This is a genomic window from Streptomyces sp. NPDC045021 (genome assembly GCF_056432645.1).
On sequence record NZ_JBWKIQ010000004.1, the window covers coordinates 284,785 to 339,935 of the forward strand.

Annotated in this window: 53 protein-coding genes and 4 pseudogenes (1 of these 57 running past the window's edge); 35 read left to right on the top strand and 22 right to left on the bottom strand. The window is 69.1% G+C overall.

All coding sequences use genetic code 11. The features are described 5' to 3' along the window. The 5 genes from AC07DC_RS15405 to AC07DC_RS15425 form a co-directional block, all read right to left on the bottom strand. Nucleotides 1-316: the start of a class I SAM-dependent methyltransferase gene (locus AC07DC_RS15405; protein ID WP_478914885.1), read on the bottom strand. Its footprint begins 350 nt before the window's first position; 316 of the gene's 666 nt are visible here — the first part of the coding sequence; its start codon is at nucleotides 314-316; its stop codon lies beyond the left edge, outside the window. Nucleotides 317-497: 181 nt separating this feature from the next. Then, a complete protein-coding gene (locus AC07DC_RS15410; protein ID WP_478914886.1) occupies nucleotides 498-1,355 on the bottom strand; it encodes a class I SAM-dependent methyltransferase in 858 nt (285 codons plus the stop codon). 27 nt (nucleotides 1,356-1,382) lie between these two features. Then, nucleotides 1,383-1,727 (bottom strand): VOC family protein, encoded by a 345-nt coding sequence (locus AC07DC_RS15415; RefSeq protein WP_478914887.1) that lies wholly within the window; start codon nucleotides 1,725-1,727, stop codon nucleotides 1,383-1,385. Between the two features lies 1 nt (nucleotide 1,728). Continuing rightward, nucleotides 1,729-1,908, bottom strand: coding sequence for a ribbon-helix-helix domain-containing protein (locus AC07DC_RS15420; RefSeq protein WP_478914888.1), 180 nt, complete (start codon nucleotides 1,906-1,908; stop codon nucleotides 1,729-1,731). A gap of 100 nt (nucleotides 1,909-2,008) precedes the next feature. Next, nucleotides 2,009-2,926 (bottom strand): helix-turn-helix domain-containing protein, encoded by a 918-nt coding sequence (locus tag AC07DC_RS15425; protein WP_478914889.1) that lies wholly within the window; start codon nucleotides 2,924-2,926, stop codon nucleotides 2,009-2,011. Between the two features lie 196 nt (nucleotides 2,927-3,122). Between AC07DC_RS15425 and AC07DC_RS15430 the strand changes: the two genes are divergently transcribed. After that, nucleotides 3,123-3,701: an SRPBCC family protein gene (locus AC07DC_RS15430; RefSeq protein WP_478914890.1), complete on the top strand. Its 579-nt coding sequence runs from the start codon at nucleotides 3,123-3,125 to the stop codon at nucleotides 3,699-3,701. 37 nt (nucleotides 3,702-3,738) lie between these two features. Here AC07DC_RS15430 and AC07DC_RS15435 read toward each other — a convergent pair whose 3' ends face one another. Next, on the bottom strand, nucleotides 3,739-5,499 hold the full coding sequence (locus AC07DC_RS15435) for a hypothetical protein (RefSeq protein WP_478914891.1): 1,761 nt from the start codon (nucleotides 5,497-5,499) through the stop codon (nucleotides 3,739-3,741). Between the two features lie 601 nt (nucleotides 5,500-6,100). On the opposite strand from AC07DC_RS15435, the gene AC07DC_RS15440 reads away from it, so the two are divergent. From AC07DC_RS15440 to AC07DC_RS15460, 5 genes are all read left to right on the top strand, one after another. Then, nucleotides 6,101-6,256, top strand: a complete 156-nt coding sequence (locus AC07DC_RS15440) for a hypothetical protein (RefSeq protein WP_478914892.1) — start codon at nucleotides 6,101-6,103, stop codon at nucleotides 6,254-6,256. Between the two features lie 181 nt (nucleotides 6,257-6,437). After that, a complete protein-coding gene (argG, locus tag AC07DC_RS15445) occupies nucleotides 6,438-7,883 on the top strand; it encodes an argininosuccinate synthase (protein ID WP_478914893.1) in 1,446 nt (481 codons plus the stop codon). Between the two features lie 299 nt (nucleotides 7,884-8,182). Further along, nucleotides 8,183-8,950: an alpha/beta hydrolase family protein gene (locus AC07DC_RS15450; protein ID WP_478914894.1), complete on the top strand. Its 768-nt coding sequence runs from the start codon at nucleotides 8,183-8,185 to the stop codon at nucleotides 8,948-8,950. Nucleotides 8,951-9,151: 201 nt separating this feature from the next. Further along, entirely contained in the window at nucleotides 9,152-9,625 is a 474-nt protein-coding gene (locus AC07DC_RS15455) for a carboxymuconolactone decarboxylase family protein (protein WP_478914895.1), read from the top strand. Between the two features lie 349 nt (nucleotides 9,626-9,974). Further along, nucleotides 9,975-10,508, top strand: coding sequence for a tetratricopeptide repeat protein (locus tag AC07DC_RS15460; protein ID WP_478914896.1), 534 nt, complete (start codon nucleotides 9,975-9,977; stop codon nucleotides 10,506-10,508). Between the two features lies 1 nt (nucleotide 10,509). On the opposite strand, the pseudogene AC07DC_RS15465 reads toward AC07DC_RS15460, so the two are convergent. Continuing rightward, nucleotides 10,510-10,803, bottom strand: a pseudogene (locus AC07DC_RS15465) (transposase); the annotation flags it as partial. Nucleotides 10,804-11,476: 673 nt separating this feature from the next. Between AC07DC_RS15465 and AC07DC_RS15470 the strand changes: the two are divergent. The 3 genes from AC07DC_RS15470 (at nucleotide 11,477) to AC07DC_RS15480 (ending at nucleotide 14,989) form a co-directional block, all read left to right on the top strand. Continuing rightward, on the top strand, nucleotides 11,477-12,439 hold the full coding sequence (locus AC07DC_RS15470) for an SMP-30/gluconolactonase/LRE family protein (protein ID WP_478914897.1): 963 nt from the start codon (nucleotides 11,477-11,479) through the stop codon (nucleotides 12,437-12,439). A 569-nt stretch (nucleotides 12,440-13,008) separates the two neighbouring features. Continuing rightward, nucleotides 13,009-13,815 carry a maleate cis-trans isomerase family protein gene (locus AC07DC_RS15475; RefSeq protein WP_478914898.1) on the top strand — a complete coding sequence of 269 codons (807 nt, stop codon included), beginning with the start codon at nucleotides 13,009-13,011 and terminating at the stop codon, nucleotides 13,813-13,815. Nucleotides 13,816-14,203: 388 nt separating this feature from the next. Next, entirely contained in the window at nucleotides 14,204-14,989 is a 786-nt protein-coding gene (locus AC07DC_RS15480) for an SDR family NAD(P)-dependent oxidoreductase (RefSeq protein WP_478914899.1), read from the top strand. 187 nt (nucleotides 14,990-15,176) lie between these two features. On the opposite strand, the gene AC07DC_RS15485 is transcribed toward AC07DC_RS15480, so the two are convergent. After that, nucleotides 15,177-15,713, bottom strand: a complete 537-nt coding sequence (locus tag AC07DC_RS15485) for a pyridoxamine 5'-phosphate oxidase family protein (protein WP_478914900.1) — start codon at nucleotides 15,711-15,713, stop codon at nucleotides 15,177-15,179. A gap of 136 nt (nucleotides 15,714-15,849) precedes the next feature. Next, entirely contained in the window at nucleotides 15,850-16,857 is a 1,008-nt protein-coding gene (locus AC07DC_RS15490) for a sigma-70 family RNA polymerase sigma factor (protein WP_478914901.1), read from the bottom strand. Nucleotides 16,858-17,027: 170 nt separating this feature from the next. Here AC07DC_RS15490 and AC07DC_RS15495 point away from each other — a divergent pair, with 170 nt between their 5' ends. Then, nucleotides 17,028-17,606 carry a dihydrofolate reductase family protein gene (locus tag AC07DC_RS15495; protein WP_478914902.1) on the top strand — a complete coding sequence of 193 codons (579 nt, stop codon included), beginning with the start codon at nucleotides 17,028-17,030 and terminating at the stop codon, nucleotides 17,604-17,606. Nucleotides 17,607-18,241: 635 nt separating this feature from the next. Here the strand turns inward: AC07DC_RS15495 and AC07DC_RS15500 are convergent. Continuing rightward, nucleotides 18,242-19,174, bottom strand: a complete 933-nt coding sequence (locus AC07DC_RS15500) for an SDR family oxidoreductase (protein WP_478914903.1) — start codon at nucleotides 19,172-19,174, stop codon at nucleotides 18,242-18,244. A 164-nt stretch (nucleotides 19,175-19,338) separates the two neighbouring features. Between AC07DC_RS15500 and AC07DC_RS15505 the strand changes: the two genes are divergently transcribed. The 3 genes from AC07DC_RS15505 to AC07DC_RS15515 all read left to right on the top strand — a co-directional run bounded on the left by AC07DC_RS15505 (nucleotide 19,339) and on the right by AC07DC_RS15515 (nucleotide 21,720). Further along, complete coding sequence (locus AC07DC_RS15505) at nucleotides 19,339-19,905, top strand: TetR family transcriptional regulator (protein ID WP_478914904.1); 567 nt, start codon at nucleotides 19,339-19,341, stop codon at nucleotides 19,903-19,905. Nucleotides 19,906-20,275: 370 nt separating this feature from the next. Continuing rightward, the gene (locus AC07DC_RS15510) at nucleotides 20,276-20,851 is read left to right on the top strand and encodes a carboxymuconolactone decarboxylase family protein (RefSeq protein WP_478915139.1); all 576 of its coding nucleotides are present in this window, start codon (nucleotides 20,276-20,278) and stop codon (nucleotides 20,849-20,851) included. After that, on the top strand, nucleotides 20,848-21,720 hold the full coding sequence (locus tag AC07DC_RS15515) for an RNA polymerase sigma-70 factor (RefSeq protein ID WP_478914905.1): 873 nt from the start codon (nucleotides 20,848-20,850) through the stop codon (nucleotides 21,718-21,720). The genes AC07DC_RS15510 and AC07DC_RS15515 overlap by 4 nt, the downstream gene beginning before the upstream one ends. Before the next feature lie 397 nt (nucleotides 21,721-22,117). Here AC07DC_RS15515 and AC07DC_RS15520 read toward each other — a convergent pair whose 3' ends face one another. Further along, nucleotides 22,118-22,864, bottom strand: coding sequence for a transglycosylase SLT domain-containing protein (locus AC07DC_RS15520; RefSeq protein WP_478914906.1), 747 nt, complete (start codon nucleotides 22,862-22,864; stop codon nucleotides 22,118-22,120). 952 nt (nucleotides 22,865-23,816) lie between these two features. Here AC07DC_RS15520 and AC07DC_RS15525 point away from each other — a divergent pair. Continuing rightward, the gene (locus tag AC07DC_RS15525) at nucleotides 23,817-24,740 is read left to right on the top strand and encodes a phosphotransferase family protein (RefSeq protein ID WP_478914907.1); all 924 of its coding nucleotides are present in this window, start codon (nucleotides 23,817-23,819) and stop codon (nucleotides 24,738-24,740) included. 167 nt (nucleotides 24,741-24,907) lie between these two features. On the opposite strand, the pseudogene AC07DC_RS15530 reads toward AC07DC_RS15525, so the two are convergent. Beyond that, a pseudogene (locus tag AC07DC_RS15530) lies at nucleotides 24,908-25,374 on the bottom strand (Lrp/AsnC family transcriptional regulator). Nucleotides 25,375-25,468: 94 nt separating this feature from the next. Here AC07DC_RS15530 and AC07DC_RS15535 point away from each other — a divergent pair. The 3 genes from AC07DC_RS15535 to AC07DC_RS15545 all read left to right on the top strand — a co-directional run bounded on the left by AC07DC_RS15535 (nucleotide 25,469) and on the right by AC07DC_RS15545 (nucleotide 27,050). Then, nucleotides 25,469-26,332 carry an LLM class flavin-dependent oxidoreductase gene (locus AC07DC_RS15535; RefSeq protein WP_478914908.1) on the top strand — a complete coding sequence of 288 codons (864 nt, stop codon included), beginning with the start codon at nucleotides 25,469-25,471 and terminating at the stop codon, nucleotides 26,330-26,332. Further along, a complete protein-coding gene (locus AC07DC_RS15540) occupies nucleotides 26,329-26,757 on the top strand; it encodes a nucleoside deaminase (protein WP_478914909.1) in 429 nt (142 codons plus the stop codon). The genes AC07DC_RS15535 and AC07DC_RS15540 overlap by 4 nt, the downstream gene beginning before the upstream one ends. A 68-nt stretch (nucleotides 26,758-26,825) precedes the next feature. Next, entirely contained in the window at nucleotides 26,826-27,050 is a 225-nt protein-coding gene (locus AC07DC_RS15545; RefSeq protein WP_478914910.1) for a hypothetical protein, read from the top strand. A 153-nt stretch (nucleotides 27,051-27,203) separates the two neighbouring features. Here the strand turns inward: AC07DC_RS15545 and AC07DC_RS15550 are convergent, their stop codons facing one another. Next, nucleotides 27,204-28,370, bottom strand: a complete 1,167-nt coding sequence (locus AC07DC_RS15550) for a serine hydrolase domain-containing protein (protein ID WP_478914911.1) — start codon at nucleotides 28,368-28,370, stop codon at nucleotides 27,204-27,206. A gap of 215 nt (nucleotides 28,371-28,585) precedes the next feature. On the opposite strand from AC07DC_RS15550, the gene AC07DC_RS15555 reads away from it, so the two are divergent. Then, entirely contained in the window at nucleotides 28,586-29,038 is a 453-nt protein-coding gene (locus AC07DC_RS15555; RefSeq protein WP_478914912.1) for a VOC family protein, read from the top strand. Nucleotides 29,039-29,225: 187 nt separating this feature from the next. On the opposite strand, the gene AC07DC_RS15560 is transcribed toward AC07DC_RS15555, so the two are convergent. The 3 genes from AC07DC_RS15560 to AC07DC_RS15570 form a co-directional block, all read right to left on the bottom strand. Next, nucleotides 29,226-29,777 carry a YciI family protein gene (locus AC07DC_RS15560; protein ID WP_478914913.1) on the bottom strand — a complete coding sequence of 184 codons (552 nt, stop codon included), beginning with the start codon at nucleotides 29,775-29,777 and terminating at the stop codon, nucleotides 29,226-29,228. Nucleotides 29,778-29,914: 137 nt separating this feature from the next. After that, nucleotides 29,915-30,445: a GNAT family N-acetyltransferase gene (locus AC07DC_RS15565; protein ID WP_478914914.1), complete on the bottom strand. Its 531-nt coding sequence runs from the start codon at nucleotides 30,443-30,445 to the stop codon at nucleotides 29,915-29,917. Between the two features lie 95 nt (nucleotides 30,446-30,540). After that, nucleotides 30,541-31,593, bottom strand: coding sequence for a PorA family protein (locus tag AC07DC_RS15570; protein WP_478914915.1), 1,053 nt, complete (start codon nucleotides 31,591-31,593; stop codon nucleotides 30,541-30,543). Between the two features lie 433 nt (nucleotides 31,594-32,026). On the opposite strand from AC07DC_RS15570, the gene AC07DC_RS15575 reads away from it, so the two are divergent. From AC07DC_RS15575 to AC07DC_RS15610, 8 genes are all read left to right on the top strand, one after another. Beyond that, complete coding sequence (locus AC07DC_RS15575) at nucleotides 32,027-33,232, top strand: globin domain-containing protein (protein WP_478914916.1); 1,206 nt, start codon at nucleotides 32,027-32,029, stop codon at nucleotides 33,230-33,232. 291 nt (nucleotides 33,233-33,523) lie between these two features. Beyond that, nucleotides 33,524-34,702 (top strand): MFS transporter, encoded by a 1,179-nt coding sequence (locus tag AC07DC_RS15580; RefSeq protein ID WP_478915140.1) that lies wholly within the window; start codon nucleotides 33,524-33,526, stop codon nucleotides 34,700-34,702. A 12-nt stretch (nucleotides 34,703-34,714) separates the two neighbouring features. Next, nucleotides 34,715-35,179, top strand: a complete 465-nt coding sequence (locus AC07DC_RS15585; protein WP_478914917.1) for a hemerythrin domain-containing protein — start codon at nucleotides 34,715-34,717, stop codon at nucleotides 35,177-35,179. Between the two features lie 160 nt (nucleotides 35,180-35,339). Further along, nucleotides 35,340-39,062, top strand: a complete 3,723-nt coding sequence (locus AC07DC_RS15590) for a nitrate reductase subunit alpha (RefSeq protein WP_478914918.1) — start codon at nucleotides 35,340-35,342, stop codon at nucleotides 39,060-39,062. Continuing rightward, a complete protein-coding gene (gene narH, locus AC07DC_RS15595) occupies nucleotides 39,062-40,777 on the top strand; it encodes a nitrate reductase subunit beta (protein ID WP_478914919.1) in 1,716 nt (571 codons plus the stop codon). Before AC07DC_RS15590 ends, narH begins: the two co-directional genes overlap by 1 nt. Then, the gene (narJ, locus tag AC07DC_RS15600) at nucleotides 40,774-41,448 is read left to right on the top strand and encodes a nitrate reductase molybdenum cofactor assembly chaperone (RefSeq protein WP_478914920.1); all 675 of its coding nucleotides are present in this window, start codon (nucleotides 40,774-40,776) and stop codon (nucleotides 41,446-41,448) included. Before narH ends, narJ begins: the two co-directional genes overlap by 4 nt. Further along, nucleotides 41,445-42,191, top strand: a complete 747-nt coding sequence (narI, locus tag AC07DC_RS15605; RefSeq protein WP_478914921.1) for a respiratory nitrate reductase subunit gamma — start codon at nucleotides 41,445-41,447, stop codon at nucleotides 42,189-42,191. Before narJ ends, narI begins: the two co-directional genes overlap by 4 nt. Nucleotides 42,192-42,342: 151 nt before the next feature. Beyond that, on the top strand, nucleotides 42,343-42,675 hold the full coding sequence (locus AC07DC_RS15610; protein ID WP_478914922.1) for a cupin domain-containing protein: 333 nt from the start codon (nucleotides 42,343-42,345) through the stop codon (nucleotides 42,673-42,675). An 85-nt stretch (nucleotides 42,676-42,760) separates the two neighbouring features. On the opposite strand, the gene AC07DC_RS15615 is transcribed toward AC07DC_RS15610, so the two are convergent. Continuing rightward, nucleotides 42,761-43,417: a helix-turn-helix domain-containing protein gene (locus tag AC07DC_RS15615; protein ID WP_478914923.1), complete on the bottom strand. Its 657-nt coding sequence runs from the start codon at nucleotides 43,415-43,417 to the stop codon at nucleotides 42,761-42,763. A gap of 16 nt (nucleotides 43,418-43,433) precedes the next feature. Then, nucleotides 43,434-44,504: a zinc-dependent alcohol dehydrogenase family protein gene (locus tag AC07DC_RS15620; protein WP_478914924.1), complete on the bottom strand. Its 1,071-nt coding sequence runs from the start codon at nucleotides 44,502-44,504 to the stop codon at nucleotides 43,434-43,436. A 427-nt stretch (nucleotides 44,505-44,931) separates the two neighbouring features. On the opposite strand from AC07DC_RS15620, the gene AC07DC_RS15625 reads away from it, so the two are divergent. The 5 genes and pseudogenes from AC07DC_RS15625 to AC07DC_RS15645 form a co-directional block, all read left to right on the top strand. Beyond that, on the top strand, nucleotides 44,932-45,405 hold the full coding sequence (locus AC07DC_RS15625) for a CBS domain-containing protein (RefSeq protein ID WP_478914925.1): 474 nt from the start codon (nucleotides 44,932-44,934) through the stop codon (nucleotides 45,403-45,405). Nucleotides 45,406-45,674: 269 nt separating this feature from the next. Further along, entirely contained in the window at nucleotides 45,675-46,013 is a 339-nt protein-coding gene (locus AC07DC_RS15630) for a hypothetical protein (protein WP_478914926.1), read from the top strand. Nucleotides 46,014-46,060: 47 nt separating this feature from the next. Next, a pseudogene (locus AC07DC_RS15635) lies at nucleotides 46,061-46,165 on the top strand (hypothetical protein); the annotation flags it as partial. 66 nt (nucleotides 46,166-46,231) lie between these two features. Beyond that, nucleotides 46,232-47,779, top strand: coding sequence for a carboxylesterase/lipase family protein (locus AC07DC_RS15640; RefSeq protein WP_478914927.1), 1,548 nt, complete (start codon nucleotides 46,232-46,234; stop codon nucleotides 47,777-47,779). Between the two features lie 167 nt (nucleotides 47,780-47,946). Beyond that, nucleotides 47,947-48,195 (top strand): annotated as a pseudogene (locus tag AC07DC_RS15645) (class I SAM-dependent methyltransferase); the annotation flags it as partial. A gap of 55 nt (nucleotides 48,196-48,250) precedes the next feature. Here AC07DC_RS15645 and AC07DC_RS15650 read toward each other — a convergent pair. Next, the gene (locus AC07DC_RS15650; protein ID WP_138355290.1) at nucleotides 48,251-48,421 is read right to left on the bottom strand and encodes a hydrophobic protein; all 171 of its coding nucleotides are present in this window, start codon (nucleotides 48,419-48,421) and stop codon (nucleotides 48,251-48,253) included. 178 nt (nucleotides 48,422-48,599) lie between these two features. On the opposite strand from AC07DC_RS15650, the gene AC07DC_RS15655 reads away from it, so the two are divergent. After that, nucleotides 48,600-48,773 carry a CsbD family protein gene (locus AC07DC_RS15655; RefSeq protein WP_478914928.1) on the top strand — a complete coding sequence of 58 codons (174 nt, stop codon included), beginning with the start codon at nucleotides 48,600-48,602 and terminating at the stop codon, nucleotides 48,771-48,773. Between the two features lie 187 nt (nucleotides 48,774-48,960). Beyond that, the gene (locus AC07DC_RS15660; RefSeq protein WP_478915141.1) at nucleotides 48,961-50,529 is read left to right on the top strand and encodes an FMN-binding glutamate synthase family protein; all 1,569 of its coding nucleotides are present in this window, start codon (nucleotides 48,961-48,963) and stop codon (nucleotides 50,527-50,529) included. 21 nt (nucleotides 50,530-50,550) lie between these two features. Here AC07DC_RS15660 and AC07DC_RS15665 read toward each other — a convergent pair whose 3' ends face one another. Beyond that, a complete protein-coding gene (locus AC07DC_RS15665) occupies nucleotides 50,551-51,657 on the bottom strand; it encodes an alpha/beta fold hydrolase (RefSeq protein WP_478914929.1) in 1,107 nt (368 codons plus the stop codon). A 68-nt stretch (nucleotides 51,658-51,725) separates the two neighbouring features. Here AC07DC_RS15665 and AC07DC_RS15670 point away from each other — a divergent pair, with 68 nt between their 5' ends. Next, entirely contained in the window at nucleotides 51,726-52,040 is a 315-nt protein-coding gene (locus AC07DC_RS15670) for a hypothetical protein (RefSeq protein ID WP_478914930.1), read from the top strand. Between the two features lie 159 nt (nucleotides 52,041-52,199). Then, on the top strand, nucleotides 52,200-53,087 hold the full coding sequence (locus AC07DC_RS15675) for an LLM class flavin-dependent oxidoreductase (protein WP_478914931.1): 888 nt from the start codon (nucleotides 52,200-52,202) through the stop codon (nucleotides 53,085-53,087). A gap of 48 nt (nucleotides 53,088-53,135) precedes the next feature. Here AC07DC_RS15675 and AC07DC_RS15680 read toward each other — a convergent pair whose 3' ends face one another. Next, a complete protein-coding gene (locus AC07DC_RS15680; RefSeq protein WP_478914932.1) occupies nucleotides 53,136-54,116 on the bottom strand; it encodes an alpha/beta fold hydrolase in 981 nt (326 codons plus the stop codon). 391 nt (nucleotides 54,117-54,507) lie between these two features. Beyond that, on the bottom strand, nucleotides 54,508-54,813 hold the full coding sequence (locus tag AC07DC_RS15685) for a chaplin (protein ID WP_478914933.1): 306 nt from the start codon (nucleotides 54,811-54,813) through the stop codon (nucleotides 54,508-54,510). Between the last annotated feature and the right edge of the window lie 338 nt (nucleotides 54,814-55,151).

A 55,151-nucleotide genomic window follows, 5' to 3' on the forward strand; every position in this document is an offset into this window, starting at 1 on the left:
CGCGGACGTCGTACACCGCCGTGGTGACCCTAACGCCCAGGTCCTCGGCCGTCGCCACCTCGCGCAACTGCCCAAGGCCCGTCGGGCTGAAGTCGGTTGCGAGCACCGTGAAGCCGGAGCGGGCGAAGAACAGCGCGTCGCGGCCGTGCCCGGCACCAAGCTCCAGCACGTCGCTCGCGCCCGCGGCGCGGAAGGTCTCGGCGGCATGGACGGCCGGATCCGAGGGCTGGTCCCCGTACATGCCCGGGTTGGTGCCGTAGGTCTGCTGCCAGTGCCGGCGCTGGGCCTTCGCCAGCTCCTGGTCGCCGTCTCGCACATCCGCTCCCGGTCGTTCCCGGCCCGGGCCGCGCCAGGACTTCCGCCAGCCTATGCGTCCCCGGACCGGGACCGCCCCCGCAGCACCGGTGCCCCGCCGCCGGACATTGCACCGGCTGCTCGACCACTCCCGAGAGGGTCGCGGCGGGACGGCGCCTGCCGGGCGGCGGAGCCGAGGGCGGTCAGGTGGTCGCCACCAACAGCTCCTCCCCGATCGATGTGCGCAGGCCATCCGGCCGGCCCGTGAAGTACCGCTGGTTGAGCAGAGGTGCCGATACGTGCCTGGCTTCCGCGAATCCGGCCTCGCGCGCCAGCGCCAGCATCTCCTGCGGCGCGTAGAAACTGATGAACGGTGTGCCGGCCGCTCTGGCCCCCATCTCCGCAGCCTGGAATCCGGGGCGCTTCTCCTCATCGAGGAGCTCCGACGGCAGCTGGAACGTCATGGCCAGCGTGGAGCCTGGGGCAAGCGACGCGAGTTGGCGCAGCGTGGCCGCGTTCGCCTCCTTGGTCAGGTACAGGGCGACGCCGGTGGACGCCACCACCGCGGGCTGGCTCGCGTCGAAGCCGGCAGCCGTCAGCTGATCCCACCACGACCCGCCCGCCTCGAAGTCGACCGGCACCAGTCGCAGCCACTCGGGGACGCCGAAGCCGAGCTCGGCCAGGCGCCGGCGCTTCCAGGCTTGGGGAGCGGGCTGGTCGACCTCGAACACCCGCAAGCGGGAGGCAATCTCCGGCCTGCGCTGGGCGAAGGTGTCCAGACCGGCTCCCAGAATGATGTACTGGCCGACGCCCCGGCCGGCCTGTTCGACGACCAGGTCCTCGATGAAGCGGGCGCGGGCCACGATCGCCGCCCGGAACCAGCTGGTCCCGCGCGGGTCCATGTCCCCGCGGTGCCGCCAGTCGTCGTCGGGGTCGGCCAGCCGCAAGCCGATCTCGTCCTCGAGCACATGGGGCGGCGGGTCCACCTGGACGTGCAGGGCCCGCCACAGGGCCACCCGTACCGCCGTGCTGTCCGGCGCGGCGGTCAGTTCGTCAGCCATGACGCACTCCCTCTCCGGTTCCCGTGATCATTGCTTTACCGGGGCCTGCAGGCTCCACAGCCGCCCGTCGGGGTCACGGACGGTCATCTCCCTGGTCCCGAAGTGGGTGTCCTCGAACGGGGTGACCACCTCAACACCGGGGGAGGGTCGGAAGGCATCCGCGTCGGGCACCTTCAGTACGAGCCGCGTCTGGGGCTCCTTGTCCGCGGGGACCTCGGCGATGAACAGGTAGGGGCCGTCGCCGTTGCGGAGCAGACCGGAGTTGTGATCTGTCGCGAAGTCCAACTCGTACCCCAGCTCCTGGAAGAACTTCGCCGACTTCCCCCAGTTGTGGGTCTCCAGGAACACGGCCTCGATGCCTTCGGTCGTCATGTCAGGTCTCCTTGTCGGACGGTCGCTCTTGCTTCGGGCGGGGGTCATCGAGGTAGGCGCGCAGCGCCTCGGCAACCAGCGCCGACAGCGACTGCTCCGACTCGATGGCGCGGTGTTTGACCTGCTTGATCAATCCGATGGGCAGGTACACGTTGAACTGCTTCACATCCTCGTCTCCCACGCGAGCATGCTAGCAAACTAACTCACTAGATTGCTGGCATTTCCGGGAGGTGGATCGCGGCCGGGCGAGCGTGTCCCGCGGGGACCGACGGGCCAGTGGGCTAGCGGGCCTCCGCCGAAGCACCCGGTGCCGGTGCGTGGGCAGGCGCGTGGGTAGGTCCGTGAGCGGGTGTGGTGGCCTGTGCGAGCAGGGCCAGTGCGGACTGTGATGCGGATCCGGCCTCCGCGGTGGCCAGGACGAGATGCTGTCCCTCTCCCTGGCGAGTGGCCAGGGCCTGCTGGGTGACGGTCAGTGTGCCGACCAGCGGATGGCGCATCTCGTACTCGGCGACATCACAGGCCTGCACCCGGTGGTCGGCCCACATCGACACGAATTCAGGGCTGTTCATCGCCAGTTCCCCGATCAGCGCCCCGAGGGCGGCGTCATCGGGGCGCAGGCCGGCCGCCAGTCGCAGGTTTCCCACCACCGCCCGTGCCTTGCCGGGCCAATCCCCATACAGCGCACGGATGTGAGCGTCGAGGAAGACCAGCCTGGTCATGTTCGGGCGATCAGCCGACCGGTGGACGCTGTCCGGATCCAGGTGTCCGGCGAACAACGCGTGCCCCATTCGGTTCCAGGCCAACACGTCACTGCTTCGACCGAGCACGATCGCGGGCACATCCCCCAATGCGGCCACCAGCTGGCTGGTCGCCGCCGTCACCCGCTCGGGCACCGGTCTGCCGGGGCGGCCGCGCCGTGTCCGAGCCCGGGCCAGGCCATGCAGGTGAGCCCGCTCGGCCTCGTCCAGACGCAGGGCCCGGGCGATCCCGTCCAACACCTCGGGGGAGGCGTTGAGGGACTGTCCCTGCTCGAGCCGGGTGTAGTACGAGCTGCTCACTCCTGCCAGCAGGGCCAGTTCCTCGCGCCGCAGCCCCGGCACCCGACGCCGCTCCCCGTAGGTCGACAGCCCCACGTCCTGGGGTCGCAACTGGGATCGGCGGGTGTGCAGGAAGTTGCCGAGGTCCTCTCGTCCGCTCATGGAAGCGAGTATGCAGTGCCCCACGCGCCCCAGCCTGACCGTGCCATGGGTAGGCACCAACGGGTCTGGCCGACCACCGGGCCGGCGGTGAGGGTGGAGCTTCCTCTCCCCAGGGCGCCGGCGTTGCTGCCCGGCAGCTCCGAGGCGGGGAAGTCACCAGGAATGCACAGCCACGCCCGACCCGGGAGAGAAGAAGATGAGCACGATGAACACCATGGCCAACGACCAGGAGACCCTCGACACGGCCGAGTTCGTCTTCACCCGACGTGCCTGGGTCGCCGCCCCGCCCGCCGTGGTCTACGACCTGGTCAGTGACGTGTCGATGGTCGGCCACTGGAGTCCCAACGCCAGCGAGATCACCTACGACGAGGACGCTGGGCCTCGCGTCGGTGCCTGGTTCAGCGGCCGCAACCGTAAGGCGGACAGGGAATGGACCACCCGCTCCCAGGTGGTCGAAGCCCAGCCGGGTGCGAGCTTCGCCTTCGTCGTCGGCGGCGCCGAGGACGGCATCGTCCACTGGCGATGGGGCATGCAGGCCCACGGAGGCGGCACCGTGGTCACCCAGTCGTGGTCGCTGCTGCGCGCCGACCCGGTCCTGGGCACCACCCGGGGCGAACTCGCCGCACTGCGCGACTACATGACCGACAGCGTCGAGGCCACCCTTGTCGCCCTTGCCCGTTGGATCGACGAAAACCCCTCCGCCGTCAGTGCCGCCGCCGGTGCCGTCAGTGCCACCGACGCTGCCGTCAGTGCCACCGTCGCCGGTGCCCTCTGATGCGGCCGCTGACAGCGTGGCGGTACGAACGGCGGAATCACCCGCTGCGGCGCCAGATGATCAGGCCGCGCTGAGGGATCACCACCGCGACATGCCAGCCCACGGGAGCCTTCGGCCAGCTGTCCGCAGCGGGGGCGGATGCCCGGCGGACGGTCATCGCGGCGACGTTCGCGCCGTCCGGCGGGGTGTCGGGACCGTCAAGGTCGCGCGACCAGACCCGGCCGTCGAGAACCATGTACGCCATCGTCTGCCGGGTGCGCCATCCCACGCTGTAGTCCATGACCAGCCGGTCGTCCTGCCGGATCCCCGCCTGCTTCATGAAGCCGGTGGCGTCCGGGTACCCGTGTGCGGTGGTCGGCCGGGAAACGTGCTGGGTGATCGTCACCGTCGCCCATCCGGCGAACAGCGTCAGCGCCACGCCGACGCCGATCATCGCCCTGGCGGGCCGCCGACTGCCGAGCAGCCCTCTCAGCAGGACCGTGGCGGTGAAGGCCACCAGGGCTGCCACGGTCGTCAGCATCACGGAGGAGACGCCCCAGTTGCCCGACCAGCGACTCGACAGGAAGGTACTGTCCGGAAGGGCCCAGAGAATGAAGTTCAACCGTTGGAAGCGTCCCGCCGCGAGGACCACCAGAGCCCCGGCGAGCGCCACGGTCAGCGCGATCGCCGCCATCCCGGCCCGAACCAGCGCTCGGCGCCCGTTGATCCGGTGGAGGGCAACCGTCCCGGCCAGGAACAGCGCGGGAACCAGCGGCGACAGATAGCGGGCATTGACGATCGTGTCGATACGGCGGTCGGCGGGCAGCGCCGCCGCAGCCGCCAGCGAAACCCCGAGCAACAATGTCACCGCCAGGAAAGCGACGACGCGGTCCGCGCGCGGCGCCTTGGCGCTGACCAGGCAGGCGCAGCAGACCATCAGGCCCAGTGCGCCCATGCCCCACGTCGAGGTGACGAAGTACCAGATGTGGCCGATCCATCGCATGATCGTGCGCTGGTACAGATCCGGGGTGCGGAGTGTCGCCCATACGGCGTTTCCCACCTGGCTGGGGTGGGTGCCGTCGAGGTGGGCCAGGAGCCAACGGGCCAACTCCCGCTCCACGGCGAACATGAGCGCAACGGCCGTCAGCGCTGCGGCGGTCGCCGGGCGCGGCGCCCACTCCCGTACGAAGGCCACCAGCAGCACCAGGCACGTCAGCGCGACGACCACACCGCCACGATCGTGGACCATCATGCTGAATCCGGCCGCGCTGCCCGCCAGGATCCCAAATCCGCACCTGCGGCGGAAGGAACCCTCCGACAGCAGACCGTGAACGCCGATCAGCCAGGTCAGAACCAGCGCCGGGAGCGGGGTGTCGGCCAGCGCGAACTGCGAGTAGAAGACCACCGGAGGCAGCACCACCACCGCTGTCGCCAAGGCGTACGACACCGGACGCGGCACATCCAGCCGCCGCAGCGCGACATAGGCGAGCGGCAGCACCAGGCAGCTCAGCAGCGCGTTGATCCCCAGGATGAGGTGGTACGCCTGGACGGGATCGTGTGCCATCCGCAGCGCCGGCGAGATCAACAACGGGTACCCGCCGGGGATCACCATGTCACCGGGGATCTCGGTCGAAGAACGACCCGCCAGGAGCCGCGCCAGAACGAGGTACATCTGCTCGTCGGGGCCCACCACCGGATAGTTCTGCCCGGCGACCAGTGACAGCCGAAAGACCACCTGCCCCACGTAGCCGACCGCGACAGCGACCGGCCAGAACCAGCGCGTCCCCACCCATCGTGCAAGCCGGTTGGTGGTACCCATCCCCATCCCCGTTGACGGTTTCTGAGATCCCGGGTCCGGCCCCGCAGGCGAAGTGGCGACGGCGCTTCGCAATGGCATGGACGATTGCCTTTCCCTGACGCGAGTACTGGGCAGCTCTCTTCACGAGCCAACGGGAGTAGAGGGAGTTGAAGGCGTGGCAGGCTCGCGCCGAAGACGGATGACCTCCCATCCGACGGCCGGCCGCCGCGGGAGGAGGTGCAAGAGCAAGCGCGGCTGACGACCGCAGGTCACCACCCCTGGCACCTCGACACCATCGGCAAGTCTAGGAGTCAACGGTGGCTCAAGAACGACCTCTTCGCCGGAGACCCACCCTCGAGCGAAGAACGTTTGTTTCCTGTTCACTTGGCGCTAAGAATGCCGATCCTGGGCTTCAGCGGCCCGCACGAAATGTAGCGGGCTTCCGCAGCACGGCCGTCGTCGTGGCCGTCCGACTGTGACCCGGAGGGGAATGCCGCGCGTCGCAGCATCGCCATTCCAGCTTCACGCGAGCGGCCGGCTCGGTCACCGGGGGACGCGACGACACTGGCGCCTTCCTGACAGTAGATCTTCTGCTGGTGTTCACCCCGGGTGCGGACTGGGCGTGCGCGATTGCGCTGCCGTCTACCTCACCGCCGCCGTACGGGCACGCACCGTATTGAAGACCCGCCCGTCAGCGGCCTGTGCCGTCACCCGTGTCTCCGGTGCCATGATGATCGTCGTCGGCGGGTCGCTGCTCGCTGAGCGCCTGAGCGCCTGAGCGCCTGAGCGACGCCTCCCGGAGCCGCCGGCCCCGCCGATCGAGCGTCTGCAGCGCTCGGCCTGTTCCGCTGCTGACTGCGCCGACCGGCGACGTCGCCCATCAGAGGTCCACCCAACCTCGACCCGGCGGAACGGGGCCCGACGTTGCATGTTCATGCGTGATTATGCATAATCTTCCTATGTCTAAGGTTCTCAGCTCCCTTCCCGCCGGCGAGCGCGTCGGTATCGCCTTCTCGGGCGGCCTCGATACCTCGGTCGCGGTCGCGTGGATGCGCGACAAGGGCGCCAGCCCGTGCACCTACACCGCCGACATCGGCCAGTACGACGAGCCCGACATCGCCTCGGTGCCCGGCCGTGCGAAGATCTACGGCGCCGAGATCGCCCGTCTGGTCGACTGCCGCGCGGCGCTGGTCGAGGAGGGCCTGGCCGCGCTCACCTGCGGGGCGTTCCACATCCGCTCGGGCGGGCGTGCCTACTTCAACACCACGCCGCTCGGCCGTGCCGTCACGGGTACCCTCCTGGTCCGGGCGATGCTCGAGGACAACGTACAGATCTGGGGCGACGGCTCGACGTTCAAGGGCAACGACATCGAGCGGTTCTACCGGTACGGCCTGCTCGCCAACCCGCACCTGCGGATCTACAAGCCGTGGCTCGACGCGGACTTCGTGACCGAGCTCGGCGGCCGCAAGGAAATGTCGGAGTGGCTCCTCGCCCACGACCTGCCCTACCGCGACAGCACCGAGAAGGCGTACTCCACCGACGCCAACATCTGGGGTGCCACCCACGAGGCCAAGACTCTGGAGCACCTGGACACCGGTGTGGAGAGCGTGGAGCCGATCATGGGCGTGCGGTTCTGGGACCCCTCGGTCGAGATCGCCACCGAGGACGTCACGATCGGCTTCGACCAGGGCCGCCCGGTGACGATCAACGGCAGGAAGTTCACCACCCCCGTCGACCTGGTGATGGAGGCGAACACCATCGGCGGCCGGCACGGCATGGGCATGTCCGACCAGATCGAGAACCGGATCATCGAGGCCAAGAGCCGCGGTATCTACGAGGCGCCCGGCCTGGCCCTGCTGCACGCCGCCTACGAGCGCCTGGTCAACGCGATCCACAACGAGGACACCCTCGCCCAGTACCACAACGAGGGACGGCGCCTGGGCCGGCTGATGTACGAGGGCCGCTGGCTGGACCCGCAGGCGCTGATGGTTCGTGAGTCGCTGCAGCGCTGGGTCGGCGCGGCCGTCACCGGCGAGGTGACGCTGCGGCTGCGGCGCGGTGAGGACTACTCGATCCTCAACACCACGGGCCCGGCGTTCAGTTACCACCCGGACAAGCTGTCCATGGAGCGCACCGAGGACTCGGCATTCGGCCCGGTGGACCGGATCGGCCAGCTCACCATGCGCAACCTCGACATCGCCGACTCGCGCGCCAAGCTGGAGCAGTACGCCGCGCTCGGCCTGATCGGCACCGCCAATCCCGCCATCGGTGCCGCCCAGGCGGCAGCGACCGGGCTGATCGGCACCATGCCGGAGGGCGGCGCCGAGGCCATCGCCTCCCGCGGCGACGTCTCCGATGACGACGAGATGCTGGACCGCGCCGCGATGGAGTTCGGCACGGACTGACCCCCAGCCCCGGCGAGCGGTCTGCTCGCCACCCCGAGAGGGATGCACCACGGAAAGGCCGGCCCGGCGCGATTGCGTCGAGCCGGCCTTTCCGATACCCGGCGAACCTGCCTGGGAAAAGGGGTTGGGCGGGATGACGTTCGGCCGGTAGCGTTCGGGGGCCGAGACATCACGCGAGGAGGTGGGACCCATGAACGCGGTATCTGTATGGGTGCTCCCCTCTTTGTCACGGTCGGGCGATTGACGTAGGTGTCCCGGGAGCGCCTCGACAACAAGGCACTCCCGAAAGGCAACACCTCATGCACTCTCTGCAGTTCACCGCCGAGTCGTCGTCCAGCGGCATTCTCGAACGCGACTTCATCGTCGGCGAGGTCCCCGGCGTTCTCTGGTCTCCGGTCTCCAGCGCGGCCGATCGCGCGCCCCTGGTGCTGATGGCTCACGGCGGCGGCAACCACAAGAAGCATCCGGCGATGTCCGGCCGCGCCCGTCTCCTCGTGAACGACTGCGGCTTCCACGTCGCCGTCATCGACGCACCTGGTCACGGCGACCGGCCGCGCACGGCGCACGACGAAGCGGAAATCGCCGAGCTGTTCCGGGCGCGGGCGGCCGGCGAGCCGGAAGGCCCGATCGTCGTGCGCTACAACGACCACCTGGCGCAACTCGCCGTCCCCGAGTACCGGGCGACCCTGGACGCCCTCCAGGAACTCCCGGAGATCGGCACCGACGGGCCGGTCGGCTTCTGGGGCATCAATATGGGCACCGCGATCGGAATCCCGTTCGTGGCGATCGAACCCAGGATCACGGCCGCGGTCTTCGGTCAGCACTGGCCCGATGTCCTGGCCGAGCAGGCGAAGCGGATCACCGTACCGATCGAGTTCGACCTGCAGTGGGACGACGAGCACATCTCGCGCGAGGAGGGTCTCGCGCTGTTCGACGCCTTCGCCTCGAAGGAGAAGTCGCTGCACGTGAACTCGGGCAAGCACAAGGAACTGCCCAGGTTCGAGGCCGACAGTGCGGTCCGCTTCTTCGCCCGGCACCTCGGCCGACCGATCACCTCGCCGGCCTGACATGCGCGGTTGCCGCGTCCGGCTCGCCAGCCGGGCGCCGCCCCTCGGAGCCCGTGGTTGGCCGGCTCGGCGCGGACCCCGCCGGTCGGCTTCCTGCCCCGGTGCGGCAGGGGAGACGCACGTCACATTCGTTCCTGTCACATCTGGCCGGGCTGATCGGTCAATGAGTTGTAAGCACCAGCAACGACATAGGAGCTCATCATGGATGCTCGCTTGAACATTTTCGGCAACCCGGTCGGCAGCAAGTTCCTGAGGTACATCAACTCGGCGGGCAAGGCGGTGTCGGACTCGACGCTGCCGGCCGCGACGCAGGAACTGGTGAAGATCCGTGCGAGTCAGATCAATGGCTGCGGTTTCTGCACCGACATGCACACCAAGGACGCCACGCACGCAGGAGAGACCTCGACGCGCCTCAACCTGATCGCGGCCTGGAGGGAGGCCCAGGTGTTCACCGACGCCGAGCGCGCTGCCCTGGAGCTGACGGAGCAGGGCACCCGGATCGCCGACGCGGCCGGTGGTGTCACGAATGAGGCGTGGGCGAATGCTGCCAAGTACTACGACGAGGACCAGCTCGCCGCGCTGGTGTCCCTCATCGCCCTCATCAACGCCTACAACCGGGTGAACGTCATCGTTCAGCAGCCCGCCGGCGACTACCAGCCCGGCCAGTTCGGATGACGAGGAGCAGTATCTGAGTGCGACCGCCGGTGCTTTCTCTCGCCGGCGGCAGCACGACGCCCCGAGCCCCCTCATCGAGGGCTCGGGGCGTCGTGCTGCCGGACCAAGGCCGACTTCCTACGAGAGTGTGTTCCCCTGCCATGAGGACGCGCATCAGCTTGACGAAGGATGGCGAGTCGTATCGAACGCGGCTCACCCCCTCCCAGTCGGACGCGATGGTAGAAGCACTGCTCCTGCCTCGTGAACTCGGCGTAAAACTCGGGGGATTGAGAGCTCGCGCGGAATGGTCCGGCGGTGAGGCATAGGCGGCGCTTGGCCGATCGGGCACGGTGTGCCACCGTAGAGCGACATGAACGATGATCACGAGAGGGCCGCGGCGCTGGCGCGAGCGGTTCAGTTGCGGGAACGGGGTCAGGCTGGGCAGGCCCGGGCAGAACTGGTGGAGCTGGCCGGGCGGTATCCCGAGGATGCCGAGATCGCCTACCAGACCGCTTGGGCACACGATGTTCTCGGCTTGGAGCGCGAGGCTGTGCCGTTCTATGAGCGGGCCCTGGGCGGTGTGGGCCTGTCTCCGGAGGATCGTCACGGAGCTTTCCTCGGGCTGGGGAGCACTCACCGGGTCCGGGGCTCCTACAGGGAGGCCGTGCAGACCCTGCGGCAAGGACTCGATGAGTTCCCGGACGATCCTGCACTGCGGGCTTTCCTGGCTATGGCGCTGTACAACGAGGGTGAAGGCCGCGAGGCGGTGCGGCTGCTGCTGAAGACGCTGGCCATCACCAGCAGCGACCGTCGGGTGCAGGACTATCGGCGGGCGATCGAGCACTACGCCGATGATCTGGACGGCGTGCAGCAGACGAACGAGGAGTCGCAGGAGAAGAGTTGAGTCACCGGCGGCGGCGCGGGCGGGCGTCCCAGCGGTGAGTGGTCCCCGCCCGTCGGATCAGACTTCGGACGGTGACGACGGTGTCGGCGAGGTCAAAGAAGGCGTTGATCACCATGGTGCGGCGTTCGTAGCAGCGGGCCAGGCGGCGGTAGGCGTTCTGCCAGGCGTGGGTGCGTTCGACGTGCCAGCGCCGGCCGGCCTGGATCGGTGCCTTCTCGCCCTTGTGGGCGATCTGTCCGTGCAGTGCTCGCCGGTCCAGTTCGGTGCGGGTGCCAGCGGAGTCGTAACCGGCCTTCCATAGCGGTTCGGTCAGCCATGATGGCAGCGCAGGCACAGGTCTCCTTGATGATCACGAGCGTCGCAACTCCATGATCACTGAACCTGTGCCTGCCTCATCTGCCACCCCGCCGCACGCCAATCCGCGCGACCTCTGAGTCTCGTCCACGCGGTATCGGACGCGACCGCGCCGCAGTAACCGACAGGCGAGTGGCCTCTCCAGGAGGAGAGGCCACTCGCACAGCTGAATTCCACCGTCGGCCCGCCGGACCACTCCGGCGGGCCGACGTCGTATATCGATCCGGTCGGCGCCTGTCACATGTCCGATGCTTCGCGTACGCAATGCACCGGGATGCGCAGCACAACTCTGTCGTCCAGGTGAGGCCGCCCCGTGAGGCGTGTCAGGAGGCCCTCGCCTTCGAGTGTGGGCGACGACGGCACATGCAGCCTGCCCCCACCAGGCATAGGCAGAGCCGGGGCTGGTTGCCCACCGCCGACCGCACCCACAGTGAGGCCACAAGCAAAGCCGGGCCGGATACCTCCGATCCAGGGCGCTGACGTCCAAGAGAACGATCCATGCCGCTCAGTCCCGGCGCGGCCGGCGGCACCATCGCCTCCGGACTCCGGGGGCCGCCATGCCAAGACGACGACTGACCGGCACCGCACCACCATCCACGACCCAAGGAAGAAACGTGTCGAAGAAGTTCGCAAGGAACATGTTGGTCGCCGCCGTTGCGGTGGCCTCCCTCACCGTCGGCTGGCCGGGCTCGGCAACGGCTGCCACAGCACCGCTGTCACACGCACACATCGCTGAGCACTTCGACCTGGCCGGCGGCCAGATGCCGGAGAACATCGTCTGGGAACCGAACGGCAGCATCGACCTGACCTTCTCAGCCGCCCGCCAGATCGCCCAGGTCACCCGCGACGGATCGGTCCGCGTGTTGGCGACCCTGCCCGCACCGGCCGACGGAGGCGTGCACACCCCGGCTCTTGGCTTCCCCCTGGTCACCGGCCTGGTCAGGGACGCGCACGGCACGCTGTACTTCCTGTACGCCACCGGCACCGGTGACCTCACCGGCGTCTGGCGGCTCACCCCCGGCGGCGCGCCCGAGCGGATCGCCGCGCTGCCCGCTGACGGCCTCCCCAACGGCCTGGCCCTGGACGCCCGCCGGCTCTACATCACCGACTCGGTCCGTGGCGTCATCTGGCGCGTATCGACCAGCGGCGGCAAGGCGACGGTCTGGGCATCCGGCCCAGAGCTCGCCTCGGCCGGCTTCCTCGGCGCCAACGGCCTGAAGGTGCACAACGGCGCCGTCTGGGCATCCAACATGGACAAGGGAACCGTGCTCCGTTTCCCGCTGGAGAAGAACGGCGCAGCCGGTCGTGCCGAGATCAGGGCCGACCAGCTGCCCGGCATCGACGACTTCGCCTTCATCGGCCGCAGTGACCGGATCCTCGCAGCCCTCGACCAGTCCGAACAGGTCGCCCTGGTGGAGCCCGACGGCACCCACACCATCGTGCTCAGCGCCCAGGACGGCCTGCAGAATCCCACGGCCGTCGCCGTGCGCGGCAACACCATGTACGTAACCTCGGCCGCCTACCTCACCCAGCGGGACCCCAACCTCCTCACCGCCCGCATTCAGCCGCGCTGCTGACAAGCCATCACATTTGGGGCCCGGCGCGGTTGCCGGGCCCCGCTACCCACTGCTCCGCCGGTCTCCGTTGCGGGGCATTTACAGGGACCGTGGTGAGGTTGGGTGTGAAACCTTGTGGACCAGTGCTTCGTGGCCGTGATCGACTGCGGTCATGAGCTTGTCAGTGGTGCCGTTGCCTGCGCGTCGTGATCTGTGGCGGATCGTGGCCAGGCTCGATGAAGAGTTCGAGCAACGGACCTTGCCGGATCCCTTTGCGTCCTCGCAGAGGCGTAGTGCGTGGTGGCACCGGCGTCTGACCAGGCCGTAGCCGTTGGGCGGGTCAACGGATTGGGCGCTTCCTGCCGCTGAAGCAAGGTCTGCGGCGGGCCGGCTCACTCGCCGGGGCCCGGCCCACCCTGCCGCGGGTGTTCGCGCGGGGTGGCCGTGGCTGTTGCCTGCGGGGGGGTGGTGTTCGCCGTGTTCGGGCCTCCGGGGCGGGTGGGGCTCTGCCGGGCGCCAGGCGTCGCGCACAGGGCGTAGAGCGCACAGAATGGGACGTGAGGCAGTCCGTCGCTTGAGGAGCGAGTGCAATGTGGCGACCCGATGGCTGGGACGTACGGGTGCGCCTCGGCGTACTCACACCACACGCCGACGTGGGACCGGAGTCGGAACTGCGCGCCATGGCCCCGCCTGACGTGGGCATCCACGCCGCTCGAGTGGCGTTCGGCGCGATGCGGCAGGGCGGCGCCATGGACCCCACGATCCCGCTTGCCCCGGTCCGGGCCTTCGCCGGTCCGCCCTACGTCGACGACGCAACCGAGCAGCTCGCCGCCGCGCCCGTTGCTGCGATCGCTTTCGCCTTCACCAGTTCCGCGTACGTCATCGGTGCGCACGGCGAAGCAGCGATGCTCAAACGCCTGTCGGCTCGTGCCCACGGACTGCCGGTGGTCGCCACCTGCGCCGCGACTGTCGACGCGCTGCATACCGTGGGCGCCACGCGCCTCGGCCTGATCGATCCACCGTGGTTCGACACCGGGCTCAACGACCTCGGCCGGACCTACTACCAGGACGCCGGATTCGACGTAGTGTTCTCCGCCCCCTGCGCGCTCCCCAGCGGGCAGACGCTCATCCAGCCGGGCGACCTGCACGACTGGGCGGCCGAACACGTCCCCGAGGATGCCGAGGCCGTCGTCATCGGAGGCAACGGCTTCCGCGCCGTCGGCGCGATCGAAAGTCTCGAGATCACACTCGGCCGTCCTGTACTGACCGCGAATCAGGTACTGCTGTGGTCGGCCCTCCGCGCGGCCCGCGCGAACACCACCGAAATCACTGGCTACGGACAGCTCTTCGCCCTCGACGCGCTCCCGCCTGTCCAAGCGCCGGTCGCAGCACCGTGATGCTCGATCCAGCAGGCGATCGTTATCGGTAAGCACTGGAGTGGGGCGCGGCTAAGCATGGAGGGCGCCAGGGCGGCATTCGAGACGCCTGGTCCAGCCTGCGGACGGGGGTGGGAGATCGGGTGGACCCTCAATCCGTTGCGGAATGCACTGCACGAGGTACTCCTGCAGCTCGAATGGGCCAGGAATCATCGAATATCGGGAGGCTCCGGCCGACCAGTTCCGCTGCTCGGTGCCGCCGCTCGCGCCCGCGTATCGGTGATCCGGCCGTGTGAGTTCGCTGCCCGTCGGTCCTTTCGTGGACGACCTGTTGATGCGAGTGACCATATGGACGTTCGGAGTTCCCCCCGCGGTTCAGCTCTCGTGCTAACCGGGTAGTGAGCCGCCCATGAGACGTTTCGAGGGGTACGGCGTACTGATCACCGGCGCGGGACGCGGCATTGGCGAGGCCACCGCCCGCCGGCTGGCAGGTGAGGGCGCACAGGTGCTGGTCACCGATCTGGACGAGGACCGCGCCGAAAAGGTGGCGGCCGGCATCCGGGAGTCCGCGGGAGACGCCGTGGCGCTGCCCTGCGACGTGGCGGACCGCGCCCAGGTGGAGGCGGCCGTCGCGTACGCGGTCCAGCGCTTTGGCACGCTCGACGTGCTGGTCAACAACGCCTGCTCCTGCCATCCGGACGCCCCGCTCTTCGAGGACGAGACCGACGAGATCTGGCACCAGGACCTCGACATCACCCTCACCGGCGCCTACCGCTGCGCCCGCGCAGCCCTCCCACATCTCGCGGCCGCCCCCGACCGCAGGGGGGCGATCGTCAGCATCGGATCGGTCAACGGCGAACAGGATTTCGGCAACCACGCCTACAGCGCGGCCAAAGCGGGCCTCGCCAGCCTGACCCGCACCCTCGCGGGCCACGCGGCCCCTCGCGGCGTCCGCGTCAACCTGGTGGTTCCTGGCACGGTGCACACCGACGCGTGGGCGGGGCGCGAGGCCGGACTGGAAGCCCTTGCCGCGCACTATCCGCTCGGCAGGGTCGGCCTGCCCGACGACATCGCGGCAGCGGTCGCGTTCCTGGCCTCCCGAGACGCCTCCTGGATCACGGGCGTGACCCTCCCCGTGGACGGAGGCATCCTGATCGGCCAGCTGGGCGTGCGCCGCGCCCTGGGCGGGGCGTGAGCGTTCGAGCCGTGCCCGTCGGCGGGACCATCGCCGCGTTCAGCCTTTCGCCCAGGAGGCGAAATGGCGGTAGCCGGTGCCACCGATGTGGGTGGGGCTGCGCCCTCGTCGTTGGATGAGCCAGCGACGTGCACCGTCCTAACGCACGTTATGGCACAGCGCGAGTTCTCGACCGCGTCATCGCCCCTCATCGCTCGAAACGCCAGCGGGTTGCGCCCTGCGGCTCTTTGATGCCGAGGCCGACCGCGGTGTGGAAGGTGAAGCGGTACAGGTACCAGGGCGCGGGGCCGGCGCTGGGGGCGCTGTAGGGCGCGGTGAACGCGTCGCCGGCGACCTCGGCCGGCCAGCCGACCGAGGTGCGGTAGCGGGCTGCCAGGCGTTCCAGGGTGGGTGGATCGGTGACCCGGGTCGCTTCGCCGTCCAGCACCAGGTCGAGGTCGCCGAGCCGGACCGCGATGGTGCAGGCCGGGTTGGCGGCGAGATTGCGGGACTTGCGGGTGCCAGGACCGCTGGTGAAGTACAGGTCGCCGTCGTCCCACATGACGCCGACGCCCGCTGTGTGTGGGGCGCCCTTCGGGCCGACCGTACTCAGGAAGTACGGCACGGCGATCACATCGGTCTGTTCGGCGGCGAGCTGATCGCGGGCGCGGCTCCACGGAAAGGTGGCGGTGCCGTAGCCGACGCGGTCGAGGCTGATCGTTTCGTACGGATTCTTGTCGGTCATATCTCATGGGACTGCCGGGGCGCGCGAAACTCATCGGTTGATGGGCCGAACGGCTCAGGACGGCCATTCCGTCAGAAGCTGTCTCTGGACGTTGGTAGCGGCACATCCGCCGGCACGTACACCACGCAGAAGCCGGCTAACGGCTCGGCAGTGATCGCGGCAGCCCGAACCATGGGAGCACGCTGTTGTCGAAGCGGGTCAGGGCGCAGATCCGGTCGCCGGTGAGGGTGAGGACGTAGAGGCCGATGCCGTGGCTGATGCCGTCGGGGGCGCGCAGGTAGGCGCCGAAGGCCGGCTGACCGTTGGCTCGGGTTGGGACGAGGTCGAACCTCCGACCTGCGCCGAAGATGCCGGCGCAGAAGCGGGCCACGAGGTCTCGGCCCTCATATTCGAAGGGCATGGGGGGCATCGACATGAAGACGTCGTCGGTCAGAAGGGCCACCAGCGCGTCGAGATCGGCGGACTCCCACGCGCGGGCGAATTTCTCCACGATCGCACGCTCGGAGGATGAGTCGGAGGCAGGCGGCGGTTCGCGGTCGCCGGGAGTGGGCTGTCGTTGCCGCATGCCGGCGTGCGCTCGTTTCAGGGCGCTCTTGACCGACTCGACGCTCGAGTCCAGCATGTCGGCCACCTCGCTGGTGTGGAAACCGAGGACGTCGCGCAGGATGAGCACGGCGAGCTGGCGAGGCGGCAGGATCTGGAGGGCGGTCACGAAGGCCAGGGAGATGGATTCGGTCTGCTCGTAGCTGGCCTCCGGACCGAGCGGTACGTCGATGGCACCCTCGAGCAGGGCGTCGGGAAATGGCTCGAGCCACACGACTTCGCCGAGCCGGGTCGGCTCGGGCGGTTCAACATTGGGCACGTCCCACTCCTTGGCCGAGCGGCGGCCGGCCGACCGGCGCGCGTTGAGGCAGCGGTTGGTGGCGATCCGGTAGAGCCAGGTGCGCAGCGAGGCGCGTCCCTCGAACCCCGCCAGGCCCTGCCAGGCGGCAAGCAGCGTGTCTTGCAGGGCGTCCTCGGCGTCCTGCAAGGATCCGAGCATCCGGTAGCAGTGCACCTGCAGCTCCCGGCGGTGCGGCTCGGTCAGCTCCCGGAACGCGTCGCCGTCTCCGGCCCGCGCCCGTGAGATCAAGTCGGCTGCCACTTCACCCACCTCTGAGTCACCTTCCTTCCGCTTCTTTCCGCGCCATGGCCCCTTTCCTATATGGACACCGGACAAGGGGCGAACGGGGCGGTTCGCGGCCCGCCACTTTTTCGATGTCGCGGTGTCAATACCAGTGGTAGCTGACGACGCCAAGGAAAGGGTGAACCGAAATGGGAAAGATCGTGATCAGCACGAACGTCTCGCTCGACGGAGTGGTCCAGGACCCCGACGGTGAGGAGGGTTTCAGCTTCGGCGGCTGGTTCGGCCAGTTCGGCGGCGCGGACCTCGAAGAGTGGGCCAAGGTCTCGTTCGACGAGGCGCTGCGTACCGAAGCCCTCCTGCTGGGTCGGCGCAGCGACGCATGGTTCGGGGCACGGTGGGTGTCTCGGAGCGGCGAGTGGGCGGACAGGTTGAACAGCCTGGCCAAGTACGTGGTGTCCTCGACCCTTGAAGATCCCAAATGGACCAATGTGACGGTCCTGAAGGGTGACGTGGTGGACGAGGTCACGAAGCTGAAGGAGGAACTGGACGGAGACATCGTCGTCTACGCCAGCTGTCGGCTGGGGCGAACACTGATCGAGCACGACCTCGTCGACGAGCTGCGGCTGGTTGTCTTCCCCGTCGTGCTCGGGGCCGGCGAGCGACTCTTCGGCGATACGAGCGACAGGAAGCCCATGCGCCTGGTCGACGCCCAGACCATCGGTGACGGCCTCGCCTTCCTCATCTACCAGCCCATCACGCCTACCTAGGCGCCGCGTGGAGGTCGATCGGCGAGCGTCTCCTAGGGGGGCACCGCCGCCCTCCACTCTGTGCGGGACAAGGCCCGGTGCACACGACCCCCTCCGACGGATCGTGCCGGCACCCGCGGGTCCGGGGCGGACCGGCGGCAGGGTTCAGGCGCCGGCCCTTATGCCGCGACGGCCTTGGGCGACGTGGCCGTGGAATTGTCGGCCAATTCCGTCAAGACGCGTAGACGCTGATCTCGATGAGGTTCTGGTCGGGATCCCGGATGTATACGCTGCTGATACTTCCCAGAGCGCCGGTGCGCGGCACTGGTCCCTCTTCGATCGGAACGCCCAACTGGGCGAGTTCGGCGACCACCTGATCCAGGGGCGTGTCCGTGATGAAGCACAGATCGGCGCTTCCCGGCGTAGGCCGCAGCCGGCGGCCACGTCCCACATCCCGCCACAGCGGCCCATCCTGCCCTGGTCGATCGGCTCCACCAGTCGAGACCATCCGCCGATCAACTCACCTCTCTCCCTGACATGTTCGACACCGTAACGTTCGGTACAGCGGTACACCGCGTAATGAGCCTCATTTCAGAATCTTCGAAATCTTGATCATTGGAGTCCTGGATCGGGTCACCGTGCGGGTGGTCAGGTGGTCAGGCGGACGGGGTGGCGAAGTAGTGGCCCTTGTCGAGGTCGTCGATGAGCCCGGGCTGGGTCGGCTGCCATCCCAGCAGTTCACGGGTGTGCGCGCTGGAGCTGGGGCTGTCCATGCCGAGGTAGCCGGCCAGCCAGGTGAAGTGCCCGGCGGCGTCGTCGGTGGAGACCGAGGCCACGGGCAGGCCGAGGTGTCGCCCGATCACCTCGGCGACGGCACGGATCGGCACGCCCTCGTCCGCCACCGCGTGCAGCGTGGAGCCGGCCGGAGCACTCTCCAGCGCCAGGCGGAAGAGGTGCGCGGCGTCGGACCGATGTACGGCGGGCCAGCGGTTGGCGCCGTCGCCGATGTAGCCGGAGACGCCCTTCTCGCGGGCGATGGCGACCACGGTGGCAAGGAAGCCGTGGTCCCCGTCGCCGTACACGGTCGGAGGAAGTCGTACGACTGATGAGCGGACGCCGCGGTCCGCGAGAGCGGCCGTCGCGTGCGCGTTGGCCATCCGCTTGGCGGGGCCGCCGGTCAGGTGGGCGACCGGGCCGGACGCCTGGCCGTCCTGCTCGGTCGCGATCCGCCCCGGCGACAGCCCGAGCGTCCCGGAAGCGATGAGGAACGGGCGGTCCGAGCCGGCGAGCGCCTCGCCGAACGCGTCAATGGCACGCCGGTCCGCTGCGGCGGCTTCCTCGAAGCCGCCGCTGAACGCGATGTCGTGCTTGAAGGCGAGGTGGATCACGCCGTCGGACTCGGCAGCCGCGCTGCGCAGGGTATCGAGGTCATCCAGCGTGCCGCGGCGCACGTCGGCGCCGGCCTCGGTGAGAGCGGTGGCCGAGGCGTCCGAGCGGGCGAGCCCGATGACCTGGTGGCCGGCTCCTATGAGCTCCGGAACCACGGCTGAACCGATCCAGCCGGACGCGCCGGTGATGAAAACACGCATGAGGGGAACCTCCGGGAAAGTCGACCGTCCGCGCCGCGGCGGCTTGACGAGTACCGGTACGGGAGTGCCGGAACGCGGGATGCGCGGCGATCGAGTCGATGTCAGTGACTGTCATCAAACCGTAGCACCTGATGTCAGGCGCTGTCATCACGTAGGATGCGCGTATGGGTCGATGGGAGCCGAACGCACGCGGGCGACTTGAACAGGCGGCGCTGGATCTCTACAGCGAGCGCGGGTTCGAGCAGACCACCGCGGCACAGATCGCCGAACGCGCCGGGCTCACCGAGCGGACGTTCTTCCGGCACTACGCCGACAAGCGCGAGGTCCTGTTCGGGGGTGCGCACGCGCTGGAGCAGGCTTTCGTGGACACCCTCGCCGACACCCCGGACACGGCCGCGCCGATCGACGCGATGGCGTCGACGCTGGAGACCGTCGCCGCCTTCTTCCTGGAGCGCCATGAGTTCGCCCGGCAGCGTCAGGCCGTCATCGTGGCCAACGCGGAGCTGCGCGAGCGCGAACTGATCAAGCTCGCGTCGCTGTCCGCGGCGCTCGCCGCCACGCTGCGCCGGCGCGGCGTCAAGGACCCGGCCGCGAGCCTCACCGCGGAGGCGGGCATCGCCGTCTTCAAGATCGGCTTCGAGCGCTGGGTCGCCGACAGCGGGGAACGCACCCTGGCGGACTTCTTGCGGGAGTCGCTCGACGAACTCAAAGTGGTCGCCGCGGGCGCGTGACCGTAGGCCCCACGGCCATGTGCTTGCGCTGACGAGACAACTGGCCGAACTCGACGACGAGTCCGGCACCCCTCGAATTCGTCGGCAAGACGGCGGCACAGATGGACGCAGAGGTCACAGCAGAAGCCCGCCGCCTCGCAGCCCCACCCCTACGTTCTCAGTGAACCCACGGGGCTCTCGCGGTCGGGTAGGAACGGGCCAGGAACTGCGGTTCGGTGCCAATGAGTTGACGCCTGCGGTGGCGGGTTGCGCCGGAAAGCGGCGGCAGGCCCGTTCACGCCGACGATCTCTGCACGGTGGCGTCGGGTGTCACATTCGCGGGCCCGGTGGTGTCTTCATGCTGAACAAGCAGACACCCAAGGAGGACACCATGGCGCTACGCGTTCCGAAGGCGGAGCTCCCCATCGAACTCAGCGAGAGCATGATCCAGCAGCTCGGTGCTGTGCCCGAGCCCGTCGAGGTGGTGTGGCACAGTCCCAAGGTCGCCACGTCCAACCTGGAGTTCTCGGCCAAGGTGGGCGAGTGGGATGCGGCCGACGCGAGCCTCAAGTCGTTCGCGCACATGGCTGTCGCGGCAAAGGTCGGCTGCAGTTGGTGCCTCGACATCGGCTACTTCCAAGCGCAGAACCAGAGCCTGAACCTGTCCAAGGCGAGCCAGGTGCCGCGCTGGCGGGAGTCGGAGGTGTTCACCCCGCTGGAGCGGGATGTGCTGGAGTATGCCGAGGCCATGACGAACACACCGCTGACCGTCACCGACGAGCTGTACGCGAGTCTGCTCGAGCGGCTCGGCCCGGCGGCGATGGTCGAGCTCACCGCGTTCATCGCCTTTACCAACATGGCGACCAGGAACAACAATGCGAACGGGATCGAGTCGCAGGGCTTCTCCGATGCCTGCGAGATTCCGCTGGCCGCGCGTCATCGGTCCGACGTAGCGTCGCCGGCATGACCGAGAATCCGTTCGTGACCCATCGCAGCCTGCTGTTCACGGTCGCCTACGAGATGCTCGGGTCGGCGGCCGACGCGGAGGACGTGGTGCAGGAGTCCTGGCTGCGATGGGCCGACGTCGACCACTCACAGGTGCGTGACCCACGGGCGTACCTCGTCCGGGTCGTCACACGGCAAGCACTCAACCGCCTGCGATCGTTGTCGCGCAGCCGTGAGGAGTACGTCGGCGAGTGGCTGCCGGAGCCACTGCTGACCAGCCCCGATGTGGCCGAGGACCTCGAACTCGCGGAGAGCGTCTCGATCGCGATGCTCACCGTGCTGGAAACGCTCGGGCCGACGGAGCGCGCGGTGTTCGTCCTCCGCGAGGTCTTCGATGTCCCGTACGGCGAGATCGCCGAGGCCGTCGGAAAGTCCGCGGCCACGGTGCGGCAGATCGCGCGGCGGGCACGCGAGCATGTGGCGGCTCGGCGGCCGCGGGCGCAGGTGAGCCGGTTGGAGCAGCAGGCCGTGGTGGAGCGGTTCCTGGCAGCGTTGCGAACCGGGCAGTTGCGGGAGCTGATGGAGGTCATGGCACCGGACGTGGTCCTGATCGCCGATGGTGGCGGGCTCGCGGCCGCCGCCCTGGCTCCGGTCCACGGTGTCGAACTGGTGGCGAAGGTGCTCGCGCGCACGAACCGGGTGGAAGTGGCATCGCTCGAGACGACGGCCGTGTGGCTCAACGGCGCGCCGGCGGGACGGATCGAGATCGACGGCGAGCTGGCCACGGCGCTGAGCGTCGAAGTGGAGAACGGGCAGATCACACGGGTCTACCTGGTGAGAAACCCAAGGAAGCTGACACGGCTCGACGAACCGGCCGAACTCGCCAGGTAAGCCTGCTGTGGCACTGGCGTCGTGAGTGTTCCGGGCGGTTGGAACCGCCCGGAACCCACTCACAACCGCCCAGTGGTCGGACGCCGACCTGGAGGGCGAAGTCGTACGGTTGCGTGCGCGCAGCCGCATCGGGCCGAACGCGTGCTCGCGTTTGACGGCGATTCAGCTCTCGACCACTTCCGGAGTGATGACGCCGCCGACGAGCGGGAACTCGTGGTCGGCCCGCCAGGCGGTCGATCACTCGCTCCAGCTAGCCGGGCAGCTGCGCGACATCACAGCCCATCACAGCACATGAGTGGGTTCCTCGAAGGCGGGAGACGCCCTGATCGAGCGAGCCGCCGCAAGCGTGCAATCACGTCCCGGATGTCGCAGTGATGGCTGAGGACGGGTGCCGGGATCAGTACGCCGAGTCGACGTTGTCGATCGAGCCGTAGTTGGCGGCCGCGTAGTTGCATGCGGCGGTGATGTTGGCGACCGGATCGTAGATGTCCATCGAGGTGCCGTCGACGTGGTACTGCTGGAACGTCGGGTCGATGACCTGGAGCAGGCCCTTGGACGGGGTACCGGCCGCGGCGTTGGAGTCGGTGAGGTTGATGGCCTTCGGGTTGCCCGAGGACTCCCGGATGATGTTTCGGTAGATACCGTCATATGTGCCCGGTATGCCGTGTTTGGCCATGACGGCCAAGGACTCCTTGATCCAACCGTCGAGGTCGTCGGTGTAGGCGGAAGCCGAGGGGGCGGCGGACGCGGTGGCGGTGGGCGTCGCGCCGGCGGACGGCTGCGAAGCCTGTGATCGGGCTGCGCGCTCTGCTGCGTCCTGGCGGCTCCGCGCGGCCTCCTCGGCGCGCTTGCGGGCTTCTGCCTTGGCGCGCGCCTCGGCCTTGGCCCGGCCCTCGGCTTTGCGGATGCCCTCGGCCTTCCTGCGGCTCTCGGCCTGCGACCGGGCGGCGGCCTCAGCCTTGGCTCGGGCCTCGGCCTCGTTCTCGGCCGCCTGGACTTGTTGCCGCGCGATGTCGGCCTGCTGGGTCCTGACGTCGCTCGTCGGCACCGGGTCGCGCCCGAACGCCTTCGACGCGGACGCGTTCTGCGCATCGGCTGCTTCCGGAGTTCCTGGCAGAACGGTGCAGGCAATGGTCGCTGTCACGGCGGCTGCCGACGCGGTGCCAACGACGGCAAAGCGAGTCCGATTCGGTCGTTTCCGGGCGTGTTTGCCCATGGCTGACCCCATCTCTCCGGGTGTGTGAGCGCGTTTCGCCGAACAGAAAAGGACGCATCTTCTGCGGTTGCGCTCTTCGGGTGGGGGAGATGTCTAGCGCCAGGGAAAACAAGTCAGCAACCACCGGCGCTACTAATCACCATCGTGGCCGCGGAAACCCCAACCCATTTCCGCCGTACGTGCGCCAGACGCACTCGCGAAATCCACCACTACCCGGAGTCGTATGTGGCGTGCGTCATATGACGAGGCTCACATCGATCCCGAGGATTCACTCGGTCCTGATCCTCGGTGCGTCCGGGCGGAACACAGGACGTGCCGTTCAGGGCGATCGATAGGCGACGACCCCGCCCTCATCGACCAGGGCGCCGACGCGCAGCCAGGGACCCTCGACGCACGTCGGCCGGTCCTCCAGGCCTGGTTGATCACGCCTGGTTGATCACGCGGGACGCCGTCGTCGCGCAAGGCTGGACAGCGTCCAGGCCGGACCCCCGCCGAGCCGTGTGCCGACCACGTGCGCGCTGCCGCGCCCGTCTGCTCGACGCCACCAACCGCCCGGAATGTCCATGGGTCGAGCGACGCGCCGCCGCTTTGGTCATTTCTGACTGGGGCAGACGATCGTCGGGCAGGTCATTTTCTGGGTGGGTGACGAACACCTGGAAATAGCAATAGTGGCAACGGGACGGCCAGTGCCCAAATGCCTCCCGCAATCCGCACGATGGCCGACCCCTCTTCGCTGAATCTGGCGAAATCGCCGCCGTCCACCAGGAATTCCATGATGCGCACACGACCGCGCAGCAAGCCCTCCGTGCGAGTCCGGACGTCCGGTCGGCCGGTGGAAAAGCACTCGTGCAGGCGATCAAGTGCGTCTACGCTCCGGGACATGCTGCCTGCAGTGCGCACGGAGGAGGAATGGGATGCGGTCGTCGCTGACGAGGCGATCCTGCGGCCGGGTGCCGAGCATCTGGCTGCGCGGATGAGTCTCGCCGGGGCGCCACTTCGGCGCTATCCCGAGGGCAGCGTTCCCGTCTATGCGGTCGGTGACCGCCACGTACTCAAGCTGTATCCCACGCTCTGCGCCGAGGACGGCGTCACGGAAGCTCGGGTCCTGGAGTACGTCCAGGGCAGGCTGCCTGTCACGACGCCCGAACTCCACGCCCACGGCGAGTACGAGAACGGCTGGCGTTTCGTTCTGATGTCGCAGCTTCCCGGCGAGGGGTTGGCCGATGCGTGGCCCCGCGTTGCGGAGTCGGACCGGGACCGGTTGGCCACCGACGTCGGAGAGATGCTCGCCGCGCTCCACGCCCTCGACGCGGAACCGTTGAGCGACGTGCTCGGCCCGAAGGCCTGGGGCGGCTTCCTGGTCGAGCAGCGTGTAGCGGCCGTGGAACGGCAACGCGAGCGCAAGCTTCCCGAGTTGTGGCTCGACCAGGTACCGGAGTTCCTCGACTCCGTGCCGCTGGCCGGTGAACCGAAGCGGGTCTTGTTGCACACCGAGGTCATGCGCGAGCATCTGCTCGTCGATCCGGTCCGGTGGACACTGAGTGGGCTGTTCGACTTCGAGCCCGCGATGCTCGGCGACCCCAGGTACGACTTCGTCGCCGTCGGTATCTTTGTCTCGCGCGGCGACCCTCGTCTGCTCCGCCGGATCATGACCGCATACGGCCAGACCTTCTCGCCACGTGAACTGCTCGCATACATGCTCCTGCACGTCTACAGCAACCTGCCCTGGTACTTCAGAGTGCTGCCGGCGCCGCCGGAACCCACCCTGAACTCGCTGGCAGAGGCGTGGTTCGGCACCAGCTAGAAATCAGACTCGTGGCCTTTGACGAGCAGGCACACGATCTGCTGATCGCCGCGCTCGCCTCATAGAAAGAACCAACCGCCTGCTCCGAAGCGGACTTGTGGCATCCTCCCGTCCCAACGGACGGAGGAGGATGTCACTGCCGTAGCCGACGGAGTTGAGGCGATCCCTCACACCGGCCGGACATTAGCCCGAGGTTCTTGTGCGCCGCGGAGCGGCAGTGTTCGGCTGAGGACGAGGTTGGTGGTTGTGCTTCCGAACTGGGCCAGCGCGTCGACAATCTCCTCCAGGTGGGTCATCGACGTGGTCGCCACCTTCAGGACGTAGCAGTCTCTCCGGTGGTGCGGAGGCACTCCAGGATCTCCGAGCGTTCCGCGAGCAGCCGGTGCAGGGGCTCGTGGCGGGTACCCGGGTATTTCAGCCGAACCACCGCCAGTACCGCGTGCCCGGTCCGCTCCAGGTTCACCTCCGCCCGGTACCCCGTGATCACCTCGGCCGCCTCCAGTCGGCGCACCCGCTCCGTCGTCGCCGACGCGCTCAGGTTCACCCGTCGTGCCAGTTCGGTGAACGCGATCCGGCCGTTCCGCTGGACCTCTTTCAGGATCGCCCAGTCCGTCTCGTCAAGACTCTCGGTCATCCGCCCAGATTACCGGCGAATCCACGGTCGAACCGCGCCTGAACAGGGAGGAATCCCTTCTGGTGGCCCGTGCGGGCTGGCTAGGCTGATCTTTGTGAAGATCGGCGTCAACATCCTCAATTTCGGCCCCGGCACCGACCCGGGAGTCCTGCGGAACTGGGCCCAGACCGTGGAGGGCCTGGGCTTCGACCTGCTGATGCTTTCGGACCACGTCGCCATCACGCCCGACGTCGCCGAGCGTTATCCGGCACCTTTCTATGAGCCGTTCACCACCCTGTCCTGGCTGGCAGGCATCACCACCCGGGTCCGGCTCGGCACGACCGTCCTCATCACCCCCTACCGGCACCCGCTGCTCACCGCCCGGATGGCTGCCAACCTCAATGAGCTCAGCGGCGGCCGGCTGGTCCTCGGCGTGGGGGTGGGTTGGGCGCGGCAGGAGTTCGCCGCCCTCGGGATCCCGTTCGAGCAGCGTGGACGACTGACCGACGACCGCCTGCGGGACATCCGGGCGGCCTGGGCGGACACCGCCGACTACGGCCACCGCAGGATCCCGGTGTGGGTGGGTGGCAACAGCGACGCAGGACTGCGCCGGGCCGTACGGCTCGGAGACGCATGGCATCCGCTTCGCTGCAGCATGCCATGGCTACGCGAAGCCGCGGTCAGGCTGAAGAAGAGCGCGGACGAACAACATCTCCCTGTGCCCGCCCTGGCCCCCCGGATCACTCTCCAACTCACCGTGGAACCGGTCAGCGGACCACAACGACTCGCCGGTGAGGGCACGATCGACCAGATCATGGACGAACTGGACCAACTGCGGCTGCTGGGCGCAGAGGCTGTGGTCCTCGACCCTTACAGCGGCGACCTCCGCCAGACGTGCCACCCGCAAGCGGACTGGCAGGCACTCGCCACGGTGGCCGCGCACTTCTACCCACCCCGCACCAGAACGGAGCCGTCATGACCACACCCGACGACCACGCCCTCCTGCGACAGGCGATCGCTCTCGCGGCCAAAGCCCGCGCGGGCGGTAACCCACCGTTCGGGTCACTGCTGGCGGGACCGGACGGGACGGTCCTCGCGGAGGAACACAACACGACCGTCACCGACCAGGACATCACCGCACACCCGGAACTGAAGCTGGCGAGATGGGCCGCGAAGGAGCTGGACGCGGCCACCGCGGCGGAAACCACGATGTACACCAGTTGCCAGCCGTGTGAGATGTGCGAGGCGGTCATCCAACGGGCGGGGCTACGCCGGGTGGTGTTCGCGCTGTCCAACGAACAACTCCTGGACATCAGGCCGGGCAGTGGCCAACCGCCCGTGCCGCAGGACGGCCCCGCCCTGCTCGACGAGGTGCGGGCCGTGGTCGAGGGGTACTACCGCTGACCGTCCGGCATCCCGGCCGGCTCCCAGCTCTTCGTCCCGATCGCGATGAGTATGAGACGGCGCGGCCGGTGACGGAGGGGCCGGACGGTGGTACGCGGTGGATCTTTGGGCAGCGGCCCGTCCTCAACTGGATCTTCACCGCCTTCCGAATCGGCGGCTCGAGCGGCTTCCCGTACGCCCAGGGCTGGGACACGCTGGCGATGACGGTCAGCGGCCTGCTGACCTTGTGGGGCCCACTCGTACTGGCCCTGACCTACGGCTACTACCGGCGCCGCTGCCGCCCGGACGCCTGACCGTCATCGTCTGTCTGTCACTCGGCACCTGGCTGGAGCCGCGGCACACCGAGAGCATCCGCGCCAAACCTGGAGCGCCCGGTGAACCGCGGCATCCTCACCGAATCCGAACTACAACCCGAACCCGAACCCGAACCCGAATGCTGGGGCGGTTCAGCGGCACAGGGCCGTGTCCACGACCTTCTCGACCCGCTTCATGGCTGCCTTGTCGGTCGGCTGGATGGTCACCGCGACGTTGGCGGCGCGGCCGTCGCGGGTGACTCCGCCCCGGGTCTCATATCCCGGGAAGCTGCCGCCGTGGCCCCAATAGACACCGCCGCACGACAGCGGCATGCTCACGAGCCCCAGTCCGTAGCGGGCGCCGGTGCCAAAGTATTCAGCGGGGACGGTGGTGCGCATCTGGGCGAGCTGGGCCGCCGGGAGGAGGCGGCCGGCCAGGAGCGCGGTGAAGAACCGGTTGAGGTCGGAGTTGGTGGAGATCATCTGACCTGCCGACCAGGCCCACGAGGGGTCCATTTCCGTGACGTCCTGCAGAGGCGCGCCTGCTGAATCCCTGTCGTAGCCCTTGGGATGGGGTTCCCGGATGGTCACGTCACCAGGGGCGGGGAAGTAGGTGTGGCGCAGCCCGATGCGCTTGATGACGCGACGGTCCAGCTCCTCGGCGAGGGGTCGACCGGTGACCTTCTGGATGATCAGGCCGGCCAGTACGTAGTTCGTGTTGCTGTACTCCCACTTCGTCCCGGGGGCGAAGTCGGCCTTGTGCTGGAGAGCGATGTCGACGAGCTCGCGTGGTTCGTAGTGCCGGAGCTGAAGGTCATAGTTGGTGTAGTTGGGAAGTCCGCTGGTGTGCTGCAGGAGCTGACGGACGGTGATGTGGCGTCCGTCGATCCCCTCCCCGCGTAGGAGGCCCGGCAGATACCTGTCGACCGGGGCGTCGAGGCCGATCTTCCTTTCGCCGACCAGTTGCAGCACGACCACCGCGGTGAACACCTTGGTGTTGCTGCCTATCCGCACCTGACCGTCCTTGGGCACCTCTGATCCGGTGGCCAGGTCGCCGACCCCTGCGGTGTAGTTACGGGTGCGGCCGTCGCGGTCCTGGACGGCGGCCAGCGCGGCGGGCATGCCATCGGAGTCCACGAGTGCGTTCAGGCCCTGCTGGACAGTGTCCGGTCTGGCGGCGGCAAACGCCGCGGGCGGAGCCAGGGCACCCATCGCTATGACGCCGACGGCCACCGCGACCGCGACCGGGACGGCTCTGCGGCGACCGTCCTGCCGCCTCGGCCTGGGAGAACGGAACGTATGCCATGCCTGCTCACGCACAAGTCAACTCCTGTGGAATCGTTGGGGCACCCGCGGTAGGTGCCGGACTCAGCATGTCCGGATGCGGCCGACCGGAGCGATCCCGCTACCCGCCCAGGGCCAGGTAGGGCTACCCCCCGGGTGCGCTCGGCTGGTGGGGAACAGGGCGTCAGACACACCCTGGTGAAATCCCGGACGACAGCGCGATGCGGGGCAGGGTGCGGGAGACTGGTTCCATGGCACTGGGTTGGAAGTTGGTCATCGACAGCACGAACGCGTCCGCCCTCGCGGACTTCTGGGCCGCGGCCCTGGAATACGAGGTGGAAGACCCCAGCGCTCTCATCGAGCAGTTGCTGGCCGCCGGCCACATCGGTGAGAAGGCAATCATCGAGCACCGCGGCCGCAAGACGTTCCGCGGCTATGCCGCGGTCCGCCACCCCGAGGACCCGTTCGACGAGACCAGCGGTGTCGGCCGCGGCCGACGACTGCTCTTCCAGGACGTACCCGAGAGCAAGTCCGGCAAGAACCGCCTGCACGTTGACGTCCACAGCGAGCCCGGCGGCCTCGACAAGCTGGTGACCCGGCTGAGTGACCTTGGGGCCACCCGCGTCCGCGAGGTCGACAAGGGACCTGCGGGGCACTGGTGGATCATGCAGGACCCGGAAGGAAACGAGTTCTGCGTGGCGTAGGTCGGCCGCTCCCTCCTGCAGCAAGAGCTGCCGTTCCCGCGCCTGGTGGGCCGAAGGTTTCTCAGCGCGAGACCTACAGTCCACCAGTGCGCGTCAGGCCGCTGCATGCAGTGGATCAGGCGAGGGACGAAGGAGGCGGAGCGATCCGAAGGGCTACGGCGGTGACGTCGGCCCGGACGTCATGGGGTTACGACGGCCGGCCGCCGAACTGCCAGTTGTGTACTTCAATGTCGGCGTAGCCGTCCGGGGCCAGGATGGCGCGTGCCGTGTCAGGGTCCGGTGCCCGGATCAACACCGCCGTGCCCAGCCAGGTTGCGCCGTCGTCGGACAGCAGCGGCCCGTAGGCGATCAGCTCGTCCCGGTCGGGCGGTACGGCGAGGTCGGCGGCCTGCCCCGTGCCCGGGCCGAGGCCCAGCACCAGGTACCGAGTGCCATCGGTGCCGCCGCCGGGGAAGTCCCACATGGTGCGTCCCAGCAAGTTGTGCCACCGTCTCAGCAGCACGTCCCGGTACACGCCGGCCTGGTAGCCGGGCTCGTCGAACGCGAACGCGCGGGCGGCGGCGGGATCCGGCAGGTCGACGATGTGCACGCTGCCGGTGGGTGTGTCGCCGGCGAGGGTCGGGCCCCGGGCGATCATCTCCTTCGCGTACCGGTCCATGTAGGACCAGTGCTCTTCCAGCAGCTCGTCGCGCAACGCTACGGAGCCGGGCCGGTCACGGTGATAGCAGAAGAACTCCATGCCCCCAGGGTCCCTTCAAGGAGGTAGCGAGATCGAGAGGGTTTCATGCGACGACTGCTCGGCAGCCGCACCTGGAAGCGCCACTGCCGACTCCGATCGCCGACCCCGACGGCCGGCCCGGCCGGGCCCAATTCCGGTTATCGGGCGAGGGAGGACTTGTCCGTCGCAGTCGGACGGCGGGCCAATACGCGGGTAGTGCTGCCGTCATCCTCCGTGATGTCCCGGACATGCTCGAAATCGAGTCTGTACAGCAGGGTCAATGAGGCCTCGTTCGCTGCAGTCACGGTGGCGTACACCGTGGTCAGTCCAAGCGTGTCGAAGCCATAGGTGATGATCGCCTCTGCCAGCTCGGTACCCAGGCCGGAACCCCATGCCGTCGGCGCCAGAGCGTAGATGATCTCGTGGCCTCCGACGACGTCTGTCGGCTTGATCTCGGCATGCCCGACCAGGAGTCCGTCCCGACGGACAGCCCAGACATCGAACAGGTCCTGGGCGTAGACCTTCGTGAGGATCCGTCCGAACAGGGCACGGTCCGCTGTTTCGGAAGCAGGGCCATCACCCATCCACCGCGACACCTTGGTGTCCTGGAACAGAGCGACGAAGCCCTCTTCGTCCTCGGGGACGTACGGCTCCAGGAGTAGCCGCTCGGTGCGCAGAGTGGGGGGCACAGATGGCGACGCTACCTACGCGAGATCCCAGTCGGCAAACCACTTTCGCCAGCGCTGAGCTCACCCTTCACGTCGCCATGTCGCACATCGCCCGATCACGCGAGAGGACCCGTCCCCGTGACCGGTCCGCGAGGGCGCCGGCGCCGCAGGATCAGACCGGCGAGCACCAGGAGCGCGCCGACGATGCCGATCACGATGGGCAGCGTCGTACCCAGGAGCTGGATCGCCTGGCGGCCGTCCTTGGCGTCGTCGACCGCCAGTTTCACGGCGTCGGGGGTCTGCCGGTAGCTCACGTCGACGACCGGGGCAAGTGGCACGAACGCGCCGCTCTTCGGCACGACAACGCCCGCGACCCGCTGCTGCGTCCGGTCCAGGTCGACGACCACTCCGGTCTCCGGCTCCACCCAGAACGTGTCGGTACCCGCGATGGTGTAGGAGAGCGGGACGGGATCGCTCAGGGTGGGGATCAGTTGGGTCAGTTGCTGCTTGGACTGGGCCGTGCCCGGTCCGGCGGCAGCGAGTGATTTCAGCACACTCTGCGGAAGGGCCTTGGGCAGACCGGCGAGTACCTGGGCGTCCGAGATACGGGTGGCGTTGATCTTCGCCTGGTACACGTACGTGTCCACGCCCGACTTCTTCTCGGTACGCCGGAAGTCCACGGGTGTGGTCGTCGCGCTCTCCGGCACCCATCCGGTGTACGACTTCTTGTCGGCACCGAACGGCCAGCTGACGGTGAGCCCATGGGCGTCGACCACGTTGGGCCAGTCCTTGGGGTGCGTTCCCACCGGTTCCAGGGAGCGTCGGTCCAGGGCGAAGTTCCAGGTGGTCTTCTCCACCGGGTTGCCGGCGGCGGCCGTCGTACGGGTGTCACTGACCAGTGCGGAGTCGTTGGACGTCTTCAGGACCCTGACCTCCCGCTCGACACTCACGGGCACGTTGTGCTTGAACGCGCCGGCCGAGTTGCCCTGAGCGAGTGCCTGGGGGTCGAGAATCGTGGCGAACCTGCCCGTATAGGAGCGCTTGGCGTCGGTGTCCCCGGGCAGCCTGGCCACGTAGTTCGGCGTGATGACGAATGCCAGTACGAACGCGGCCGCGATCAGCAGGATGCCCAGAACGACCGCGGTGCTTCGGAGGACCTTCGACAGCACGGGACATTCCCCTCTTGCCGGCCGCTGAGGCCGGGACCAGGTGTCGTCGCCCACCGCTGCACCGATGCGTTGAGCCGTACGGAAGCAGCCCCTTGTCGCCGGGGCTCGCAGTCCGCTCATGGTGCGCAGGCTGTCGGCAGTTTGCGCCCGGAACGCACCACGCAACACCGCAATCCCACCCCAACGGCGGCACGGACGCCCTGGTGGCGGGGCGTCCTCGCGAGGGCCGGACGGGCCTTTCTGGGGGGCCGTCGGGTCCTTGTCGCTCGGGGCCTCTTCGGACCATGGTCCCGACCTGGCCGGTCAAGGGTCCCCGGTCCGGACTGTATGTCCAATTTGAACGTAAAACGCATGATCTTTGGGTGCTATACACGGGTCTGTTGCCCCCGGATCCGGCTCGTTGCCGTGTCCCCAATAACCTCAGGAGGTCACGGTGCTGTCTGCCGAGTCCGCAGTACTGGTGCGCGCCACCCTGCCCGCTGTCGGCGGCGCGCTGGACGAGATCACCACCCGCTTCTACAGCGCGATGTTCCGCGACCGGCCGGAACTCCTGGACGGGATGTTCAACCGGGGCAACCAGGCCAGCGGAGCCCAGCGCCGGGCCCTTGCCGGATCGATAGCGGCCTTCGCCGGTGCGCTGCTCGCCGATCCGGACGCCCGACCGGACGTTCTGCTGAACCGCATCGCGCACAAGCACGCTGCGGTCGGTGTCACTGACGACCAGTACACCATCGTCCACAAGTACCTGTTCGCCGCGATCGCGGAGGTGCTGGGCGAGGCCGTGACCCCGGAGGTCGTCGCGGCCTGGGACGAGGTGTACTGGTTGATGGCCGGTGCGCTGATCGTCCGTGAGACGCGGCTGTACCAGGGCGCGGGGGTCGAACCCGGCGGCAGCTGGCGGCAGTGGCGTGTCGTGGAGCGCCGCGAGGAGACTCCGGACACGGTGTCGTTCCTGATACGTCCCGCGGACGGCGCCGCCGCCCCGAAGGCCCTGCCAGGTCAGTACGTCAGTGTGCGGATGACCATGCCCGACGGTGTGCGCCAACTACGCCAGTACAGCCTGTCCGGTGTCCCTGGCAGCGAGTCGCGCCGGATCACTGTGAAGCGGGTTCAGGAACCGGGCGCCCCGGACGGGGAGATGTCCAATCTCCTGCACTCCACGGTCGTCGTCGGCGATGAACTCACCTGCTCGGCGCCTTTCGGGGAGGTGGTGTTGGAGGAGTCCGACCAGCCGGTTGTACTGGTCTCCGCGGGTATCGGCACCACGCCCCTGATGAGCATGCTCGAACACCTCTGCGCTACCGGTGCGACCCGCCCCGTCCTGGTACTGCATGCCGACCGCTCGCCCGCCGACCATCCGCTGCGGGACGATCTCCACCGTTGCGTCGACAGCCTGCCGCAGGCCCGCGCACTGGTCTGGTACGAGCGCCCGGACGAGGTGCAGGCACCTGGCGCCCGGGCCGGTCTGATGGATCTGGACGGTGTGGACGTCCCGTCCGACGCGAGCGTCTACCTGTGCGGCCCGCTGCCGTTCATGCGCGCGGTACGCGGCCAGCTGCTCCGCGCCGGTGTGTCCGCCCGGAACATCCACTACGAGGTCTTCGGCCCCGACCTGTGGCTGGCCGACGGCGACTGCTGATCGTCCGGTCCGCACGGACCCGCCCCCGGACCCCGCCTCCGGCCGGCCGGGGGGCCGACTGAGCAGGGCCGAATGAGCCCGGCGCAAGGGACCAACGGCCCCTGTCTGCCCGTCGCGGCGGCGTAGACCATGGGCCGTGGAACGCGGCTGCACAGCGGTAGACCCCCGGACCGGAGCGGATCCGTCGCTGGACCCCGCCACAAGGAGCTGAACGCGATGTCGAGCACCACTCCGCAAACACCGCCGCCGACATCCCGTACGGGTGCGGCGACGCCGGCCGGCCGGGGGCTGATGCTCGCACTGGCCACGATCGGCTTCGCGCTGAACTTCTGGGCCTGGGCGCTGCTGAGCCCGCTCGGCCCGCACTTCAAGGAGAGCCTGCGGCTGACGTCCTTTCAACAGGCGCTGCTGGTGGCAGTGCCGGTGATCGTCGGGTCGCTGGGCCGCATTCCTGTCGGTGCGTTGACCGACCGGTTCGGCGGCCGGGTCATGTTCCCGCTGGTCTCCGCGGCCACCATCGTGCCGGTGCTGTACCTGGGGCTGGTCGTGCATACCTCGCTGACCGCCCTGCTGGTCGGCGGGTTCTTCCTCGGCATCGGCGGCACGGCCTTCGCTGTGGGGGTCCCGTTCGTCGGCGCCTGGTTCCCACCGGAGCGGCGCGGTCTGGCGATCGGCGTCTTCGGCGCGGGCATGGGCGGCACCGCGATCAGTGCTCTGACCACGGTGAACCTGGTGAAGGCGGAGGGTGTGGCGGCCCCCTTCGTGGTGACCGCGATCGTGCTGGCCGCCTACGCGGTGGTCGCGGCAGTCCTGCTGCGTGACGCGCCCGGCCGCATCGTGCCGACCGGGTCGATGGCCGGACAACTCCGGGCCACGGCTCGGCTCAGCGTCACCTGGCGGGCCTCGGCCCTGTACGCGGTCGCGTTCGGCGGCTATGTCGCTTTCTCGGTCTACCTGCCCACCTACCTGAAGACCGGCTACGCGCTGACGCCGGCGGACGCGGCCAACCGGATGGCCGGGTTCGTCCTGGTGGCCGTGGTCATGCGGCCGGTCGGTGGCTGGCTCTCCGACCGGCTGGGCCCCACCCGGGTGCTGGCCACGGCCCTGGCCGTGATCGCCCTCGGTGCGGCAGTCCAGTCGTTCACCCCATCTCTGGTGGGGCTTGGCACGATCGCGTTCCTCGTCATGGCCGCGGCGCTCGGCGCGGCCAGCGGCGCCACCTTCGCACTGGTCGCACTGGTGGCCCCGGCCGGCACGGTCGGCTCGGTCTCCGGTGTCGTCGGGGCGGCCGGGGGACTGGGCGGGTTCGTGCCGCCTCTGGTCATGGGTTCGCTCTACGGCGCCTACGGCAGCTACGCAGTCGGTCTCGTGCTGCTCGCCCTGGTCGCCGCCTGTGCGCTGGGTTTCACCCTGAGCAGCGTCCGACGGGCGGTCGGCCGGCACGTGGTGGCCGCCGCCCACCTCATGTGACGAGGAGCCACCATGTGTGAGTACTGCGGCTGCCAGAGCCTGGCGGCGATCGACGACCTCACCCGCGAACACGAGCTGGTCGTCAACCTCATCGGAGACGTCCGAGTCGCGCAGCGCAGCGCGGACGTGCCGGGAATGGCCCGGGCGGCGCGCCGTATCGCGGCGATCCTGGAGCCGCACAGCGAGGTGGAGGAGCAGGGCCTGTTCCCGGCGCTGGCCGACGAGTTCCCCGAGCAGATAGCCGCCTTGACCGTGGAGCACCGGCGTATCGCCGCCGTCCTCGATGAGGCCGCGCAGGGCGATCCAGCGGACGCCGGTTGGCCCGCACGGCTGCTGGAGACGCTGGAACTGCTGCGCAACCACATTCTCAAGGAACAGGACGGTGTTTTCCCGGCCGCCCTGGCCGGCTTGGACCCGGAGCAGTGGGACGCGATCGGCGCCATCCGCGCCCGGGTGGGGACTCTGCTCCCGACCTGACTCCGTGACCTACTCGTCCCGTACGGCGCATGTCCCGCCCCGATTGCCGACAGCCGATTGCTGATTGCCGACAGCACTGGCAGCGCCGACAACTCCCGGCCGGTCACCGATCACGATCGAACCCAGCAGCACGGGCCCGCGGGCCCTGGAAGGCGGCACCGTGAGGGCCAAGCGTGACCCCGAGATACGTAAGGGCGGTCTGGACAGCGAACTGGCGGACGCCCTGGTGGCCACCCGCCGGTTCTTCACCCGGGCCGAGGTCTCCGAGGACCGGCGCACCATGCTCAAGATCGGTGGCAGGCAGGGCGACGACTTCTACCGGGACCGCTGGAGCCACGACAAGGTGGTGCGCTCCACCCACGGCGTCAACTGCACCGGTTCCTGCTCGTGGAAGGTCTACGTCAAGGACGGCATCATCACGTGGGAGTCGCAGCAGACCGACTACCCCTCGGTCGGCCCCGACTCGCCCGAGTACGAGCCCCGGGGATGTCCGCGAGGCGCAGCGTTCTCCTGGTACACCTACTCGCCCACCCGGATCCGCTACCCGTACGTCCGAGGGGTACTGCTGGAGATGTACCGCGAGGCCAGGGCCAGGTTGGGTGACCCGGTGCTGGCCTGGGCGGATGTGGTGGGCGACCCGGAGCGGGCCCGGCGCTACAAGTCGGTGCGCGGCAAGGGCGGCCTGGTGCGGGCGAGTTGGGACGAGGCGAGCGAGATGATCGCCGCCGCGCACGTGCACACGATCAAGGCATACGGCCCGGACCGGCTGGCGGGGTTCTCGCCGATCCCGGCGATGTCGATGGTCTCCCACGCTGCGGGCGCCCGCTTCTACTCGCTGCTGGGCGGGGTGATGCTGTCGTTCTACGACTGGTATGCCGATCTGCCGGTGGCCTCCCCGCAGGTGTTCGGGGACCAGACCGACGTGCCGGAGTCCGGGGACTGGTGGGACGCCGGCTATCTGATCATGTGGGGTTCGAACCTGCCGGTGACCCGCACCCCGGACGCCCACTGGATGGCCGAGGCCCGCTACCGCGGCCAGAAGGTGATCGCGGTCGCTCCGGACTACGCCGACAACGTCAAGTTCGCCGACGAGTGGCTGCCCGCGGCGCCGGGCACCGACGGCGCGCTGGCGATGGCGATGGGGCACGTCATCCTCAAGGAGTTCTTCGTCGACCGGCAGGTCGACTACTTCACCGACTACGTCAAGCGCTACACCGACCTGCCGTTCCTGGTCACCCTGGAGCAGCGGGGCGAGGGCGCGGACGCGGTCTTCGTGCCGGGCAAGTTCCTGACCGCCGCCGAGCTGGGCGGCGAGCCGGCCCAGGCGGAGAACGCGGTGTTCAAGACGGTGCTGCTGGATGCCGCCACCGGTGATCCGGTGGTTCCCGGCGGCTCGCTCGGGCACCGTTACGGCGAGGCGGGCGTGGGCAAGTGGAACCTGGACCTGGGTGGGGTCGACCCGCTGCTGACGGTCGCCGGTGACGGGGTGAGCGCCGTTCCGGTGCAGCTGACGCGTTTCGACACGGCCGACGGCAGTGCGGCTCAGCTCTCCCGGGGCGTGCCGGTGCGCCAGGTCGCCGGACATCTGGTGACCACGGTGTACGACCTGCTGCTGGCCCAGTACGGGGTGGTCCGCGAGGGCCTGCCGGGCGTGTGGCCCACCGGCTACGACGACCCCGAGCAGCCCTACACCCCGGCCTGGCAGGCCGCCATCACCGGCGTCGCGGGGGAGACGGCGGCGCGCATCGCCCGCGAGTTCGCCACCAACGCGGAGGAGTCCAAGGGCCGCTCCATGATCATCATGGGGGCGGGGACCAACCACTGGTTCCACTCCGACACCATCTACCGCTCCTTTCTGACCCTGACCACGCTGACCGGCTGTCAGGGCGTCAACGGCGGCGGCTGGGCCCACTACGTCGGGCAGGAGAAGGTCCGCCCGATCACCGGGTACTCCGCACTGTCGACGGCGGCGGACTGGAACCGCCCGGCCCGGCAGATGATCCAGACCGCCTACTGGTACCTGCACACCGACCAGTACCGCTACGACCCGTTCAGCGCCGACACCCTGGCCGCGGCCGGCGCGGGCGGTACCTTCGCGGGAAAGAGCACCGCCGACGTCATCGCGGCCTCGGCGCGGATGGGCTGGATGCCGTCCTACCCCACCTTCGACCGCAACCCGCTCACCCTCGCCGCCGACGCCGGGGCATCCGGTCAGCCGGTCGGGGACTATGTGGTGGACGAGCTCAAGACGGGCCGGCTCCGGTTCGCCGGCGAGGACCCGGACGCCCCGGAGAACTTCCCGCGGGTGCTGACGATCTGGCGGGCGAACCTGCTCGGCTCCTCGGCCAAGGGCAACGAGTACTTCCTCAAGCACCTGCTCGGCACCGACTCCGCCGTCCGCGCCACCGAGGCACCCCCGGGCGCCCGCCCGCAGGACGTGAAGTGGCACGACCAGGCACCCACCGGAAAGCTGGACCTGCTGCTGACCCTGGACTTCAGGATGACCAGCACCACGATGTACTCCGACATCGTGCTGCCGGCCGCGACCTGGTACGAGAAGCACGACCTGAACACCACCGACATGCACCCCTTCGTGAACTCCTTCAACCCGGCCATCGCCCCGCCGTGGCAGACCCGGACCGACTGGGACGCCTTCAACACCATCGCCACCGCCTTCAGCAAGCTGGCGGGCGATCACCTCGGCGTCGTCAACGACGTGGTCGCCGCCCCGCTGCAGCACGACACCCCTGACGCGATGGCGACCCCGCACGGCCGGGTGCTGGACTGGAAGGCGGGGGAGTGCGAACCGGTCCCCGGTCGCACCATGCCGAAGCTGATCACCGTCGAGCGCGACTACGGCGCGGTCGCCGAGAAGATGACCGCCCTCGGCCCGCTGCTGGACACCCTGGGCGCCACCACCAAGGGCGTCACCTTCGACGTCACCCGGGAACTGGAGTACCTGCGTCACAAGAACGGCACCGTGCGCGGCGGCGTCGCCGACGGCCGCCCCTCCATCGCCCGCGACGTGGACGCCTGCGAGGCGATCCTGGCCCTGTCCGGCACCACCAACGGACATCTGGCCACCCAGGGCTTCCACACCCTCGAAGCGCGCACCGGCGTCCCGCTGGCGGACCTGGCAGCCGAACACGAAGGCAAGCGCATCACCTTCGCCGACACCCAGAAGGGCCCGGTGCCGGTCATCACCTCCCCGGAGTGGTCCGGCTCGGAGACCGGCGGACGCCGCTACTCGCCGTTCACCATCAACGTCGAGCGGCTCAAGCCATGGCACACCCTCACCGGACGCCAGCACTTCTTCCTGGACCACGACTGGATGGCCGAACTGGGCGAATGGATGCCCGTCTACCGGCCGCCGCTGAACATGCACGCCCTGTTCGACGAGCCCGAGATCGGCCACCAGGGCGAACTGGGCATCACCGTGCGCTACCTGACCCCGCACAACAAGTGGTCCATCCACTCCGAGTACCAGGACAACCTGTTCATGCTCTCCCTGTCGCGCGGCGGGCAGACGATCTGGATGAGCAAGGAGGACGCGGCGAAGATCGGCGTGCACGACAACGACTGGATCGAGGCCGTGAACCGCAACGGCGTCGTCGTGGCCCGCGCCGTGGTCTCCCACCGCATGCCGCAGGGCACCGTCTACATGCACCACGCCCAGGACCGCCTCATCGACGTGCCGCTCACCGAGACCAACGGGCGCCGCGGCGGCATCCACAACTCGCTGACCCGGCTGTTGGTCAAACCCAGCCACCTGATCGGCGGCTACGCACAGCTGACCTACGCCTTCAACTACCTCGGCCCCACCGGCAACCAGCGCGACGAGGTCACCGTCATCCGCCGTCGCGACCAGGAGGTGACCTACTGATGGCCCGCAGCAAGGACACCCGCCGCAAGGTGATGGCGCAGATGGCGATGGTGATGAACCTCGACAAGTGCATCGGCTGCCACACCTGCTCGGTCACCTGCAAACAGGCATGGACCAACCGCCCCGGCGTGGAGTACGCCTGGTTCAACAACGTCGAGACCCGGCCAGGACAGGGCTACCCGCGCCGCTACGAGGACCAGGAGCACTGGCGCGGCGGCTGGGAGCTCAACAAGCGCCGACGACTGACCCTGAAGGCCGGTGGCCGGCTCAACAAACTCATCAACATCTTCTCCAACCCCAAGCTGCCCACCCTCGCCGACTACTACGAACCCTGGACCTACGACTACGAGACGCTGATCAACGCACCGCTGCAGGAGCACACCCCGGTCGCCCGGCCCAAGTCCCTGATCACCGGCAAGGACATGAAGATCACCTGGTCCGCCAACTGGGACGACGACCTGGGAGGCTCACCCGACCACGGCCACAAGGACGTGCTCCTCGCAGCCGTCGGCGACAAGATCAAACTCGAGTTCGAGCAGACCTTCATGTTCTACCTGCCGCGCATCTGCGAGCACTGCCTCAACCCGTCCTGCGCCGCATCCTGCCCCTCCGGGGCGATCTACAAGCGCGCCGAGGACGGCATCGTCCTGGTCGACCAGGACCGCTGTCGCGGCTGGCGCATGTGCGTGTCGGGCTGCCCGTACAAGAAGATCTACTTCAACCACCGCACCGGCAAGGCCGAGAAGTGCACCTTCTGCTACCCCCGCATCGAGGTCGGCATGCCCACCGTCTGCGCGGAGACCTGCGTCGGACGGCTGCGCTACATCGGCCTGGTCCTCTACGACCCCGACCAGGTACTGCAGGCCGCCTCCACCCCGGAGGACACCGACCTGTACGAGGCGCAGCGGGCGGTCTTCCTCGACCCGAACGACTCGCAGGTCATCGCTGACGCCGAGCACGCGGGCATCGCCAGGGACTGGATCCAGGCCGCCCAGCGCTCCCCGGTCCACGCGCTGATCAACACGTACAAGGTCGCCCTGCCCCTGCACCCGGAGTACCGCACCCTGCCCATGGTCTGGTACATCCCCCCGCTGTCCCCGGTCGTCGACCAGGTCCGCGACACCGGCTACGACGCCGAGGACTCGGGCAACCTCTTCGCTGCCATCGAATCCCTGCGCATCCCGATCGACTACCTTGCCCAGCTGTTCACCGCCGGCGACCCCGCGCCTGTCGACGCCGTCCTGCGCAGACTGGCCGCCATGCGCTCCTACATGCGCGACATCAACCTGGGCCGCGAACCCGACCCCGCCATCCCCGCCGCCGTCGGGATGACCGAGGAACAGGTCTACGACATGTACCGGCTGCTCGCGCTGGCCAAGTACGAGGACCGCTACGTCATCCCGCCCGCCCACGCCGAACAGGCCCACAGCCTGGAGGAGCTCGCCACCGAGTGCAGCTTGGACTTCGAGGACGGCCCCGGCATGGGAGGGGACGGACCCTTCGGGGAAGCCTCCGGAGCGCCCACGCCGGTCGCCGTGGAGAACTTCCACCTGCTGCGCGAGCGCCAGACATCCGACACCCTCGCGGCCCCGGACAGCAAGGCCAACCGCGTCAACCTGCTCAACTGGAACGGCCAGGGGCACCCCGACGGCCTGTTCCCCACATCGGAACAGCCCCGGGACGCAGCCGACCCGGCGAAGGAGCAGAGCCCGTGAGCCCCACCAGCGACCGCAACCACGTGGCCTGGCAGGCCCAGTCCCTGCTGCTGGCCTACCCCGACTCCCAACTCCTCGGTCAGGTCGCACTCCTGCGCAGCGCCGCCGGAACCCTTCCCGACCGTGTCGCCGCGCCGCTGCTCCGGTTCCTGGACCATCTCGAGCGCACTCCCATCGGCGAGCTGACAGCGGACTACGTCGCCACCTTCGACCAGCGCAAACGCTGCTGCCTGTTCTTGACCTACTACGCCCACGGCGACACCCGCCGACGCGGTGTCGCACTGCTGCGCCTCAAGCAGACCTACGCCGCGGCCGGACAGCTGCTGACCGATGAGGAACTGCCCGACCATCTCGCGGTGGTCCTGGAGTTCGCCGCAGGCGCCGGTCCCGACATCGGGCGCACCCTGCTGCAGGAACATCGCGCAGGACTGGAACTGCTGCGGCTGGCGCTGAGCGACGCGCACTCTCCCTGGGCGGACGTGCTGCAGTCCGTGTCGGCGACACTGCCGGCGCTGGCCGGAGACGAGCGACAGGCGGTCGCCGCACTCGCCGCCCAAGGCCCGCCCGAGGAACAGGTGGGGCTCGCCCCGTTCGCACCGCCGGAGTTCATGCCACCGCCGTCGACACACAGGCCGGCTCCTCAGCCCCAGCAGGCCCGAGGCCCCCGATGAACCCGCAAGCCGCCGCGGCCCCCGCCGGCGCCCTGGACCTGGTCCTGTGGGTGGTCCTGCCCTACATTGCTCTGACGGTCTTCGTCGCGGGCCACATCTGGCGCTACCGCTACGACAAGTTCGGCTGGACCACCCGCTCTTCCCAGCTGTACGAGAACCGGCTGCTGCGCATGGGCAGCCCGCTGTTCCACTTCGGCATCCTCGCGGTCGCCGCCGGTCACGTCGGGGGCCTGGTCGTCCCCGAGAGCTGGACCCGGGCCCTCGGGGTGAGCGAGCACACCTACCACGTCCTGGCTGTCACTCTGGGCACGCTCGCCGGTGTCAGCACCCTGGCCGGCCTCGCCATCCTCATCTATCGCAGACGCACGGTCGGAGCGGTGTTCAGCGCCACCACCCGCAACGACAAGCTGATGTACGCCATGCTCGCCCTGACCCTGGTACTGGGCCTGTCCGCCACCATCGTCTCCAACGTCATCGGAGGCGGCTACGACTACCGCACCACCATCTCCCCCTGGTTCCGATCCGTCTTCTACTTCTATCCCGAGCCCGCCCTGATGGGCGGCGCCCCGCTGCTGTACCAACTGCACGCCCTCAGCGCGCTGCTGCTCTTCGGCATCTGGCCGTTCACCCGTCTGGTGCACGTGCTCACCGCACCGGTCGGCTACCTCACCCGCCCCTACATCGTCTACCGAAGCCGCGACGAGACCCAGTTGGGCGCGCGGGCGCCGCACCGCGGGTGGTGACCGGCCCGCCCATGTCGGACAGCGAGCGGGGATTCGCTGACACAGAGCGGGGTGGGCGCCACCGACCACCCTCGTGGATCCGGTGGCAGCGCAGGCGACCCGCCGCAAGTGCAACCGCGATCACCACCCACCGTGACGGAGACTAGAGCCCATGCAGAAACTTTCCCTCGACGCACAGGCCCGCGAGCACCTGGAACGCGCCGCTGCCGCCTCCTCCGGGCGCAGTTCCGAGACCGTGTACGGCGGCCATGAGCATGTGCTGCGCCAGACCGTCCTCGCATTGACGGCAGGCAACTCCCTGGCCGAGCACGAGAGCCCGGGCGAGGCGACCCTGCTGGTGCTGTCCGGGCGCGTACGGCTCACCAGCGGGGACACCTCCTGGGACGGCAGGACCGGCGACCTGATCATCATTCCCCCGGCTCGCCACAGCCTGCACGCGCTCGAGGACGCAGCGGTGCTGCTCACCGTCGCGAAGCTCGACTGATCGCTGATCGCTGATCGCTGATCGCTGATCGCTGAACGGCACCGGCATCGGCAGGGGCGGGCGGGGGAGTCCGTCCCGGCGGGCGTCAGCGGACCAGGATCCGCCGTCCTGTGATGCGCCTGGGCTCGATGCGCACCCACAGCTCACGGCCGTCGCCCGCCCACGGCCGGGTGTGGGCCGCGTCGGTGAGGCGCCGGGCGACGTCCGGATCGGTGACGCGCTCGGCGCGGCCGACCACGAGCACGCTCCAGCCCTGGCTCAGCGCCTCGTCGATGTGGTCCACCTCGAACGCGGTCTCGGTGCCGGCGGCCAGGGCGGGCGTGGCGCCGGGCGCCGTCCTGAAAGCGACAGCGTGGTCCGCGACGGTGTAGTTGACCGGAGCGATGGTGGGGCCGTCGGGCGTGGACACCGCGATGCGACCCACCCCGTGCGTGGACAGGTGGGCCCAGCACTCCTCGGGCTTCAGCTCCACCAGCTCGGGATGGCTGGCTGCCCGACCGGTACCCGGCGGCAGGTCGGCGTCACCACCGCGCAGCCATCTGACGGAGGTGTCCAAGGCCTCGGCCAGCCGGAGCAGGAAGCCGAGTTCCGGGGCCGCGACCGGTTGCTCCTCCACGTACTGCAGGTACTCGGGGGCGGTGCCCGCCCGGGCGGCGGCCTGCTCCCGGGTGAGGCCCAGCTGCTCGCGCCGCAGGGCGATCCGGCGTCCGATGTCTCCGGTGGCCTTCATCTGCTCGGCCATGGCCGGTCACGTCCTTTCATCCGGTCCTGAGGGTCAGGACGTCGTGGGGTTTGCCGCCGAGCACGACCTTCAGCGCACCGGTGTCGGCGGCCCGGGAGAAGACGTCGTACGCCTCCTCCATCCGGTCGAGTTCGAAGCTGTGGGTGACCAGCGCCGAAGCCGGCAGCCGTCCGGCGGCCATCATTCGCAGCAGGGTGGGGGTGGAGTAGGTGTCGACGAGACCGGTGCGGATCGTCAGGTTCTTGCTCCACAGGCCCTCCAGGTGCAGGGTCGCGGGCTTGCCGTGCACGCCGACGTTGGCCACGTGCCCTCCGGGGCGCACCATGCGGGTGCACATCTCGAAGCTCTCGGGCACGCCGACCGCCTCGATGACCGCATCGGCTCCGAGGCCGTCGGTGAGGTCGGCGACCAGCCGTTCCGGGCCTTCGGCGGCGTTGACCACCGCGTCCGCGCCCAGCTGCTTGGCCGCATCCAGGCGGGGCTGCGCGAGGTCGACGGCGATGATCCTGCCCGGCGAGAACAACCGTGCCGTGGCGATCGCGGCGAGGCCGATGGGGCCGGCTCCGACCACGACGACGGTGTCCCCAGGAGCTACTTCGCCGTTCAGGACGCCCACCTCGTAGGCGGTGGGGAAGATGTCGGCCAGTAGTACGGCGTCGTGGCTGTCCAGCGCGCCGGGCAGCGGGTGCACGGACAGGTCGGCGAAGGGCGCCCGGACGTATTCGGCCTGGGTGCCGTCGATCGTGTGGCCGAGGATCCAGCCGCCTCCGCCGAGGCACTGCCCGTAGGCGCCCTCCCGGCAGAAGCGGCAGCGTCCGCAGGCCGAGATGCAGGAGACCAGGACCCGGTCGCCGGGCCGGACCGTACGCACGCCGGTGCCGACCTCGACGACCTCGCCGACGGCCTCGTGGCCGAGGATCGTGCCGGGCGGGACATCCGGTACGTCACCTTTGAGAATGTGCAGATCCGTGCCGCAGATGGTGACGGCGTCGACGCGGACGATCGCATCGGCGGCGTCCTGGATCCCCGGGTCGGGAACGTCCTCCCACGCGGACCGCCCCGGGCCGTGGAAAACGAACGCCTTCATGATCGTTCCCTTCGTGTGTTGTCAGGTGCGGGCCGCCCAGTCCGCCGCGGCAGGACTCTCCCGCGAACCGTGCAGCCCAGCTGAGACAGGGCGCGTCATGGCAGCCTCCTCTCGCACGGCCGGCGATACGCTCCCGTTTGCCTCCGTACTTCCAGCCTGGCCCGCCCACCGGCGGAGCGCATGGGCCACTCGGACCCCGCACCTGGGCCGGGCGGCCCGCGCGGCGGACCTGCCCGGTCGGTCGTACCGGAGTGCTCGCGTGATGTGCCGGCCGGCGGGCAGGGCCGAGCGGCCCGGTAAACAGGACCTATGCCCCCTTCCGCCCACGGCAGGAGAGGACTCTGCTGGGAAGGTGGGCGGGCTGCCACCTCCCACATCCTGGGAACAGCCCGCAGCCGCTGGAGGTCGTCCGAGAGGAGACGGAATCATGAAGGTCTCTGAATTCATGATGGCGCCACCGGTCACGGTGCCCCCGGACACCACCGTCCGGAAGGTCGCTCTCCGTATGGAGGACGCTGCGGTCGGGTCCGTCCTGGTCGCGACGGGCGACCGCCTTGAGGGCATCGTCACCGACCGTGATCTGGTGGTGCGGTGTCTCGCGCAGGGCGGTACCGCGGACACTGCGGTGTCCGAGCTGATGTCCGCGCCTGTCACCGCACTGGACGCCACGGACGACGTGGAAGCCGCGTACCGGACCTTCCGCCGATCCGGCGTGCGACGGCTGCCGGTCCTCGACGGAGAGCGCCTCGTCGGCATGCTCACCATCGATGACCTGTTCCTGGACGTCTTCCAGCGCCTCGCGGATCTGCTCGGTCCTGTCGCCTGGAGCATCCTGCGTGATCCCCCCGAACTGGCGGCCCTGCGGCATCCCACGGCTCCGGCGAGAGCGACTGGACCATGATGCGGAGGGGACGCACCCCGGCCGAGAACTCACGTTCGGAGCATGCCCCCGCCATGGGTCATGCGGGGTCGGCCATCACGTCAGTTGTCGTTCCGGCTCCGGGTCATCCGCAGCCATCCGCAGCGGACGGGGGCAAGTGCTGCAAATGATCGGCGGGGTCCAGGTCGCGGCCTTGCCGGAAGGCGGTGGCGAATGCGTCCGGGTCCAGAGCTTCCGTCGCGCGCAGGGTGATGCGGTCGACGTCGCCGCGTTCAGCTTTGGGAAGAGGCGTGCCGACCGACTTCCGAACGGCGGCGGCCGTGCCGAGCAGCTGGGCGGCGTGCCCGCTGGTCGGCGCGATCAGCGACTACAACGCCACCGAGCCGGCCCCCGGCCCCGACAACCTGTTCCAGGCGGCCGCCAAGGAGCTGAACCTGCGCGGCATGCTGGGCCGCAGCTATTTCGACCTCGTCCCCGAGTGGATCGGACGCGCCGCCGGGTGGCTGGCCGACGGCACGCTCCGCACCGAACAGACCGCGTTCGAGGGCATCGACCGGGCCCCGGCCGCGTTCCTCGGCATGATGCGTGGCGCCAACACCGGCAAGATGCTCGTCCGGCTGGACGGGTGACGGCCGCAACCGTCGTGGCCTTCCCGATCCGGTAGTTCGGGCTTCCCGCCATCCTCAAGGGCTGGATCGACCGGGTGTGGAACTACGCCTTCGCGTCCATGAGTCCGGGGCAGCCGAAAATGGCTGGCGCGCGGCATGGTGCAGCAGGATGATCCGTATTGTCCGGGCCGACGCGAACCCCTGTGATCGCGCTCCACCCGCCCGGAGAGGGAGTGGTGATGACCGAGGTCGCGTCCGAGCCGTCCGAGCCGTCCGGGTCCCAGCCCGAAGTCCGCGCGGTGGGCGGGGTGCTGCGTGGCAGTCGGGAGGCGGGTGTGGGGGTCTTCCGTGGCATCCCGTTCGCCGAGCCGCCGGTCGGCTCGCTGCGTTTCGCCGCGCCGCGGCCGGTACGGGGATGGGACGGGGTGCGGTCGGCGGTGTCCTACGGACCGCCGCCCCCTCAGGCCGACGTGTTCGGTATGGCCGCGCTGGTGGAGGATGCGGACGCCGACGACTGGCTGACGGTCAATGTCTGGTCGCCCGATCCGGGCCCGGCCGCAGGGCTGCCGGTGATGGTGTGGATCCAGGGCGGCGGCTACGTGTTCGGCATGTCCAGTCTCCCCGAATTCGACGGCGGCCGCCTCGCGCGGGACGGCGGCGTTGTCGTGGTGACGTTCAACTACCGTGTCGGCTTTGAGGGTTTCGGGCAGATCGAGGGGGCGCCCGCCAACCGGGGTCTGCTCGACCAGGTCGCTGCTCTGGAGTGGGTACGGGACAACATCCGGGCCTTCGGCGGTGACCCGGCCCGGGTCACGGTCTTCGGCCAGTCGGCGGGCGCCGGATCGGTGGCCGCGCTGCTGGCCATGCCGCGTGCGGCCGGCCTCTTCGGGCGGGCCGTCGCGCAGAGCGTGCCGGGCACGTACTTCTCGCCGGAGCTCGCAGCCGACATCGCCACCTCCTGCGCAGCAGAGCTGGGGCTGCGGCCCACGGTGGCCGACCTGTCCACGGTGCCTCCGGCCCGGCTGTCGGCCGCCGGTGATGCGGTCGGCGCCAAGATGGCCCAATGGGCTGAACGCTGGGGTCAGGTCGCGCACAGGTCGATCCCGTTCTCGCCGGTCGTCGACGGTGACACCCTGCCGGTCACTCCGTGGCAGGCCCTGATCGACGGCGCCGGCCGGGACATCGAACTCCTCGTCGGCCACACCCGCGACGAGCAGCGGCTGCTCACCGCGCTCGCCGGCCTGCTCGGCCAGGTGACCGAGGAGCAGGCGGCGACCGCCCTGCACGTTTTCAGTCCCGGCCAGGACGGTGCACGCCGATACCGGGAGGGTTTCCCGGATGCGGGTCCGGAGGAGCTGTACGAACTGGTTCACTCCGACTGGCTGTTCCGCATGCCGTCCCTCCACCTCGCCCAGGCCCAGACCGCCGCCGGCGGCCGCGCCCACGTCTACGAGCTGACCTGGCCCGCCCCGGGCATGGGCGGCGCCTTCGGCGCCTGCCACGGCCTCGACGTGCCGCTCGTCTTCGGCAACCTCGACCGCGGCCAGCCCGCCGTGCTGATCGGCGAAACCCCTTCCCCGGAGGCAGAGGCGCTGTCCACTCGTATGCGCGCCGCATGGACGGCGTTCGCCGCCCACGGCGACCCCGGCTGGCCCGCGTACGACACCGAGCAACGCCTCGTGCAGCTCTTCGACACCCAGCCGGCCGTCGCCACCTACCCGGAGGAGACCTCCCGCCTGATCTGGCAGGACCACACCTTTGCCGCGGTACCGCTTCTCGGCCAGTAGGGAGCTGCGTGAGCCGAATGCGGTACGCCCTGGTCGTGGCCGAACCGCGGAACGTGACTGAGGTCCGCGGATGGCGCCAGTCGCTCGTCGACACGTTCCTACTGGTGCGCAAGCAAGATCGTCGGGGAGGGTGTCGCGGACGACCGATGGTCTGATGCACTCATGGCATGACGACACTGCTGTCTCGCGTCCTTCGAGCACTCGACCGTTTCCATGCCGCCCATCCCTGGGACCACAACGCCCACTATCACCGTTGGATCCTGAGACAGCTCCCCGAACGCTTTGACGGCGCCCTGGATGTCGGGTCCGGCAGCGGCGACCTTGCCCGACTCCTCGCCGTCCGTGCCAGGGCCGTACACGGTATCGACGCCGACGCCGCAATCGTCGCTCGGGCGCGGGAGCTCACCGCACCGGGACCGGCGGGGCCTGTGCCGGGGGCTCAGGCTGCGGTGAGCGGTAGGGCCACGCCACCTACCAGCGGTACCAGCGACCGCGGCTGCCGGAGGCTCCGGTGCCGCGCATGACGAAGCCGAGCAGCCAGACCACCAGGACGACGACGGCGACCCACCAGAGGATCTTCAGTGCGAAGCCGGCACCGAAGAGAATGAGGGCGAGCAGTAGAACCAGAAGCAACGGACCCATGGCTATCAGCCTCCTGACCAGCGGATACCCCCGGCAGAATCAATCATTCACAGGAATTTCCCTCTGCTGAGCGGCGCCGTGCGGAGCCATGAGTGATCCGACAGAGCCGTGACATCGATCCCGCGGAGGTGGGTAGGCGGCCCAGTGCACCACCCGCACCGATCTTGGAGGAGACCTCATGAGCACCCGAGACAAGGCCGAGAACACCGCGGACAAGGCCAAGGGAAAGATCAAGGAAGCGGCCGGTAAGACGGTAGGCAACGAGCGCCTTGAGGCCGAGGGTCGCGGCGACCAGGCCAAGGGAGATGTGAAGCAGGCAGCCGAGCACGTCAAGGACGCGTTCAAGCGCTGACCTGACAGCATCCGCACAGCTCCTGGGGCCGCAGCCGCTTACGGCTGCGGCCCCACACGCTTGCCGCGGCATATGCCGCGGGGGCGCGGGCACGTGGAAAGTAGATCTCCTGCCCTCCGGTGCCGATCGGCGCGGTCTGCGGGAGCCGAAGGATCGAGGAGGAGTGGTGCTGCGCACAATCCTGGTGATGGCCGTCGCACTGGCCGCAGCCGCCTCCACGGCTGCCGCACTCGGGGTCGGCGCCTGGTGGTGGATCGCGGCCGTACCGTTCGCTCTGGCCGCAGTGACCGGCATCTACGACCTGGTGCAGAAGAAGCACTCCGTGCTGCGCAACTATCCGGTCATCGGGCATCTACGGTACGTGATGGAGTCCATTCGACCGGAGCTGCAGCAGTACTTCATCGAGCGGGACTACGACGGTCAGCCGTTCGACCGGGACACCCGTTCCACCGTCTACGAACGGGCCAAGGGCACCGCCGACCAGGACCCTTTCGGCACCGAACTGGCGGTCTACGAGCCGGGCCACGAGTACTTCATCCACTCGGTCGCTCCGCGCCCGGTCCCCGACAAGCCCTTCACCGCACGCGTCGGCGGCCCCGGCTGTACGCAGCCGTACGACATGGCCCTGCTGAACGTGTCGGCGATGAGCTTCGGATCCCTGTCGTCGAACGCGATTCTCGCGCTCAACCGGGGCGCCGCTGACGGCGGATTCGCACATGACACCGGTGAGGGCGGCATCTCCGAATACCACCTCCGGTACGGCGGGGACCTGATCTGGGAGATCGGGACCGGCTATTTCGGCTGCCGCACCAAGGACGGCGGATTCGATGCGGACGAGTTCGCCAAGAAGGCCGCGGGCGACTCCGTCCGCTGTGTCTCGCTGAAGCTGTCGCAGGGCGCCAAACCCGGCAAGGGCGGTGTCCTGCCCGGTGCGAAGGTCAATGCGGAGATCGCCCGGGTACGGGAGGTGCCGGAGGGCGAAACCGTGATCTCGCCCTCCTACCACCAGGTCTTCTCCACGCCGCGGGAACTCGTCCTGTTCCTCGCCAGGATGCGTGAACTGGCCGGGGGCAAGCCCGTTGGGTTCAAGCTGTGCGTGGGCAGCCGCCGCGATGTGCTGGCGATCGTCAAGGCGATGCTGACGCTCGACATCACGCCCGACTTCATCGTGGTGGACGGCGCGGAGGGCGGCACCGGAGCGGCCCCGCTGGAGTTCGTCGACCACGTCGGGGCGCCCCTCACCGAGGGACTGATCACCGTGCACAACGCGTTGGTCGGCGCCGGCCTGCGTCACCGGGTCAGGATTGGTGCCAGCGGGAAGGTCGCCACCGGGGCGGACATCGTCAAACGGCTGATCCAGGGCGCCGACTACACCAATGCCGCCCGCGCGATGATGTTCGCGGTCGGATGCATCCAGTCCCAGCGGTGCCACACCAACACCTGCCCGACCGGTGTCACGACCCAGGACCCGCACCGGGCCCGGGCGCTGGTCGTGGCTGACAAGTACCAGCGGGTCCGCCGCTTCCAGCAGGCCACCGTGCACAGCGCCATGGAGATCATGGCGTCTCTCGGTGTCACCGACCCGGCGCAGTTGCGCCCGCACATGCTCTATCGCCGTACGTCGCACCACGCCGTCGCCTCGTACGCGGAGCTGTTCAGCTGGCTGGAGCCCGGCCAACTGCTCGACGGCAAGGGACTGCCGGCGGACTGGCAGGCGGACTGGTCCGCGAGCGATCCGGACAACTTCACCGTGTGACGCGGCCGCCGTGGGGCTTGGCTACCGCGGTCCCGAGCCCGTCGTGGCCGCCTCGACGATCACCTCGGCGATGCGCGCGGGCTGCTCGACCAGCGCCATGTGCCCCGCGTCCGGCACCGTGACCATCGTGACCTGGGGGCAAGCCCGCAGTCCCTGAAGCTCCTCCTGCGTGAGCCCGATCTCGTCGCGGTCGCCGCGCACGACCCACGCCGGCGCCCCCGAGTCGCACAATCGGGCGACCAGCGACCCATGCCGGTCCAGGTACTCGTAGTAGCGACGCACGATCCCGCGACAGAACCCCGGATCGTTTCCTGCCAAGCCCGCGGCCAACGCGTCCGCGCGTCCCGATGGAAGATCGCTCTTCATCGCCCTCGGCAGTACCTTCATCATCACCGTCCACGCCAGAGCCCCCACCCCCGGCACCCGGCCCACGCTGTTCATCACCCCCAGGAACTTCGCCTCATCCCCCCGGGAGAACGTCGGCGACAGCAGCACCACCGGTCCCGAGAACACACCGGCCGCCACCATCTCGAGCGCCACGTTCGCCCCCATGCTGTGGCCCACCAGCACGTCGCAACCCGACTCCGCGGCGAATCGGCCCATCAGCCTGGCGTAGTTCTCCATCGTCAGGTCCTTGGGCGGAGGCGTACGCCCGAACCCCGGTAGCGTCACCGCCACCATGCCCAGGCCGGCCGCCGCAATGGCCGGCTCGGCCATCACATCCGCGTAGAACTCCGTCGTGCACATCCCACCAGGGAGCATCAGCAGCCTGTGTCCGGCCGCATCCGGGCCCGCCCTCCGGATATCCCAACCCGCGTACCCGTTCCCAGTGCTCATGGGCCACAGCCTGAGACCCCCACCCGAACCGGACAACCACCTTGCTCCGAACGCGGCGTGTCGCCCGGCCACCCAGGGTGGGGGAGGATCGGAACATGATGATGACGAGGTCGACGGGGGTCCGGTTCGGGGTGCCGGCTTTGGCGGTGTTGGCCATGTTGGCGGCAGGGTGCGGGATGCGGCGGGCGGGGGACGATGCTCGGGCGGACGGCCCCTCACGGACCACGGCGGCGACGCCGAGCAGACCGGCGGACCCTCTGTGCCCCGGAGAGAGCCCCACGCCCGCGCCATCGACGAGCCCAGCCACCTCGGGCGCGGCCGCGCCGCCCACCGACCACTACGCCGAGAACCACGGTTTCATGGTTCCCTTACCGCTGCACGGCCAGAGCCGCTGCGACGGGCTCGTGGCCGTCCGGCGGGTCGAGGGAGCGCTCGAACCGCTGCGCAAGCGCGGTGATTTCGACCCTGCGAACACCAGCAATGTGCTCACCGGCCTCGGCTACTCCGCCGGGAAGGTGCACTCCTATCAGAACGGCCCCACCGGAGTCGGCTTCCTCATCGACGCCTTCCCGCTGTGTGTGGAAGGCACGATGGACCGCGATTCCACCCGGGCGGACGCCTTCTCCGGCTACCCCGACCACGCCGGCTGCGACCGTCCCACCGGCGGCCACTGACCGCAGACGTCGACACCGCCTCATGCCGCAGACCGTGGTCCCGGACCCGGCCCCGGGGTCAGGCCTGGGCAAACCCGTACGTGACGGCGAGGCAATGTCATCTCTTCGGATACCGGGGCCCGTTGCGTTGCCGCTGCCCCGCTGCATAGCGTTCGGGTCATGACTGATCCTGGCAAGCGCGTCGGCGTGATGTACGACCGGGAGTGGGCCCCGGAGGGGCTGCCGGACTTCGCGCGGGCGATGGAGGCGTTGGGTGTCGACGACCTTTGGGTGGTGGAGGACCTGGGGTGGACCGGATCCATCGCGTCCGCCGCGGCCGCACTGGCGGTGACCGAGGAACTGCGGGTGGGGATCGGGATCGCGCCCGCACCGCTGCGGAACCCGGCGTTGCTCGCCATGGAGCTGGCGGCGCTGGCGAGGATGTTCCCCGGACGCCTGACGGCAGGGATCGGCCATGGGGTCCGTGAGTGGATGGTGCAGGTCGGTGCCGCACCGCGCAGTCCGCTGGCGCTGCTGGAGGAGACGGTGACGGCGGTGCGCGGTCTGCTGCGCGGCGAGCAGGTGAGCATCGACGGCCGGGAGGTTCAGCTGGACGCGGTGCGGCTGGTGCATCCGCCCGCGGTGGTGCCGCCGGTGTTGGCCGGGGTGGTCCGGCCACGTTCGCTGGAGCTCGCGGGGCGGGTCGCGGACGGCGCCATCCTCGCGGAGGGGCATGGTCCCGCCGATCTGGCGGCGGCTCTCGGGCACATGGCGAAGGGGAGGCCGGCCGATGCCCTGCAGAGTCTGACAGTGTTCGCGTTTCTCTGCGTCGAGGACGACCCGGCACGGCTTCAGGCCACGGTCGGCCCGGCATTGGCGGGCCACGGCGAGTGGCTCGGTCGGCCGGCCGAGGAGGTGTTCGCCGCGACCGGCTCCGCCGCCCAGGTGGCTGCTCGGGTAGGCGAGTTGTGGGCGGCGGGGGCTGACACAGTGGCGTTGCGGGCGGTTGGCCCCGAGCCGCTGCGGCAGGTGGAAGCGGCCGTCAAGGCTCTGCGCGCGCGAGGGTGAGCAGCGTGTTGGCGTCCGTGCCGGAGGCGCCGGGCCTGAGCGGGTACTTCAGGTTTGGAGAGATGCGAGCCAGTCGGTCAGGAGCCGGTTGATCTCGGCGGGGCGCTCTTGCTGGATCCAGTGGCCGCAGCCGTCGAGGATGTCGGAGGAGAGCAGGCCGGGCAGTGTGGTGGGGAATGCCTTGATGGCATCGGACATCCAGCTGGTGGACGCGTCCAGACTGCCGCCGACGAACAGCGACGGCTGGCTGATGGGGGCACCGTCGAAGGCGGCGAGATTTTCCCAGTCCCGGTCCATGTTCCGGTAACGGTTGAGCGCGCACGTCATACCGGTCCGCTCGAACTCCTCGGCGTACACATCGAGGTCCTGCTCGCTGAGCCAGGTGGGCCGCGGCCCGGTCGGAAACCGTTCGCGGAGCGTCCCACCCCGGTTGACGAAGTGTGGGCTCGGCGTGCCGGGCGCCGGCATGGTGTCGGCGGACAGGGCGGCGTAGAAGCCCGCGAGCCAGCCGCGCACGTCGGGCTCGATCTCGGCCTCGGCACGGCCGGGCTGCTGGAAGTAGGAGACATAGAACTCCTCATTCCCGCCCATCTGCGCGAAGATCTCACTGGGCCTCGGTCCGCTGCGCGGGGCGTAGGGGACGCTGAGCAGCCCCAGCGCGCGGAAGATGTCCGGCTTGAGGAGGGCGGAGTTGGCCGCGATGGTGGCGCCCCAGTCGTGGCCGACGATCACCGCGGTCTCTTCGCCCAGGGCGTGTACGACCGCGGCGTTGTCCTCGACGAGGTCGAGCATCCGGTAGGCGTCCGTGCCCTCGGGTTTGGAGGAACGGCCGTAGCCTCGGACATCGACAGCGACCGCCCTGTATCCAGCCGCGGCCAAGACCGGCAGCTGATGGCGCCAGGAGTACCAGAACTCCGGGAAGCCGTGCACGAGCAACACCAGCGGTCCTGTGCCCTGCTCCACCAGATGGATCCGGCCTGCGGGCGAGGGGACCAGGCGGTGGACGATGTCCGAGGTCTGCTGCGGCATGAACCCTCCAAGGCTCTCGATCCGTCGTACGTCAAGATCGGGTCACCAGCATGCAGAGAACGGCGCGGTCGAAGCGAGCTTTGTTGCCGTTTCGGCAAAAACCGCCGGGTCGTCTTGCAGGAGCACACAGAGCAGCTGCTGATCCGGCGTCAGAATGACTGTTCCGCTCCCAGCCGCACGCATCGCGCAGGCCGGGGAGGCGCGACGGCCGCTGCCGTCGAGGCCGCGTTCCTCGGCGACTTCGACACGCGGTTCGAGGAGAGGTCGAACAAGGAGGAGGGACCCCGGGCCGGCGGGGGGACACGTCACGGGATCAGGGCGTCGCATGTTCCTGTTCCGGTGCGGGCTGGTGTCCCGGCCGGGGCGGCCCGGGGATGGTGGTGCGCCGGCGTCAGCCGTTGCCGTAGCCGCTGTGGCCGGACATGTCGCCGTTGCTGTCGTCGGTGTCGTGGTGGCCGCTGATGTTCTGGCAGGTGTTGCCGAACACCGGGTTCAGGACACCGATGACGTCGACGGTGTTGCCGCACACGTTGACCGGCACGTGGACGGGCACCTGCAGGAGGTTGCCGGACAGGACGCCGGGGGAACCGACAGCTGCGCCGTGGGCGTCGGCATCCGCGGCGGCGATACCGGCGCCGGCGGCCAGGACGGCGCCGGCGGCGGCGGTGATGGCGGCTGCCTGGGCAATACGGGACATCGAAGTCTCCTTGAGAGGGTTGAGTCCGCCGCACGGGGCAGCGGCGTTGACCCCACCAACGGGCCCGCTCTGCAGCAGGTCACGGAGGTTGCGCCAAACGGGCGCCCGGACCGCCGAACCTCACCCGTGCCGCAGTCGCCAGGCGCAGACCGCAGGGGGCCGTCCGGGTGAACACTGGGCCTGCGTGGTGGAACCGCCCGTGTCTCGGAGCACGAGCATCTCGTTCTTCCAACGCGACATCGAGGTCCGGTCGGGCCTGGCAGCAAGGCTCTTGTTCTGACAGGCCCGACCGCACCGTCCACAGTTCTTCGAGCGTGGAGGACCTGGTCGCTCGCGGT

What these genes read in the sequence shown, in the direction of transcription:
- AC07DC_RS15515 (WP_478914905.1), top strand. Translation starts at nt 20,848, where the DNA reads ATGACCGAGAATCCGTTCGTGACCCATCGCAGCCTGCTGTTCACGGTC.
- AC07DC_RS15655 (WP_478914928.1), top strand. Translation starts at nt 48,600, where the DNA reads ATGAGCACCCGAGACAAGGCCGAGAACACCGCGGACAAGGCCAAGGGA.
- AC07DC_RS15455 (WP_478914895.1), top strand. Translation starts at nt 9,152, where the DNA reads ATGGATGCTCGCTTGAACATTTTCGGCAACCCGGTCGGCAGCAAGTTC.
- narH (WP_478914919.1), top strand. Translation starts at nt 39,062, where the DNA reads ATGGCCCGCAGCAAGGACACCCGCCGCAAGGTGATGGCGCAGATGGCG.
- AC07DC_RS15485 (WP_478914900.1), bottom strand. Translation starts at nt 15,713, where the DNA reads ATGACCGACAAGAATCCGTACGAAACGATCAGCCTCGACCGCGTCGGC.
- argG (WP_478914893.1), top strand. Translation starts at nt 6,438, where the DNA reads ATGTCTAAGGTTCTCAGCTCCCTTCCCGCCGGCGAGCGCGTCGGTATC.
- AC07DC_RS15450 (WP_478914894.1), top strand. Translation starts at nt 8,183, where the DNA reads ATGCACTCTCTGCAGTTCACCGCCGAGTCGTCGTCCAGCGGCATTCTC.
- AC07DC_RS15495 (WP_478914902.1), top strand. Translation starts at nt 17,028, where the DNA reads ATGGGAAAGATCGTGATCAGCACGAACGTCTCGCTCGACGGAGTGGTC.
- AC07DC_RS15680 (WP_478914932.1), bottom strand. Translation starts at nt 54,116, where the DNA reads ATGCCGCAGCAGACCTCGGACATCGTCCACCGCCTGGTCCCCTCGCCC.
- AC07DC_RS15560 (WP_478914913.1), bottom strand. Translation starts at nt 29,777, where the DNA reads ATGGAGTTCTTCTGCTATCACCGTGACCGGCCCGGCTCCGTAGCGTTG.
- AC07DC_RS15480 (WP_478914899.1), top strand. Translation starts at nt 14,204, where the DNA reads ATGAGACGTTTCGAGGGGTACGGCGTACTGATCACCGGCGCGGGACGC.
- AC07DC_RS15625 (WP_478914925.1), top strand. Translation starts at nt 44,932, where the DNA reads ATGAAGGTCTCTGAATTCATGATGGCGCCACCGGTCACGGTGCCCCCG.
- AC07DC_RS15650 (WP_138355290.1), bottom strand. Translation starts at nt 48,421, where the DNA reads ATGGGTCCGTTGCTTCTGGTTCTACTGCTCGCCCTCATTCTCTTCGGT.
- AC07DC_RS15555 (WP_478914912.1), top strand. Translation starts at nt 28,586, where the DNA reads ATGGCACTGGGTTGGAAGTTGGTCATCGACAGCACGAACGCGTCCGCC.
- AC07DC_RS15410 (WP_478914886.1), bottom strand. Translation starts at nt 1,355, where the DNA reads ATGGCTGACGAACTGACCGCCGCGCCGGACAGCACGGCGGTACGGGTG.
- AC07DC_RS15510 (WP_478915139.1), top strand. Translation starts at nt 20,276, where the DNA reads ATGGCGCTACGCGTTCCGAAGGCGGAGCTCCCCATCGAACTCAGCGAG.
- AC07DC_RS15425 (WP_478914889.1), bottom strand. Translation starts at nt 2,926, where the DNA reads ATGAGCGGACGAGAGGACCTCGGCAACTTCCTGCACACCCGCCGATCC.
- AC07DC_RS15580 (WP_478915140.1), top strand. Translation starts at nt 33,524, where the DNA reads ATGCTCGCACTGGCCACGATCGGCTTCGCGCTGAACTTCTGGGCCTGG.
- AC07DC_RS15500 (WP_478914903.1), bottom strand. Translation starts at nt 19,174, where the DNA reads ATGCGTGTTTTCATCACCGGCGCGTCCGGCTGGATCGGTTCAGCCGTG.
- AC07DC_RS15660 (WP_478915141.1), top strand. Translation starts at nt 48,961, where the DNA reads ATGGCCGTCGCACTGGCCGCAGCCGCCTCCACGGCTGCCGCACTCGGG.
- AC07DC_RS15585 (WP_478914917.1), top strand. Translation starts at nt 34,715, where the DNA reads ATGTGTGAGTACTGCGGCTGCCAGAGCCTGGCGGCGATCGACGACCTC.
- AC07DC_RS15525 (WP_478914907.1), top strand. Translation starts at nt 23,817, where the DNA reads ATGCTGCCTGCAGTGCGCACGGAGGAGGAATGGGATGCGGTCGTCGCT.
- AC07DC_RS15615 (WP_478914923.1), bottom strand. Translation starts at nt 43,417, where the DNA reads ATGGCCGAGCAGATGAAGGCCACCGGAGACATCGGACGCCGGATCGCC.
- AC07DC_RS15430 (WP_478914890.1), top strand. Translation starts at nt 3,123, where the DNA reads ATGAGCACGATGAACACCATGGCCAACGACCAGGAGACCCTCGACACG.
- AC07DC_RS15475 (WP_478914898.1), top strand. Translation starts at nt 13,009, where the DNA reads ATGTGGCGACCCGATGGCTGGGACGTACGGGTGCGCCTCGGCGTACTC.
- AC07DC_RS15665 (WP_478914929.1), bottom strand. Translation starts at nt 51,657, where the DNA reads ATGGCGCGGGCGTGGGGCTCTCTCCGGGGCACAGAGGGTCCGCCGGTC.
- AC07DC_RS15685 (WP_478914933.1), bottom strand. Translation starts at nt 54,813, where the DNA reads ATGTCCCGTATTGCCCAGGCAGCCGCCATCACCGCCGCCGCCGGCGCC.
- AC07DC_RS15610 (WP_478914922.1), top strand. Translation starts at nt 42,343, where the DNA reads ATGCAGAAACTTTCCCTCGACGCACAGGCCCGCGAGCACCTGGAACGC.
- AC07DC_RS15415 (WP_478914887.1), bottom strand. Translation starts at nt 1,727, where the DNA reads ATGACGACCGAAGGCATCGAGGCCGTGTTCCTGGAGACCCACAACTGG.
- AC07DC_RS15670 (WP_478914930.1), top strand. Translation starts at nt 51,726, where the DNA reads ATGGTTCCCTTACCGCTGCACGGCCAGAGCCGCTGCGACGGGCTCGTG.
- AC07DC_RS15675 (WP_478914931.1), top strand. Translation starts at nt 52,200, where the DNA reads ATGACTGATCCTGGCAAGCGCGTCGGCGTGATGTACGACCGGGAGTGG.
- AC07DC_RS15460 (WP_478914896.1), top strand. Translation starts at nt 9,975, where the DNA reads ATGAACGATGATCACGAGAGGGCCGCGGCGCTGGCGCGAGCGGTTCAG.
- AC07DC_RS15640 (WP_478914927.1), top strand. Translation starts at nt 46,232, where the DNA reads ATGACCGAGGTCGCGTCCGAGCCGTCCGAGCCGTCCGGGTCCCAGCCC.
- AC07DC_RS15505 (WP_478914904.1), top strand. Translation starts at nt 19,339, where the DNA reads ATGGGTCGATGGGAGCCGAACGCACGCGGGCGACTTGAACAGGCGGCG.
- AC07DC_RS15435 (WP_478914891.1), bottom strand. Translation starts at nt 5,499, where the DNA reads ATGGGTACCACCAACCGGCTTGCACGATGGGTGGGGACGCGCTGGTTC.
- AC07DC_RS15620 (WP_478914924.1), bottom strand. Translation starts at nt 44,504, where the DNA reads ATGAAGGCGTTCGTTTTCCACGGCCCGGGGCGGTCCGCGTGGGAGGAC.
- AC07DC_RS15540 (WP_478914909.1), top strand. Translation starts at nt 26,329, where the DNA reads ATGACCACACCCGACGACCACGCCCTCCTGCGACAGGCGATCGCTCTC.
- narI (WP_478914921.1), top strand. Translation starts at nt 41,445, where the DNA reads ATGAACCCGCAAGCCGCCGCGGCCCCCGCCGGCGCCCTGGACCTGGTC.